At 61.6% G+C, this 57,671-nt stretch carries 50 protein-coding genes, 1 tRNA gene and 1 pseudogene; 16 read left to right on the forward strand and 36 right to left on the reverse strand.

The genetic code is table 11. The features are described from left to right. From VIZ63_RS00280 to VIZ63_RS00295, 4 genes and pseudogenes are all read right to left on the reverse strand, one after another. Positions 1 to 140, reverse strand: a pseudogene (locus VIZ63_RS00280) (transposase); the annotation flags it as partial. 105 nt (positions 141 to 245) lie between these two features. Continuing rightward, a complete protein-coding gene (locus VIZ63_RS00285) occupies positions 246 to 533 on the reverse strand; it encodes a hypothetical protein (RefSeq protein WP_331607472.1) in 288 nt (95 codons plus the stop codon). A gap of 29 nt (positions 534 to 562) precedes the next feature. Then, entirely contained in the window at positions 563 to 2,176 is a 1,614-nt protein-coding gene (locus VIZ63_RS00290) for an amidase family protein (protein ID WP_331607473.1), read from the reverse strand. A 526-nt stretch (positions 2,177 to 2,702) separates the two neighbouring features. Beyond that, the gene (locus VIZ63_RS00295; RefSeq protein WP_331607474.1) at positions 2,703 to 3,941 is read right to left on the reverse strand and encodes a CaiB/BaiF CoA-transferase family protein; all 1,239 of its coding nucleotides are present in this window, start codon (positions 3,939 to 3,941) and stop codon (positions 2,703 to 2,705) included. Positions 3,942 to 4,167: 226 nt separating this feature from the next. Between VIZ63_RS00295 and VIZ63_RS00300 the strand changes: the two genes are divergently transcribed. Continuing rightward, a complete protein-coding gene (locus VIZ63_RS00300) occupies positions 4,168 to 4,812 on the forward strand; it encodes a TetR/AcrR family transcriptional regulator (protein WP_331607475.1) in 645 nt (214 codons plus the stop codon). Positions 4,813 to 4,858: 46 nt separating this feature from the next. Here the strand turns inward: VIZ63_RS00300 and VIZ63_RS00305 are convergent, their stop codons facing one another. Further along, positions 4,859 to 7,198, reverse strand: coding sequence for a TonB-dependent receptor (locus VIZ63_RS00305; protein WP_331607476.1), 2,340 nt, complete (start codon positions 7,196 to 7,198; stop codon positions 4,859 to 4,861). A 577-nt stretch (positions 7,199 to 7,775) separates the two neighbouring features. On the opposite strand from VIZ63_RS00305, the gene VIZ63_RS00310 reads away from it, so the two are divergent. Beyond that, a complete protein-coding gene (locus VIZ63_RS00310; protein WP_331607477.1) occupies positions 7,776 to 9,254 on the forward strand; it encodes a hypothetical protein in 1,479 nt (492 codons plus the stop codon). Positions 9,255 to 9,493: 239 nt separating this feature from the next. On the opposite strand, the gene VIZ63_RS00315 is transcribed toward VIZ63_RS00310, so the two are convergent. The 3 genes from VIZ63_RS00315 to VIZ63_RS00325 all read right to left on the reverse strand — a co-directional run bounded on the left by VIZ63_RS00315 (position 9,494) and on the right by VIZ63_RS00325 (position 14,350). Further along, on the reverse strand, positions 9,494 to 12,118 hold the full coding sequence (locus VIZ63_RS00315; RefSeq protein ID WP_331607478.1) for a TonB-dependent receptor: 2,625 nt from the start codon (positions 12,116 to 12,118) through the stop codon (positions 9,494 to 9,496). Between the two features lie 118 nt (positions 12,119 to 12,236). After that, positions 12,237 to 13,097 (reverse strand): OmpA family protein, encoded by an 861-nt coding sequence (locus VIZ63_RS00320; protein WP_331607479.1) that lies wholly within the window; start codon positions 13,095 to 13,097, stop codon positions 12,237 to 12,239. An 11-nt stretch (positions 13,098 to 13,108) separates the two neighbouring features. Further along, on the reverse strand, positions 13,109 to 14,350 hold the full coding sequence (locus tag VIZ63_RS00325; protein WP_331607480.1) for a hypothetical protein: 1,242 nt from the start codon (positions 14,348 to 14,350) through the stop codon (positions 13,109 to 13,111). Positions 14,351 to 15,050: 700 nt separating this feature from the next. On the opposite strand from VIZ63_RS00325, the gene VIZ63_RS00330 reads away from it, so the two are divergent. The 3 genes from VIZ63_RS00330 (at position 15,051) to VIZ63_RS00340 (ending at position 18,369) form a co-directional block, all read left to right on the forward strand. Further along, positions 15,051 to 15,992: a LysR family transcriptional regulator gene (locus tag VIZ63_RS00330; protein ID WP_331607481.1), complete on the forward strand. Its 942-nt coding sequence runs from the start codon at positions 15,051 to 15,053 to the stop codon at positions 15,990 to 15,992. A gap of 386 nt (positions 15,993 to 16,378) precedes the next feature. Beyond that, positions 16,379 to 17,047, forward strand: coding sequence for a response regulator transcription factor (locus VIZ63_RS00335; RefSeq protein ID WP_331607482.1), 669 nt, complete (start codon positions 16,379 to 16,381; stop codon positions 17,045 to 17,047). A 14-nt stretch (positions 17,048 to 17,061) separates the two neighbouring features. Beyond that, on the forward strand, positions 17,062 to 18,369 hold the full coding sequence (locus VIZ63_RS00340; RefSeq protein WP_331607483.1) for an ATP-binding protein: 1,308 nt from the start codon (positions 17,062 to 17,064) through the stop codon (positions 18,367 to 18,369). A gap of 59 nt (positions 18,370 to 18,428) precedes the next feature. Here VIZ63_RS00340 and VIZ63_RS00345 read toward each other — a convergent pair whose 3' ends face one another. Then, the gene (locus VIZ63_RS00345; RefSeq protein WP_331607484.1) at positions 18,429 to 19,433 is read right to left on the reverse strand and encodes a DUF4097 family beta strand repeat-containing protein; all 1,005 of its coding nucleotides are present in this window, start codon (positions 19,431 to 19,433) and stop codon (positions 18,429 to 18,431) included. Positions 19,434 to 19,603: 170 nt separating this feature from the next. Between VIZ63_RS00345 and VIZ63_RS00350 the strand changes: the two genes are divergently transcribed. From VIZ63_RS00350 to VIZ63_RS00360, 3 genes are all read left to right on the forward strand, one after another. Beyond that, entirely contained in the window at positions 19,604 to 19,759 is a 156-nt protein-coding gene (locus tag VIZ63_RS00350; protein WP_331607485.1) for a hypothetical protein, read from the forward strand. A 208-nt stretch (positions 19,760 to 19,967) separates the two neighbouring features. Then, positions 19,968 to 21,431 carry a glucose-6-phosphate dehydrogenase gene (gene zwf / locus VIZ63_RS00355; protein ID WP_331607486.1) on the forward strand — a complete coding sequence of 488 codons (1,464 nt, stop codon included), beginning with the start codon at positions 19,968 to 19,970 and terminating at the stop codon, positions 21,429 to 21,431. 54 nt (positions 21,432 to 21,485) lie between these two features. After that, a complete protein-coding gene (locus VIZ63_RS00360) occupies positions 21,486 to 21,893 on the forward strand; it encodes a hypothetical protein (protein WP_331607487.1) in 408 nt (135 codons plus the stop codon). A gap of 104 nt (positions 21,894 to 21,997) precedes the next feature. Here VIZ63_RS00360 and tadA read toward each other — a convergent pair whose 3' ends face one another. Beyond that, on the reverse strand, positions 21,998 to 22,480 hold the full coding sequence (gene tadA, locus VIZ63_RS00365; RefSeq protein ID WP_331607488.1) for a tRNA adenosine(34) deaminase TadA: 483 nt from the start codon (positions 22,478 to 22,480) through the stop codon (positions 21,998 to 22,000). Between the two features lie 401 nt (positions 22,481 to 22,881). On the opposite strand from tadA, the gene VIZ63_RS00370 reads away from it, so the two are divergent. Beyond that, the gene (locus tag VIZ63_RS00370; RefSeq protein WP_331607529.1) at positions 22,882 to 24,027 is read left to right on the forward strand and encodes a hydantoinase/carbamoylase family amidase; all 1,146 of its coding nucleotides are present in this window, start codon (positions 22,882 to 22,884) and stop codon (positions 24,025 to 24,027) included. A 51-nt stretch (positions 24,028 to 24,078) separates the two neighbouring features. Then, on the forward strand, positions 24,079 to 24,294 hold the full coding sequence (locus VIZ63_RS00375) for a M20/M25/M40 family metallo-hydrolase (RefSeq protein ID WP_349261087.1): 216 nt from the start codon (positions 24,079 to 24,081) through the stop codon (positions 24,292 to 24,294). A gap of 95 nt (positions 24,295 to 24,389) precedes the next feature. On the opposite strand, the gene guaA is transcribed toward VIZ63_RS00375, so the two are convergent. Both guaA and guaB read right to left on the reverse strand, forming a co-directional pair. After that, entirely contained in the window at positions 24,390 to 26,000 is a 1,611-nt protein-coding gene (guaA, locus tag VIZ63_RS00380) for a glutamine-hydrolyzing GMP synthase (protein ID WP_349261088.1), read from the reverse strand. An 87-nt stretch (positions 26,001 to 26,087) separates the two neighbouring features. Further along, entirely contained in the window at positions 26,088 to 27,554 is a 1,467-nt protein-coding gene (gene guaB, locus VIZ63_RS00385) for an IMP dehydrogenase (RefSeq protein ID WP_331607489.1), read from the reverse strand. Between the two features lie 195 nt (positions 27,555 to 27,749). Here guaB and xseA point away from each other — a divergent pair, with 195 nt between their 5' ends. Both xseA and VIZ63_RS00395 read left to right on the forward strand, forming a co-directional pair. Beyond that, positions 27,750 to 29,120 carry an exodeoxyribonuclease VII large subunit gene (gene xseA / locus VIZ63_RS00390; protein ID WP_331607490.1) on the forward strand — a complete coding sequence of 457 codons (1,371 nt, stop codon included), beginning with the start codon at positions 27,750 to 27,752 and terminating at the stop codon, positions 29,118 to 29,120. Positions 29,121 to 29,123: 3 nt separating this feature from the next. Further along, positions 29,124 to 29,945, forward strand: a complete 822-nt coding sequence (locus VIZ63_RS00395) for a peptidoglycan DD-metalloendopeptidase family protein (protein ID WP_331607491.1) — start codon at positions 29,124 to 29,126, stop codon at positions 29,943 to 29,945. An 8-nt stretch (positions 29,946 to 29,953) separates the two neighbouring features. Here VIZ63_RS00395 and metX read toward each other — a convergent pair whose 3' ends face one another. The 13 genes from metX to VIZ63_RS00460 all read right to left on the reverse strand — a co-directional run bounded on the left by metX (position 29,954) and on the right by VIZ63_RS00460 (position 42,224). Beyond that, complete coding sequence (gene metX / locus VIZ63_RS00400; RefSeq protein ID WP_331607492.1) at positions 29,954 to 31,051, reverse strand: homoserine O-acetyltransferase MetX; 1,098 nt, start codon at positions 31,049 to 31,051, stop codon at positions 29,954 to 29,956. 197 nt (positions 31,052 to 31,248) lie between these two features. Continuing rightward, positions 31,249 to 32,637, reverse strand: a complete 1,389-nt coding sequence (gene der / locus VIZ63_RS00405; protein ID WP_331607493.1) for a ribosome biogenesis GTPase Der — start codon at positions 32,635 to 32,637, stop codon at positions 31,249 to 31,251. A 7-nt stretch (positions 32,638 to 32,644) separates the two neighbouring features. Next, on the reverse strand, positions 32,645 to 33,850 hold the full coding sequence (gene bamB, locus VIZ63_RS00410) for an outer membrane protein assembly factor BamB (protein WP_331607494.1): 1,206 nt from the start codon (positions 33,848 to 33,850) through the stop codon (positions 32,645 to 32,647). Beyond that, entirely contained in the window at positions 33,847 to 34,512 is a 666-nt protein-coding gene (locus VIZ63_RS00415; RefSeq protein ID WP_331607495.1) for a YfgM family protein, read from the reverse strand. The genes bamB and VIZ63_RS00415 overlap by 4 nt, the downstream gene beginning before the upstream one ends. An 87-nt stretch (positions 34,513 to 34,599) precedes the next feature. Continuing rightward, entirely contained in the window at positions 34,600 to 35,913 is a 1,314-nt protein-coding gene (hisS, locus tag VIZ63_RS00420; protein WP_331607496.1) for a histidine--tRNA ligase, read from the reverse strand. A gap of 33 nt (positions 35,914 to 35,946) precedes the next feature. Continuing rightward, positions 35,947 to 36,831: a helix-turn-helix domain-containing protein gene (locus tag VIZ63_RS00425; RefSeq protein WP_331607497.1), complete on the reverse strand. Its 885-nt coding sequence runs from the start codon at positions 36,829 to 36,831 to the stop codon at positions 35,947 to 35,949. Next, the gene (pilW, locus tag VIZ63_RS00430; RefSeq protein ID WP_331607498.1) at positions 36,828 to 37,589 is read right to left on the reverse strand and encodes a type IV pilus biogenesis/stability protein PilW; all 762 of its coding nucleotides are present in this window, start codon (positions 37,587 to 37,589) and stop codon (positions 36,828 to 36,830) included. Before pilW ends, VIZ63_RS00425 begins: the two co-directional genes overlap by 4 nt. Then, positions 37,586 to 38,734, reverse strand: coding sequence for a 23S rRNA (adenine(2503)-C(2))-methyltransferase RlmN (rlmN, locus tag VIZ63_RS00435; protein ID WP_331607499.1), 1,149 nt, complete (start codon positions 38,732 to 38,734; stop codon positions 37,586 to 37,588). Before rlmN ends, pilW begins: the two co-directional genes overlap by 4 nt. A gap of 56 nt (positions 38,735 to 38,790) precedes the next feature. Then, on the reverse strand, positions 38,791 to 39,222 hold the full coding sequence (gene ndk / locus VIZ63_RS00440) for a nucleoside-diphosphate kinase (RefSeq protein ID WP_331607500.1): 432 nt from the start codon (positions 39,220 to 39,222) through the stop codon (positions 38,791 to 38,793). Between the two features lie 276 nt (positions 39,223 to 39,498). After that, positions 39,499 to 39,822, reverse strand: a complete 324-nt coding sequence (gene iscA, locus VIZ63_RS00445; protein ID WP_331607501.1) for an iron-sulfur cluster assembly protein IscA — start codon at positions 39,820 to 39,822, stop codon at positions 39,499 to 39,501. A gap of 103 nt (positions 39,823 to 39,925) precedes the next feature. Then, positions 39,926 to 40,315, reverse strand: coding sequence for an iron-sulfur cluster assembly scaffold protein (locus VIZ63_RS00450; protein WP_331607502.1), 390 nt, complete (start codon positions 40,313 to 40,315; stop codon positions 39,926 to 39,928). Beyond that, on the reverse strand, positions 40,315 to 41,478 hold the full coding sequence (locus tag VIZ63_RS00455) for an aminotransferase class V-fold PLP-dependent enzyme (protein WP_331607503.1): 1,164 nt from the start codon (positions 41,476 to 41,478) through the stop codon (positions 40,315 to 40,317). Before VIZ63_RS00455 ends, VIZ63_RS00450 begins: the two co-directional genes overlap by 1 nt. Continuing rightward, positions 41,475 to 42,224, reverse strand: coding sequence for an RNA methyltransferase (locus tag VIZ63_RS00460; protein ID WP_331607504.1), 750 nt, complete (start codon positions 42,222 to 42,224; stop codon positions 41,475 to 41,477). The genes VIZ63_RS00455 and VIZ63_RS00460 overlap by 4 nt, the downstream gene beginning before the upstream one ends. Positions 42,225 to 42,391: 167 nt before the next feature. Between VIZ63_RS00460 and VIZ63_RS00465 the strand changes: the two genes are divergently transcribed. Together VIZ63_RS00465 and VIZ63_RS00470 are read left to right on the forward strand one after the other, a co-directional pair. Then, positions 42,392 to 43,201, forward strand: a complete 810-nt coding sequence (locus VIZ63_RS00465) for an inositol monophosphatase family protein (RefSeq protein WP_331607505.1) — start codon at positions 42,392 to 42,394, stop codon at positions 43,199 to 43,201. A 170-nt stretch (positions 43,202 to 43,371) separates the two neighbouring features. Next, positions 43,372 to 44,847 carry an amino acid permease gene (locus VIZ63_RS00470; protein ID WP_331607506.1) on the forward strand — a complete coding sequence of 492 codons (1,476 nt, stop codon included), beginning with the start codon at positions 43,372 to 43,374 and terminating at the stop codon, positions 44,845 to 44,847. Between the two features lie 120 nt (positions 44,848 to 44,967). On the opposite strand, the gene VIZ63_RS00475 is transcribed toward VIZ63_RS00470, so the two are convergent. The 5 genes from VIZ63_RS00475 to yajC form a co-directional block, all read right to left on the reverse strand. After that, on the reverse strand, positions 44,968 to 45,738 hold the full coding sequence (locus VIZ63_RS00475) for a TerC family protein (protein WP_331607507.1): 771 nt from the start codon (positions 45,736 to 45,738) through the stop codon (positions 44,968 to 44,970). Between the two features lie 149 nt (positions 45,739 to 45,887). Then, positions 45,888 to 46,856: a TerC family protein gene (locus tag VIZ63_RS00480; protein ID WP_331607508.1), complete on the reverse strand. Its 969-nt coding sequence runs from the start codon at positions 46,854 to 46,856 to the stop codon at positions 45,888 to 45,890. 97 nt (positions 46,857 to 46,953) lie between these two features. Continuing rightward, positions 46,954 to 47,889 carry a protein translocase subunit SecF gene (gene secF, locus VIZ63_RS00485; protein WP_331607509.1) on the reverse strand — a complete coding sequence of 312 codons (936 nt, stop codon included), beginning with the start codon at positions 47,887 to 47,889 and terminating at the stop codon, positions 46,954 to 46,956. Between the two features lie 27 nt (positions 47,890 to 47,916). Continuing rightward, complete coding sequence (secD, locus tag VIZ63_RS00490) at positions 47,917 to 49,773, reverse strand: protein translocase subunit SecD (RefSeq protein WP_331607510.1); 1,857 nt, start codon at positions 49,771 to 49,773, stop codon at positions 47,917 to 47,919. A gap of 21 nt (positions 49,774 to 49,794) precedes the next feature. Next, on the reverse strand, positions 49,795 to 50,127 hold the full coding sequence (yajC, locus tag VIZ63_RS00495) for a preprotein translocase subunit YajC (RefSeq protein WP_331607511.1): 333 nt from the start codon (positions 50,125 to 50,127) through the stop codon (positions 49,795 to 49,797). A gap of 187 nt (positions 50,128 to 50,314) precedes the next feature. Here yajC and VIZ63_RS00500 point away from each other — a divergent pair, with 187 nt between their 5' ends. Continuing rightward, positions 50,315 to 51,595: a hemolysin family protein gene (locus tag VIZ63_RS00500; protein ID WP_331607512.1), complete on the forward strand. Its 1,281-nt coding sequence runs from the start codon at positions 50,315 to 50,317 to the stop codon at positions 51,593 to 51,595. A gap of 64 nt (positions 51,596 to 51,659) precedes the next feature. Here the strand turns inward: VIZ63_RS00500 and VIZ63_RS00505 are convergent, their stop codons facing one another. Genes VIZ63_RS00505 through VIZ63_RS00530 form a run of 6 tightly spaced genes read right to left on the reverse strand, consistent with a single transcriptional unit; the run spans position 51,660 to position 57,247 of the window. After that, positions 51,660 to 52,727 carry an AI-2E family transporter gene (locus VIZ63_RS00505; protein WP_331607513.1) on the reverse strand — a complete coding sequence of 356 codons (1,068 nt, stop codon included), beginning with the start codon at positions 52,725 to 52,727 and terminating at the stop codon, positions 51,660 to 51,662. Then, positions 52,717 to 53,880: a tRNA guanosine(34) transglycosylase Tgt gene (gene tgt / locus VIZ63_RS00510; RefSeq protein ID WP_331607514.1), complete on the reverse strand. Its 1,164-nt coding sequence runs from the start codon at positions 53,878 to 53,880 to the stop codon at positions 52,717 to 52,719. Before tgt ends, VIZ63_RS00505 begins: the two co-directional genes overlap by 11 nt. Continuing rightward, entirely contained in the window at positions 53,877 to 54,896 is a 1,020-nt protein-coding gene (queA, locus tag VIZ63_RS00515; protein WP_331607515.1) for a tRNA preQ1(34) S-adenosylmethionine ribosyltransferase-isomerase QueA, read from the reverse strand. Before queA ends, tgt begins: the two co-directional genes overlap by 4 nt. 46 nt (positions 54,897 to 54,942) lie before the next feature. Further along, positions 54,943 to 56,004, reverse strand: coding sequence for a PDZ domain-containing protein (locus VIZ63_RS00520; protein ID WP_331607516.1), 1,062 nt, complete (start codon positions 56,002 to 56,004; stop codon positions 54,943 to 54,945). A 23-nt stretch (positions 56,005 to 56,027) separates the two neighbouring features. After that, a complete protein-coding gene (locus VIZ63_RS00525; protein ID WP_331607517.1) occupies positions 56,028 to 56,657 on the reverse strand; it encodes a hypothetical protein in 630 nt (209 codons plus the stop codon). Next, positions 56,630 to 57,247: an RNA polymerase sigma factor gene (locus VIZ63_RS00530; protein WP_331607518.1), complete on the reverse strand. Its 618-nt coding sequence runs from the start codon at positions 57,245 to 57,247 to the stop codon at positions 56,630 to 56,632. The genes VIZ63_RS00525 and VIZ63_RS00530 overlap by 28 nt, the downstream gene beginning before the upstream one ends. 179 nt (positions 57,248 to 57,426) lie before the next feature. On the opposite strand from VIZ63_RS00530, the gene VIZ63_RS00535 reads away from it, so the two are divergent. After that, positions 57,427 to 57,513, forward strand: a tRNA-Leu gene (locus VIZ63_RS00535). Positions 57,514 to 57,671: the final 158 nt, after the last annotated feature.

The following is a 57,671-nucleotide window of genomic DNA, read 5'->3' on the forward strand; positions in this document are numbered from 1 at the left end:
TTCATCCCCTGGCTTTTCAGATGCGCGTTGACCTCGGCAAAGATTGCCTTGCCCAGCCGATGCTTCTCCAGCAGATGCCGAAACTTGCACACGGTGGTTTCATCCGGCGCCGCTTCCCGGCCGAAATCAACTCCGACGAACGCACCAGACCGAAGGGCACAGATTCCAGGTAGTAACCCACCGGGCTTGAGCCGGCATACATGGCCCCGCCAGCCGTAACACCGCGAATATTTATACGCGCTCGGTCACCCGCCACTGGACACACCGGGCGTTTGCGCGAGTGCGTCGGCCACATTGCGAGTACTGGAGCTTTCCAGGGCCGCGCCCGACATCACTGCCAGCGAAATAGGCACCTCCTGTGCTCGCTCCGCTCGCTTCTGCGCAGTAACCAACACTTCTTCTAGATTTTTCGCGGCGGCGGAGCCGCCGTCATCGGCAGCGAAGCCGTGTTGTGCAACCAAGAATAGCGCTGCACCGCTCAAGGTGGAGGCGCACGCGCGACGAATGGCGCGCTGTACTTTGGAACAACTCATACTAGCCCCTCGAAATGATTTCTCGGTCGCTACTGGACAAGTGATTCAGCTGCCGCTGCTTGTTTATACGCGGCTGGGGGTACACGCTTTCTAGTGGCCTGCTCGTAGGCATACCCAAAGGACAACAATGTCTTCTCCGACCACTTCGGCCCAATGAAAGAAAGCCCAACCGGCAATTCGTTCACGAAGCCCATGGGCACCGTTAGATGTGGATAACCAGCAATGGCTGCATAGGAGGTGGCGCTGGGAGCGGGTGGCTGGCCGGCAGCCGCAGCGGCGCGGCGGGCGCCTCCACTGCCATCCGGTTGAATGAGGCCAGCGGGACCACCGGTGAGCGTCACCAGCGCAACCACGTTGTATTGTTTTAGCAGCCGGTCGATGCCCTGCTGACCAGCCGCGGTCTCGGCTTTGTTACGAATTTCCTCATAGTCAGCGCTCTTGCGTCCCTGGGTCGCCTCGGCCATGTCCCAACGCACATGGTCATGCAACTTCTCGTGCGGCTCGGTATCGCTGAACGCAATCAGCTGGGCGAGATTACGGACCTTGACGGCAGAGGGCGTGCCGGCCAGATAGGCATTGATATCGTCTTTGAACTCGCGCGTGAGTTTGACATCCATCATTTGCGAGCTGAGATCGATGAAGCCCGTATCGGCAATCTCCACAAGCTCGGCACCCTGTGCAGCAAGATCCTGCACCGCCTGGTTGTACACGGGGTTGGTGCTTTCATTCTGCCCAGACAGGCCCCGCATGACCCCGATTCGCTGCCCCTTCAAAGCGTCGGTGCGCAGTGCCGCCACGTAGTCGGTGCGATACTGGTCAGCCTCCTTCGACCAGGGATCGCCCGCATCGCTGCCGGCCAGCACATTCAGCAGCATCGCCGCATCACGCACCGTGCGTGTCATCGGACCTGCCGTGTCTTGATTCAAGGAGATGGGCACGATGCCGCGACGTGAAACCAACGCAATGGTGGGCTTGAGACCTACCACACCGTTGACGTTTGCAGGACCGGTGATCGAGCCGCTGGTTTCAGTGCCGATAGTGGCTGCGCCAAAACTCACTGCTGCCGCGATCCCCGAGCCGCTGCTCGAACCTGCGGGGGTTCGTGACAGGTCATAAGGGTTGTGGGTGCTGCCGCCCACCGTGCTGCCATTGAAACCGCCAGTGGTGCGATAGTTGGCGAACTGTGAGAGGTTGGCCTTACCTAGAAAAACCACGCCAGCGGCGCGCAGACGCTGTGCTACTTCAGAGTCTTTGGCCGCCTTGTTGTCTACCAGTGCATAGGACCCCGCCGTCGTTGGCACTCCAACGACATCGATGTTGTCCTTGAGCAGCACCGGCACACCATCGAGCGGCCCCAGGCTTTTGCGAGCCTTGCGGCGCTTGTCGGCCGCAGCCGCCTGCTTCAGCGCATTGGGATCGATCCCAATGACCGCATGCAGCGGCCCGTCATACTTTTGAATGCGATCGATGTAGGCCTGTGTCACCTCGACGGAAGTCGTCTTGCCAGCCGCCAGGTCCCCGGCAATCTGTGACAGCGGGACATCCTCCACCTCATAGGAGCCTGCGGCAGTCGCCAGTCGCATGCATGCCGCCATTGCCGCCGCACTCAAAAGGACCAAACGAACGTCTACCCGCACTTTCATGTCGCATCATCCTAAGTGTGATTGTTATATAGGGAGCTGGCTCAAGCCATCAGCGCGGCGAGATAAAGATCATCGAGTATCCAACGCCACAAATCCCCTGGTTCTACGCTGCTATCAGCATAAAGCGACGGTAGACTCGATAAAGAAACGACACCGCCCGCATCGAGCTGGTGAGTGGCAGCGTCTAGATACGAAACATCACTGAGCCTACTAAACGTCAGTGATATTTTTTAATCGTTATTTTTTAGAAGTGCGGGTTGTTTATTCCCCCCTCGGATCGGAGTGCTGAGGCCGTGGCGACAGCGACTCAGATCGGGAGCGCCGAGATTGAAGCGGTCGCGAACATGGCATGAGCAGCGACGCTCTAAAAAGTGGCGCTCGAAACGGCGGACAACGATGAGCGCGCTATGGGATATGGGTGACGTCGGTCGCCCACACCTGGTTTGGCCGCTCGATCTGCAGTCGCCGCCCCGGATGGATTCCCGCCCACGCGGGAGTGACTGACCTGGAATTGATCAGACCTTTCCTAGATCACACGTTGCTGACGCAGCTCCTCCAGACGCTTCGGGGAATAACCCAGGAGATCCCGATACACATGCTCGTTGTGCTGGCCGATGCTGACGGCCAGCGTGCTTGCGACCTTACACGGAGCACCGGAGAACAGAATCGGAACGCCAGCGGTACTGAACTCCAGACCGCTCGGGTAGGCTGGATGTTGAACGGTGTCGACCTCGCCCCGCGCAAGCACGCGGGAATCCGACAATGCGTCGATCGGGGATCTGACCGGCGCGACCGGCACATTGTTCGCCGTGAGCCGCTTCACTACGTCGTGCGTACTGCGGAATTCGCACCAGGCGCCAATGGTCCGCTCGAGTTCCCCGGCATTTGTGACTCGCGCATCTCTCGTGGAGAAGCGCTTATCGTCTGCCAGCGGAAGATCCATCGCCTGGCACAATCCGCCGAAGAATCCATCGTGCACGGCAACGATCGAAACATACCCGTCAGCGCAGCGGAACACCCCAAAGGGCGAAAGCCGCGGCACCGTCAACCCGGTGCGACTCGGAATTCCCGCCAACTCCATCGCGTGCCAGTTTTCGATTGCCACAAAAGACGTAAGCGCACCCAGCATCGACACATCGACGTGCTGCCCAGTCTTCGTGCGCTCGCGCTGCTGCAGTGCCGAGAGTATTCCTATCACGGCAAAGACAGGAGCCAGCATATCGGCGACGGGAATGCCGAACCGTACCGGCTCGGCACCGGCGTTCCCACTCGTGAACATCGCGCCGCTCAGCGCCTGGATGATCACGTCCATGGCCTTGCTGCCTTCCGCGACTCCGGCACCGAATCCGCTCAGCGAGCAATAAACGATCCGGGGATTCACCGCCTTCGCCGCCTCGTACCCGATACCCAATCGATCGGCCGTACCGCTCGTGAAATTCTCCACGACGACATCGCTGACCGAAACCAGATCGCGGAACACATCCACCGCGTGGGGAGATTTCAGATTCAGCGATACGCCGTACTTCCCCCGCCCCCGAGTCAGGTGGGAAATGGAAATGTCGTCCTCGTGCACCTTCCTTGGCCCGATCCCGTCTCGCCCCACGTACGGACTGTTGTCGCGCGCCAGATCGCCGCTGACTGGATCCTCGATCTTGATGACCTCCGCCCCAAGTCCCGCCAGCAATAACGTGGCATAGGGACCTGCCAAAGCGCGGGTCAGGTCGATGACCCGAATACCGTCGAGCGGTTTTGCAGTTGTTTCCATGGGCGTGTGAGCGTTGCTGGCAGTGGAGGTCGAGCGCATGAGTCCCGTCGACGGAGGGAGATTCGCTCAGAGTCGACGGGCTGTCGCCGTCGCAATCACTCATTCTGGATATGCAATCGATTTAAACAATTGTTTTATTCGTGAGCAAGAGCACTCTCGGGAGCTGGAGAAAGCTCTGGCGGTGAATTACTCTTTCGGCACACTGTCCAGGACGACGCCAGCCCCCATGCGATCCAAACCGAAACTCATTTCGACGACCAGCACGAGAGACCGGATTCTCGCTCAGGCAGCGAAGCATTTTGCCCAGCGCGGTTTCAATGCCACTTCACTGCGCGAGATCACGCGTGATGCCGATGCGAACCCGGCCTCGGTGCATTACTACTTCAGCTCGAAGGCCGAGCTCTATCTCGAGGTGATCGCAGGCTTTCGCGAACTTCTGAGCAAGCAGCGCAATGACGCGCTTCTCGCCATCAACCCGAAGCTACGCGGGACGCGACGCATCCGCGCAGTTATCCATGCTTATATTGCACCGCATGTTCGCCTTTGCGCGGACCCCGCAGCAGCGAACTATGTACGCATCGTCGCTCGCGCCACGTCCGAGACGAGCTATCCAGTGGAGATCCAGATCCCGAGCACGATCAACACGCTGCGCGACGAGTTCATGCGTGCGCTGAAGGAGGCGTTACCATCTGCTTCGGAAGAGCGAATCCGCAAGGCATTTACTTTCACGGTCGATCTGATGCTGCTTGCTCCGGTCGATACCGTCTATGAATCGCTCGCCGGCAAAACCGCCTGGCCCGACGATCCGGAAACCCTGATCGAATATCTGGTCGAGTTCTGCACCGCCGGCATCGTCGCAACCTGCAGCTGATCTTTGCGGACTCCCCGCCCTGAGCGCAGGGAGTCCACAACCAGCCTCAGAACTCCAGGCGAATGCCCGCCGCCCACTGCCGCGGCGGCTTGTAGGTCAGCATCTGACTGTTGTTGGGCACGGAGTGAACACCGTTTGCCACAATGGCTTCGTTCGTCAGGTTCGATCCGCTGAGGAATATCTCCCACCCGCCGTCGCTCGGCTTGAGCGCAATACGTGCGTCGACCGAGTCGTAGGTATCCTGCGCCACTGCTTCCGTATTGTCGGCATCGATGTAGTACTTGTCGCTGTACTTGTAGTCGACACGCATATCGAGATTCCAGGCGCTGCCAAGGGAAACCGTATAGGCAGCCGAAAGGTTCGCTGTGAGCTTCGGCGCGAACGGCAGCACACAGTTCATGCCACACGCAAGTTGCACGCCCGTGCGAAGCTCCGTGAATTCGAATTCCTGGTAACCCAATGCCGCCGAGAGGCGCAAATCTGCCACGGGCAGATACATGATCTCGAGTTCCCCGCCCCGGGATTCGCCGCTGCCCGCATTCTCTTCGAGCCGCACCCCACCCAATTCAGCGGACAGACGCGTGATCTGGATGTCGGTGTACTCGCTGTAGAAGATCGCCGCGTTGGCACGCAACGTGCGACCGAACCATTCGCTCTTGATGCCCGCTTCGATCGTTTCGAGTTCTTCCTCGTCAAACGACTGCAGTGCCGTCGCCGATGAGGGCCGCCCGTTGTAGCCGCCAGCCTTGAATCCCGTCGAGCCTTGCACGTAGAGCATGACGTCATCAGTCGGCTTGTACTCCAGGCCCAGCTTCGGCGTGAAGATGTCCCACTCGTCGACCGGTACGGGTGTGAGGTTATAGGTATCGAAGCTGACAATGCCCCGCAGCGGGCGCACCTCGTAATAGTCGAACTCCTTCTCCTCTCTGCTGAAGCGCGCACCCGCCGTGAGGCTCCAACGATCCGTGAATGCAAACACGCCGTGCAGGAACACCGCATAGCTCGTGTTCTGCATGAGTCGGCTGCCGGTGCGCGTATTGTCGAGACGTGCATTGTTCGGATTGCCAGCACCCCCCAACCGGCAAGGCGCCGCACATCCTGCAATCGGCACGGTCGGCGTCAACGAATTCAGCGGCGCAGCTTCCAGCGCTTCGAACAACCCCGCCTGCTGACGCGAGCGCTGCACATCCCGCGCTGTTTCATCGAAGTACCACAGCCCCGCAACCCAATCGAGTCGATCACCGAACGCGCTGCCGAGGAACTGGATCTCCTGACTGAACTGATGCTGCTTGATATCGACACCGCCAGTCGCAACGATGTCCGCCGGCGTGCCGTCGCCATCACCGCGCGTCGCGACCTCGAGCTCGCGATAACCAGTGATCGATTTCACCTGGACGCCGTCGAGACTCCAGGTGAGCCCGAGCGATGTGCCCCAGATATCGGAGCTGTTGTAGCCCGGCCAGTTTGCATACGTCGTCCACGGCTTCGTCGTAATCCACTGCGTGCCGTAGGTCGGCAGGCCGTTCGGGGTGGCGTAGAACTGATTGTAGGCGGCGTTGTTGGCGCTGATCGCGCCAGGCATGCCGACCATCTGATACTCGACCGAATCCTGCCGCTCCCGCGTGACGTCCGCGGATAGCGCAGCCTCGAAGACCTCACTGGGCGTCCACAACAGCGTCGCGCGACCGCTCTGCCGATTGACGTCATTACCGCTGGTCGCGTTGTCGCCGAACTGCACCGGATCCACGTCTTTGTACAGACGCCGGTAGTAGCCATCCTGCTCGCGCGACATCGCAGACACGCGTAACGCAAGCGAGCCTGGCACCAGCGGCAGATTCAAGGAGCCGCTGATGTCCTGGCGGTTGTAGCTGCCGAGTGTTACTTGCGCGACGCCGCCCAACTCATCGTCAGGACGCTGTGTCGTCACGACGACGGCGCCACCAATCGTATTCTTGCCGAATAGCGCACCTTGCGGACCACGCAGCACCTCGATGCGCTCGACGTCGAGCAACTCGAGCACCGATCCTGGCGCCCGCGCCAGATACACGCCATCGACGTAGATGCCGACGCCCGGATCCTTCGTGATGATGAAATCAGGTTGACCGACACCGCGGATGAAGACCTGGGCGAAGTTGCCGCCGCCGCTGCCATTGCCGGCGTACGAGAACTCCATGTTCGGCGTGACATTGGTGACGCTGCGCAGATCGATCGCACCGATCTCCTTCAGCAGGTCCGCACTCAGCGTTGTCACGGAAACAGGCGTTACCTGGAGATTCTCCGACGCACGCCGGGCGGTCGTGATCACTTCCTCCAGCGCTATCGGCTCCAGCGTCTGCGCCGACACTGACACCGATAGCGCAGCGGTCAAGCCGATGGTCGCTTGCATAGATCGAATTCGCATATACCCCCCAATCTTGATTCCAGTGCGATGACGGGGCACGAAAGCTCCACCTTCGCGTGAGTGCGATGCGCGCGTGTGATCACGAAGCGCGTCGCTCGACATGAGACAACGATTCACCGGCTGATCCAGGCCTCGGTTGCCCTGGTCGTACTTGCCTTGCCATGAATGTCGGACTGTTCGCCTGGACGTGCCTCGGAAGTTCGCTCGTACCTGGCGCTGGCAGTGAACGACTGCAGCACCGCAGCGCGGCGATCCGTACGGCGACAAATGCACCTCCCTCCTATTTGATTTCTTCTCCTGTCCCCCGGGACGCTGCACCGGCTTCTGGCAGACTCAGGTTTGATACACCTACTTAGAGCACTTGTTTAAACTCAGATTAGAGGCCGTCTGTGGCTACGTCAACCATGCGGCTGCAATCGCTCACTGCCACACACCGCCCACCACCGTTGACACGTCCCGGCTACGCTCTTACGCTCGGATAATCACTTGACTTAATCAAGTGATTACTCCGCCTGATGCAAACCAGCGCATACCTGCGCATCAACGATATCGAGGGGGATTCATGATTCTTCTTCACTCATGCACCCGATCGCGCGACCAACGCGCTCATCGCGCACCTTCACATCCCGTCCTGCCGCGCTTGCGGAAACTCGCGGCGGCGACGCTCATCGCCCTGGGAGCTCCGGCTGCTGCGCTTGCGGCCATCACGACGACCGGGACTCTCGCGGATGGCACTGCCTTCAGGATCGACTATCCGGATCAATTCAATGGCACGCTCCTGGTCGGACTCGACTATGCGTCGAGCAATCCGAACTCGGCAGCAACGCAAGCTTTGCTCGCTCGCGGCTACGCGATGGCGGGCACGACACGCTTCGTTACGGGCGGCTGGAATACCGCCGGTGGGGTGAATAACCAGGTCGAAGTGGTCAACAAGTTCAAGAGCGTCCACGGTCGTCCGATCCGCGCCGTCGCGTTCGGATCATCAGCAGGCGGACACACCGGTGCAGCGACGATCCAGGCGCGTCCTGACGTCTTCAACGGCGCGGTACTGATGTGTGGCGGCCTGTCCGGCACGGTTGGTCAGTGGCATGCCAAGCTCGATGCCGTCTACGTGGCGAAGATGCTGTTCGCGCCGAACAATCCGAATCTTCCAGCCATCAACATTCCGGATGACTTCGCCACCAATGCCCGCCCCGCCTGGCTGGCGATGCTCGCCAACGCACAGCAGACGCCGGAGGGCCGTGCACGAATCGCGCTCGCAGCAGTGCTCGGGCAATTGCCGACGTGGTCGAATCCAGCGAAGCCGAAGCCCGAACGATGGGATCTGGCGGCGCTGCAGGCAGGCCTGTACGACAGTCTCGCCGGCGGCCCCCTGCCCACCATCGGGCAGGCCATGAGCAGTCGGAACGAGATCGAGCGACGCAGCGGCGGCAACATTTCTTCGAACGTCGGGGTCGACTATGCCGAGCTGCTGTCGCGAGTGGAGAATTCCGAGGTGGTTCGTCAGCTTTATCGCGATGCGAATCTGGATCTGAACGACGACCTGAAGACACTGGCGCGCTCGCCACGCTACAAGGCGGACCCAAAGGCGATCGCGTGGGCCGAGCCCGGTATTTTCGACGGTGAGCTCGAAGTACCTGTGCTGACGGTGAACAATATCGGAGACAACATTTCGACCGCTGCCAGCCAGTCGGCATACGAGAACGAGGTAGAACGGGCGGGTGCGAAGCACATGCTCCGCCAGGTGTACGTGGAGAGCGCGGGTCACTGCGGCTTCAGCGCTGCCGAGACAGTGGCCGCCGTGGAAACACTCCAGGCGCGTTTGCTCACAAAAAAATGGAGCGATTCGGACAATCCTCACAAACTCAATGCGCTCGCTCGCTCACTGAATCTCGGCGCTGCGCGCTTCATTGCCTACCAGCCCGATGAGTTCGCGCGTCCGTTCACGGAATGCGACCTCAAGCAGGCCAAGCGCAAGATACATCTCCCGGAAAAGACCAAGGTGCGCTTTCAGAAGTGGCATCGCCACTACTCCTGCTGAGAGCTGCCTGCCCGAGTAGATCGTTTGGATCTACTCGGGTCCTGTTGCGGCGGGGTACCAGGTCTCGCCTTCCCTGCCGCGGCGCTTCCCATTCGTCGCCACCAGCTTCGCACTCGGCTCCGGCCCTCAGGCAGCCCGCCGCGACTTGCATGACCAGCCCATCGTCCTGCAATGCCGATACATGTTGCATGCAGACTGGCGTCGGGCGCTCCCTTGACGCGCCCGACGCCGAAGTCCTGCTACCAGGACTTGGTCAGCCCAACGGAGATCAAGCGTCCGTACGGAGACGCCTTGCTACCGTCGTAGCCATCGCTCTGGTTGACGAACGGAGGGTCCTCGTCCAGCACGTTGGCGACGTTGAGCGACAGAGTCAGGCCCGCAAGCATCGACTCACTGCTGAATTCATAGCTGCCATTCAAGTCCAGCGTGACGTATGAATCGATCCCGCGATTCGGCGTGAAGTTCGTGTCCCAGTAATGACTCGAATAATTCACCGACAGACCGACTCCGACATCATTGATCGCCCAGCTGAGGTCGCTCTTCGCGCGGAAGCGCAATGGATACGCAATGGTATTCACTCGCTCGAGCACCGGAGCATTCGCGGTGAGCTGCGTATCGAACTTTGTAAAGTAGGTTCCCGTCGTACGCCACGAGATCGAGCCTGCCCGATCGGTCATCCAGCGATATCCAGCTTGCAGGTCGAAGCCGCGGGCATCGGTGATACCGCGGTTCATCGGTCGAGCGTCGATGATGAATTCGATGACCGGTGGCAGGACTCCACTCAGGGGAAGCCCATTATTGAGAACCGCCTGGATCTGTTCTGGTGTGGGATTGCGTGTGATCACGTCCGCGTAGATCGCTTCCTGCTGGAGGGGCGACGATCCGAACGGCGCGGCGATCTGATTGTCGTAGTCGATACTGAAATAGGTCACGTCCAGGCTGAGGTCAGGCAACGCCATCGGGGACCATTTCGCTCCGATCGTATAGGTCGTCGCCTCCTCCGGTCCAAGGTCCGGATTGCCCGCGCGGATAGTGATACCCCGGCTCTGTCCTGTCGGCGACCTGGGATCGGTGGCCGTGGTCGACACGTTCGCCTGACCTGGTGGACGCAGATCCGACAGACCAGGCGCCCGGAAAGACGTGCCGTAGCTACCTCGCAGCTCCAGATTCGACGCTGGCTCCCAGGTGATGCCGACTTTCGGATTGGACGTGCCGCCGAAATCGCTGTAGTCATCGTAACGGGCCGCCAACGACAGGTTCAGATTCTGAATACCCGGGAGCGCATTGGGTGTACCGACGATCGGCACAAAAACCTCCGCGTAACCAGATACTACTTCACGCACGTTGTAGCCGATGTCTGCAACCGGCGCGGTAACGGTGCCGCGCGTCGTTCGCGTAGACAGGCTGTTGCGTCGATATTCGGATCCCACAGCCAGCCGAACTGAGCCACCAGGAAGATCGAACAGTCCACCATCGGCGCGCACCTCGCCCGCGGCCATCGTGTTGCGCCCTTCTGGCGTGAACTGGCCAACGAAGATCCCATCGATGACAGAAGGATTCGTTCCCGGACCAAACGGATTGAGCGCAGTCGCCGGGTTACTGCTGGCGAGCGCGGCAGTGAGCGCAGGCGTGGAGATCGTGCGACTGAACGTGTGGTCATAGTTCTGGCCCCACGAACCTGCGACCTGCATGCGCCAGTCGCTGGTGAGGTCGATTTCCAGATCCATCGTGCCCGAGTAGGTCTCTGAAATGCCATCCGCCGATCGCAGGCCGGCCTCGTCGACAAAACTGCGTTCCACCGTAACTCGCGTCGCACTTACCCCCTGCGGCAGGACATAGAACGCATTGGTGTTCGGCACGGTCAGTGTCGCCAACGAAGTGACCGATCCTTGCGCGGCGAACTCCGGTTCGAATGTCTTTCGGGAGTAATAGCCGCCTGCACTGATACGAGCTCGATCACTCAGATCCTGCCGCACACTGAAGATGGCGCTGTGACGCTGTTGCTCCGGGATGATGTCCGTAATGGCGTTATCGCAGAGATTACGTGTGTTCGGAATCAGGCTGGCAGGATCGATCGATCCGCCCGCTGCGGACTGCGGCAATGCGTACGAGATACCGTTCACCAGGATGTTCCCTGGATGACAGGTCGACTGCCGAAAATCACTGCCGCCTTTGCTGCGCTGATCCTGAGTGTAGAAGTTCCTTCGTTCGCGACTGTTGAGGCTGTCGTTGTCCGTGTACTCATAGGCGAACATTGCACTGCCACTGCCCCACCGGTGCCCAAGCAACTGACTGACCTGATTTCGCTGGTAACCGTCAGCGCTGTTCAATCGCAGCGCGGTTTCTGCGCCCGTGAAATCGCGACGCAAGATGAGATTGACGACGCCTGCAACGGCGTCGGACCCATAAATTGCCGAGGCCCCATCCGCAATGACTTCGACGCGCTGGATGGCGATCGTCGGGATCACCGAGGTATCCACGAAGGCCCCTGCGGTGCCGCTCTGCGTCACTCGATGGCCATCGAGCAAGACGAGCGTCGCGACTGGACTCAACCCTCGCAGATTGATTGCCGTTGCACGAGAAACGTTGGAAGCAGAAACACCCGTCGTGCTGAATGTCGTCTCGTCAATGCCCGTTCCTACCACTTGCGGCACTTCCTTCAGAAAGTCCGCCACGGTGCTGGCCGTGCTCGTCGTCAACTCGGCGCGACCCAGCGCAACCGTGGGCGCACCCACCGGGGCAATGCCGCGGATACGGCTGCCAGTGACGACGACCGACTCGGAAATCGCTTCGGCCGCGGGCGCGGCATCGCCGGAACGCTCCTGCGCGTGACCTGCCGTTGAGAAGGTCGCGGCCAGAATCATCACTCCACTCACACCAGCGCGATGTGATGCCTGTCGGATCGCAAGCTTCAGTAAATTGCAGCCGCACGACGCCGGCGCAACACGTGTTGCAGTATCAGAGCCCATGAGAACCCCCTTATCAGTCTTTGTGTGCAGGGATGACGGCGATATTCACCCTGCGTTTTTCGTAGTCACGAACGCCATTCGAATGTTCAGGCTTCTCGTTCCAACTGACCGCAATCACTGCCTTGGGAACACCGAAGTCCTCGAGGATGGCAGCGACCGTCCTGGCGCGACGCTCTGCGAGCCCCTCCTTCTCGGTAATCACTGACCCGTCCGACAGCACGACACTGCCGCGGTAACCCACGACTTCGACACGCTGTGCCTGTGCAAGCGCCGCATAGTCAGCAGCCCGGTCCACAGTCGCCTGCTCCGTCGGAAACGGCAGATAGTTGGAGTCGAAGTAGTAGGGAATCGTGAACTCGGCGGTTTGACGTTCGGCCGCCATTTTCTTCTGGTTGGCCGCAATCGCCGCAGCGGACCGCTCGGGATTGATCGGACGCCGCACCGCCGTCGATTTACCGCCCGGGGGATCTCCGTCAGGAGTAATCGGTCGTGGACCGGTAACGTGATAGGCGTCGCCCGGCAGGATTTTGTCGCACTCGGGGCTGACCTCGGCCTCAATGACCGACAACTTCACGTCAGTCAGAACGATCCCACCGCACATGCGTGGTTGATCGGTCACGATACCTTCGACCAGCACCTTGTGCATGAGGGAAGGCGAGAACACGACGTCATTGGAGCGACCGGTCTGCACGGTCAGGAAGTAGCGCTCCCCTTCGTACTCGGCGACCCAGCACGGCACATCCTTGGTATCGAGAACGATAGGGCAAGTGACGAAGTTCTTCTGCTTTTGCTTCAAAGTGGCCGGCCGAGCGACATCCGCCACGCTCGTAGAAGACGCCAACACACTGAGAATGATCAGATTGGTTGTTCGCATGGTCTTCTCCCTCACAGGACGCTCATGAAATTGGTCAGATCCTGCTTCTCTTGCTCGGTCATCTCCATCTTGAATCGAGTGTCGTAGTAATCGACGACAGCGCGGATAGTCTTCGCGGAGCCGTTGGAGAAGTACGGAGCACGAGCGGACATACCTCGCATCTGCTGCATGACGAGCGAACCGACGTCCATGCATTTGCCGGTGATCAATGCACGACCCGGGTCATGCGTGACGAAGTCGCGTCCGAGATATGGATGCGGCAATGCATCCTTATTGCATGTCACTCTGAACACCGGAAGATCCGGCATCAGCGGCGCCATTGGCGGGTTATTCACGCCGAGATCCATCAGTCCCGGAGAGATATTGTTCCCCGCCAGGTGCACGCTGTGGCAGATCGCGCACGTACGCTTGTATGGGTTCCCCATGCCGATCGAAGTGAACCACGCAACATCCCGAATCCACATCGGACGAACGAAGAACACGTCGTACCCTCTCGCCACTGACGAACGAAAGTCCTTCTGTTCCTGCGTCTCGCCCGCAGGTTCACGCCATGAGTCGAAGGACATGAAGACCGGGGTGGTCCAATTGTTTCCAGGCAGAATGGATTTACCTGTCGCCAAAGCCATTGGGCCGAGCGCCGGAGGCGCGTTCAGTCCGGTGAGAGAGCCGCCGACCCGATGCGTTTGCTGCGCGACGTACACCTGACCTTCGAAATCCACGATCTGCCGGATCTGTTCGTCGGTTACTGCACCATTGCCACGCAAGTGCGTCAGTACCGCGTCCCGTGCCTGAGCTTCGAGCGTCGGATGGCGCGCATCCGAGAGGATCGGCAGACCCACGCGCTTTCCCGTCTGCGGATCGATGGCGAGCGGCTCACCCGTCTTGCCGTTGAAGCGACCTGACAGCGAGAACGATGTCGTGACGTAGCGCAAGTTGCCCGCCATACGCGGACGCCTGTAGACGGAGACCGTCGGCGTCGCCGACTTCATCCCGTATGTCGGGCTCGTATTGCAGCCCGCGGGGTCTTTCACGATCTCCAGGGTGAATTCGGTTTTGATCGGCTCACCGGCTGCATTCCTGGGTGGCCATGACAAGGGAATACGAATCAGCCCATGATCCAGCAGCAACGAATGCGAACCACGTACGCCGCGTGGCTGATCCGGGCAGTTTGCGCCATCCCCGGTGTCGAACAGCGGGTCAGCGCCAGCGGTGGCCTCCCATCGCTCACGAATCGAGCTCAACGACAGACTCATGGCATCCGCAGGCTGATGGCACGTGATGCACGCCCTGCCATTCGACCCTAACGGCTCGAAGAACGGATGCTTCGAAGTGTCCATAGCGCCATCGGTATTGATGATGCCCAGGGACCCCTCACTGTTCGGATAGCTCGCGGCCGCCGGCATCGACTGCCCGCGCTCAAACCATCTTTCAGAAGCAGCATAGGTTTGCGGAGCTGCGGGTTTCTCCGGAGCGGCAGATACCGATAGTACGATGACGGATGTCCCGCACACGCCGAGCACAGCACACAGCACGCTGCTCAAACGCTTTTCTACCTTAGACTTCATTTTTAACCCCCAGTTACATGGACTTCGATTCAGTCACTACCGCTGCCGAACAGCGGCGGATCGAATCCGTCATCATCGATGAAACGCGAAGAAGGCAAGTCACGTCGACGGCGCATGGGGAAACTGGCGAAGTCGAACGATTGAGTGGGGCAAGCGCCCAGACAGCACCGATCGACGCTGATCACACATTCCCACCATTGCGTGTTCGTCGGCACCACCAGCGCTCCGGCGAATCTTTCTTGTTCTGATATTCAGTCCGAATCTACACGATAGGCCAGGGAATGAAACCGCGACGTCCTTAATATCAATTATTTGTTTATCGAATACCCCATTGCCCACGAAACAGGGCGATGTCAGTATCCTGTGACTACAGTGCGACGATGCTCATGTGAATATCCGACACGTCGACCTCAATTTGCTGGTGATTTTCGATGCGTTGCTGCGAGCCGAGAGTGTCACGCGCGCTGCACAGCAGCTGGGAATGAGTCAACCTGCCACGAGCCTTGCCCTCAACAAGCTGCGGAAGTTGTTTGACGATCCGCTTTTCGTGCGGACTTCGGCGGGTATCTCACCCACGCCGCACGCAGAACGATTGGCGGCACCGGTTGCCGCAGCTCTGGACCACATTCAATCGCAAGTCCTGCAACAGCCGAGCATCAACGCCGAGCGGTCGCAGCGTTCGGTAACACTCATCACGCACGACATCGGAGAGCTGGTATTCCTGCCGCCGATCACGCGTCACATCACCAGCGCCAAGCCTGCCGTTGCCGTCGAAATCCGAACGATCGATCTGGCCGCCTCACAGATCGAACCGGCATTGCGCTCCGGCGAGGCCGACCTCGCGCTAGGGCACTACCCGGGACTTCATAGCGCTGCGCTGTATCAGCAACGCCTGTTCACGCACTCCTTTGTGTGCCTGGTGAGGCGTGCCCATGCAGGAATCGGCACGAACATCACGCGCAGGCAATTCATGGAGGGAAATCACGCTATCGTCAACAGCGATGGAAGTTGTAACGACGTCATCGAATCAGAGCTTCGGGCGCTTGGCCTGCAACGTCATGTCGTGATGAGAGTTCAGCACTACCTGGGTCTGCCCATGATTCTCAGCGAGTCCGACCTCATCGCAACCGTGCCGCTTGCCATCGGGAAAAATCTCACCCGGATGGCCGATATCAAGCTGATGCGGCTGCCATTCAAGCTCGCACCGCGTATCGTGACTCAACACTGGCATTCGCGGTTTCATCGCGACCCCTCCAATCGCTGGATACGCGGGATCGTTTCCGATCTTTTCGTCCATCGATCCCGAAGCACGCCTACAGCGGAGCGATAGCGAGGACTCGGCTGCAAGGACACTGCACCTGGAAGCGCGCACGGAAACTCCATTGCTAAGTCTTTGCTAAGTATTGAAGCAACGAGTCGAAGCCGCGAGTCCTAGTGACCTAGTCGGCAATTCGTTTCATGCGGGACCGATGGGTCCACTTGTGTCGTCGAGATGCCTGCGTTGTAGAATTTGGCGGATGTCGGCATCCGATGCCTGCCCGCGCGCATAACTATAAATACACCTAGGGGGACACGGTGCTTAACGTCCTGGATCTTCGCTTCGACAATCCGCTTTCGTTTTATACCCTCCAGCAGTCGAGTCACGCTTCCAGAAAGCTCGCTAACCCCGTGAACCGTTCGAAATTCCGCGCCCACCCCAAGTCTTTCGCGTGACGCATGCGCCTGCTCCTGGTCGAAGATGACGAAATGATTGGCCGCAGCCTCGTGCGGGCACTACGCGATGATGGCTACGAAGTGGACTGGACACAGGATGGCGCGGCGGCAACGAGCGCTATCGACGTACCTGACTGTGGTTACGCGCTGGTACTACTCGATTGGGCGCTGCCCAAGCGCTCAGGCATCGAAATTCTCAACGAAATGCGCACCCGTCGAATCGACATACCGGTACTCATGCTGACTGCCCGCGATTCCATTCAGGATCGTGTCGAGGGACTCGATGCCGGCGCCGACGACTACCTGGTGAAGCCGTTCAGTCTCGATGAAGTCCGCGCACGAATCCGCAGCCTTCTGCGCCGAAGTATTGCCCGACCAAGCGCGGCCCTCGCTCACGGCTCGCTGGTCCTCGATTCGGTAGCTCGTCGCGCCGAACTTTCAGGGCGGGCCGTGGAACTCACCGTTCGCGAGTTCGCACTCCTGCGTGCACTACTCGAACGACCTCACGCGGTACTGTCCCGCAGCCAGCTGGAAGAGCGTATTTATGGCTGGGAGACTGAAGTTTCGAGCAACAGCGTTGAATTCCTGATTCATGGAATACGCCGCAAACTCACTGCGGACATCATCGAGAATATTCGAGGTATCGGTTGGCGCATCGGAAACATAACCTGAGCCTGCGCCGTCACTTGACCCTGGGGGTTGCGCTGTCGCTCGCGCTTGGCGCGGTCCTCGCTGCCGTCGTTTCGGAAATCGCGATGCGCAGGCAGGTGCACGAGCTTCTGGATCACAACCTGATTCAGATCGCCCAGATCGCCGCGCATATCGACGGGCAGGGCCGGGAAAGCGCGCTGGCTGCCTTACGCCAACCCGCCGATAGCGCAATCATCGTGCAACGCTGGTACGGCGACACCATGTTCGGCCTCGTGCCCACCAAGACGAAGGTACCGGAACCTACGCAAGAAGGCTTTCTCAATGTCGAGTTGCGAGGTTTTCTCTGGAGGTCCTACGCGCTTGCGACTACCGATGGCTGGGTCGTCGTGGCACAACGCCTCGAATCGCGCGGCGGACTGATAAGCGCGGCGGTCTCCGTGGCAGCGTTACCCATGTTGATTTGCTTGCCGCTCGTGACATTGCTGGTAGTCGCCATTGCGCACAACGCACTAAAACCGTTGCATGGTTTGGCGCGGGAGCTCGAGCAACGACAACCACTGAGCAACGCTCCATTGGATGTCGCAAGCGGCCCGGCGGAGGTGGCACCACTCATCGAAGCGTTCAACGGTTTGCTCCTGCGGGTTACCCACAGTATCAAACGGGAGCGCGGGTTCGTCATCGATGCCGCGCATGCCTTGCGAACACCCATTACAGCGCTTCAGCTTCAGGCAGATTCCATAGGCGAATCGAAATCGAAGTCCGACTTTGATGAGCGCCTGCACGACCTGCGGGGCGGCATCGCCCGTGCTCGCCGAACTGTCGAGCAATTGCTGGAGCTCGCACGTAGCGAGCATGCGAGTTCCGGGATCACCGATGTGCGACAAGCACTGAGCACGTTGCCCGAATCGTTTTCGGCACTGACCAAGGACAGGGAGATCACGCTCGTGTTGCAGGGGAACGTCCACGCCCACGTGCCGCTTCGACCCGCCGCGCTGTCCGTCGCCTTGCATAACCTGGTTGACAACGCACTTCGCTACAGCCCGACCGGGAGCACCATCGTCATCTCCGCGGAAGTCGTCGGCGGCTACTGCGAAATACGCGTCATTGACCAGGGCTGCGGCCTGGCTATCGAAGAACACGAGCGTGTTTTCGATCGTTTCTACAGAGCGACTGACGACATGACCGCGGGCACTGGCATTGGCCTGTCGATCGTCCGCGCAATTGCCCAATCCGCCGGTGGCAGTGCGAGGCTCGAGACTCGAGAGCACCTGTCAGGCCTTACGGCCGTCCTGCTTTTGCCGCTGATGCCGAGCCGCGAGCAAACTCGCCTGGGGCTTTCATAGGGATATCACGAAACCGAGCGCCAGACTGTTCCGCCCGAAGCACCTGTAGATCGGGGGCGTCAGTCGCGGGCGAGGAGCCGGATACTTCCACCGGACGTTCGCGCACGGATCTCCGGACCACCACCGTTGATCGTGCCGGACAGCCGTCGCTCGCGCGCTTCGGTGGTGGTGACCGGCAGTTCACTGCTGACTGAACCGCCACTCGTTGCAGCATCGAGTCTGCCGGCGATGACCCGCGAGACCCGCATCTCGATACCGCCACCCGTCGTGGAGACATTGATGCCGCGGTTGGCGCCGATCAGTTCGACACGAATGTCGCCGCCTGAACTGCTCACGCGAATGCCGCCATCGATGCCTTCGGCCTTCACACCACCGCCGGATGAGCGCAGATCCACACCGCCGCGGATATTCAAAGCCGTCACCCCGCCTCCCGAAGTTTCGGCCGTCGTTGTGCCTTCGATCGTCTCGAGCTGAATACTGCCACCGGACGTGCGCGCCAACAGACTCCCTCGCAGGCCGCGTACCGAGATGCCGCCGCCTGATGTATGTATGTCTGTATCGCCCGTCACGTCGCTGACGTCGATACTGCCGCCCGACGTCGTCATGCGCACCGGTCCCTCCACCTGAGCCACGCTAACGTTGCCTCCCGATGTCTTGCCCAGTGCCTCGCCCTGGAGCTGCGCGAGCCTGATACCGCCACCCGATGTCTCCAGCGTGACGTCATAGCGTTTCGGCACGATCACTTTCACCGCCATCTGACGGCTGCCGCTCCAACTGAACCAACCCGATGCACGACGTTTGGCGCGCACCGAGACGCCGTCTGTACCCTGCTCCGCTGCCAGCTCGAGGTCGTCGAGAGAACTTTCCGATCCAGTCGCGACGATCCGGACAACCACCTGGTTCGCGTCGGCCCCCGTCACTTCGATGGTGCTGCCATCGGCGTCGACGGTCAGTCGGCCCCCGGGGGTCACGGAGAATGTCTGGTCCAGGCGCTTTTCCGCTGCCTGCACGCTGAATGTCAGAACGGCGAGGCAGATTGCCGTACCCATCACGAATCGATTCATTGGCTATCCCCAGTGGCATCCGTCTGCGTGTGACGCGCCGCGAGGCAGAAAGGTTGCAGCTGGCGGTCCCGGCGCTGATCACGACCGGACCGCAACCTTCGGCGGGGCTGCTGCATCCAAAACATCACAGGCGGCAATCGGGCAGCCCGGGAAGCTCCAAGGAGATAGTCATGTTTGCTCTCACATCGTTCGGTCGTAATGCACAGCGCAACCTCTGCCTGCTTCTGTCGACCATCATCGTCGCGGTCTGCCTGTCGCTCGCCGACTATGCAACTCAACGCGCGGCGGATGATTCGTACTCGGTGACGGTGACGCAGATTCAATGACCCCGGTTATCTCTGTCGGCGCCTTCTCATTGGCGCCGACAGCCACGGCGATCTGCGCGGAAAAGAATCGTTCCGACCGGGGTCCGTCCTGCTTTGGTGCACTTGCACCCTCTCGTATCGCCGCAGTAGCCAATCCACGAATTCCCCGCTTATCCTCACTGCAGCGCGCGACGATCGTCGCTTCGCACAACTGCAGGAGCATGCATCGGTGGCCAAAGTCCCTTCTGGTGTCGGTCCGAAATACCCGCAGGTTGTCGTGCTGTTCGGCGCCACCGGCGATCTGTCGCGACGCAAGTTGCTGCCTGGACTGTTCCACCTGGCCAGCGCAGGCTTCATTCCCGACTGCCGCATCATCGGCGTCTCGCTCGACGACATCTCTGCCGACGACTTCCGCAAATTCGCCCGCACGGCCATGGACGAGTTCGGGGCGCGCAAATTCGCCGATGCCGATTGGGAAACGTTTGCCAGGAACATCGACTATCTACCGCTATCAGCGGGAGCCGCAGCGTTGCGAGCGGCCGTGGAGAAGGCCGAGCAATCCCTCAAGACCGAGAGCCGGCGTCTGCACTATCTCAGCGTGCCGCCGAATGCCGCGCTCTCTGCGGTCCGCATGCTCGGTGAAGCCCAGGTCGACAGGAACTCGCGCATCATCATGGAGAAACCGTTCGGCACGGATCTCGCAAGCGCCGTGTCTCTGAACTCCAAGCTGCACGAAGTCTTCAGCGAGGAGCAGATTTTTCGCATCGATCATTTCCTGGGCAAGGAGCCGGCGCAGAACATCCTGGCGTTCCGCTTCGCCAATGGGTTGTTTGAACCCATCTGGAATCGCAACTTCATCGATCACATCCAGATCGACGTCCCCGAAACGCTCGGACTCGGCACGCGTGCCGGCTTCTACGAAGCAACGGGCGCCTTCCGCGACATGGTCGTGACCCACTTGTTCCAGATTCTCGCGTTCGTCGCGATGGAGCCGCCGACCGCACTCGAGCCCGCGCCGATCAGCGAGGAAAAGAACAAGGTCTTTCGCAGCATGCTGCCGATTCAGCCGCACGATGTCGTGCGTGGTCAGTACACCGGCTATCGCAGCGACGAAGGCGTCAACCCGGAATCGGAAACGGAAACGTTCATCGCCCTGCGCTGCTCCATCGACAACTGGCGCTGGGCGGGCGTGCCCTTCTTCCTGCGCACCGGCAAACGACTCGCCGAAGGCCAGCGCATCATTTCCATCGCGTTCCGCGAACCGCCGAAAAGCATGTTCCCCGCTGACTCCGGCGTGGGCGCACAAGGTCCGGATCATCTGACGTTCGATCTGGCCGATGCATCGAAGATGTCGCTGTCCTTCTACGGCAAACGGCCCGGTCCGGGCATGCGACTGGACAAGCTCAGTCTGCAGTTCGCGATGCGCGACACCGGATTGATCGGCGATGTGCTCGAAGCGTACGAACGACTGATTCTCGATGCGATGCGCGGGGATCACACGCTGTTCACGGCCGCTCAAGGCATCGAACGACTATGGGAAGTTTCCACGCCGCTGCTGGAGGCACCGCCACCCGTCAGGCTCTATGCACCTGGATCATGGGGCCCGAATGCGATTCACCAGCTCATCGCACCGCGTGCGTGGCGCCTGCCGTTCGAGCGCACGTGGCGCGCGCCAAATCAGCTGGGAGGCTGACAGACCCGCGCGATGCGCGGTGGTACTGTAGCCGCCCGAATCAGCGAGGTTCTCATGCAAAGCGTACTGGTGGTCTACGTGCTCTCGATCCAGAGCAGTTATGCGGAAGACTCCGAAGCACCGGCCGACGACGACACGTTCGACACGGTGCAGTTCTTCATCGGCCCCGAGTCTGCATGGCGCATTCGCACCTTCAGCGTGGACGAAGACGTTCACGTCTACTCGCTGGGCCCGACTCAGCCGGAGACGCTCGACAAAGTCTGCGATAGCACCGAGAAGACCTACGGCGACGTCGTCGCGGCGAAGCACGTCTTCAGCTCGGACGAGGGCATCGATGGCTTGAAGAAGGAGCTCGCAACGTCCGTGCTTGGCGCGAGCGTCAAGGAATCAAAGCAGCACGGCTTCTGCTTCTGGGTCCCGGAAGGATCTGACTACCAGACGCGGTCGACGCCGGAATCCTGAAACCGGAGGTACACAAAGGACACAACGTGAGAAAAGGGGCTCCGGGCCATCGACTTCCCTTGTCTTCTGTCTTCTTTGTGCTCCTTTGTGTACCTCAATTCTGTTCACCGCCGAGAAGCGAAGAACGATCGCAGCAGCGTGCTGCACTCGTCGGCGAGCACGCCGGAGGTCATTTCCAGGCGGTGATTCAACGCCTGATGCTGCACGATGTTGAAGACGGACCCCGCCGCTCCTGCACGCGGGTCCGTCGCGGCGTAGACGAGCCGCTTCACGCGTGCATGCACCATGGCGCTCGCGCACATGGCACACGGCTCCAGCGTCACGTACAGCGTCGTGTCGAGCAGCCGATAGTTGCCCAGCGTCTGCGCGGCCGCGCGTAGCGCAATCATCTCGGCATGGGCCGTGGGATCGCTGGTGCTGATTGGACGGTTCCAGCCTTCGGCGAGCGCAACATCGTCCTTGACGATGACGGCACCGACCGGAACCTCACCGGCGTCCTGCGCAGCTTGCGCAAGCTCCATGGCACGCCGCATCCAGCGAACATCCGTATCGAGTAGCGTCTCGGGAACAGGATCTGGTTGATTCATGGGCCACAGGATAGCCCAGCGGCCGCAGCCGCTCGACCCACGATGCCGCGATCGATGCACCGATGGGCGAATCCAGAACGCGAGCGCAGCCAGCCGGCGGAAATTCGGACAATGAGAATCGCTCTCAACACTGGCGATCGATCTCTCTCGCGACAACCCATTCGTCACGACATGTAAGCGTGTATTGCCGAGTCAGGTCCAAACGCCACGACGAGACTGCTGGGTTGTCCGAACTGACCGTTTCCTGCAGCTTCCTTGCTCAGCCACATCCGTCGCGCCTCGACCGGAGACATGCAACGCGACGGTCAGCTTCCACGGGAATTTTGTGCACGCGGTCGTTCGACAATAACCTGCACCGTCGCAATCGATCGCCATTGGCAATCGCTGAACGCATGGTTGCAATGACTGCCAATGGCGGCCTGAATGCGCAGCGAATAACAATCACACCAACGCGTGTCGCAGCAGGACAAGCAGGTGGGAAAATCGATGAAGACAACCAACCGCCGGACATTTCTGCGGCTTCTCGTCGGTATGGCCGTGATCCTTCCGGTCCGATCGTGGGCGAAGCTGGCAGACACTCCAACGCTGCGGATCAATGCGGCGCGACTGCAGAATTCGCTCGAGCAGCTCAGCGTATTCGGACGCCCGGCGGGAGGCACCTTCGCCGATGGCGTCAGTCGCCTGGCTTATTCCGACGCCGATATCGCTGCACGGGCTTACGCCATGCAACTGATGCGAGATGCCGGATTGCCCCCGTCAGCGACGCGGCAGGAAATATCAGCGGGTTGCGTGCCGGCACGGATCCATCGCGGCGGCCGATTACATTGGGTTCACATATCGACTCGGTTCCCGACGGCGGCAACTTCGATGGTCAGCTTGGCTCGATGGCCACCATCGAGGTCCTCCACACGCTCAATGAAAAGCACATTGCGACACGTCATCCGATCGAGGTCGTGATCTGGTCGAACGAGGAAGGCGATCCAATGGGCAGTGCTGCTGCTATCGGATCAGTCCCGCCCATGCTCGCGGACCCCGCGAGCATGGAGGGCGTCGCTGCCCGCGAAGGTCTGCGGCGGATTGGCGGTGATCCCGAACGCATCGCGTCGGCGCGCCGCGCGCCGGGGTCGATCCACTGCTATCTCGAATTGCACATCGAACAGGGCGGAATTCTCGCTCGCGAGGGCATTCCGATCGGGGTCGTCGATGGCATCGTCGGCATCGCCCAGTATCAGGTCACCATCGAGGGTGTTGCCAACCACGCCGGAACAACGCCGATGCCCATGCGACAGGATGCGCTTCTCGCAGCGGCGAAGATGGTGGAGGCCGTCAACGAAATCGCGAAAGCGGAGCCGGGCAGCCAGGTCGCTACGGTTGGCAAACTGGAAGTGACGCCCAACGCAGCCAATGTCATTCCCGGTCGCGTCCGTCACACCGTCGAAATCCGCGACCTGTCATCCGGGAAGGTGGCGCGTCTGGGCGCAGCGATCGCGAAGCGCGCAGAAGCGATCGCCACGGCAACCCGAACCCGGATCACGATGACGAAATAGCTCGACCTCGACCCTGCCCTGGCTGATCCGCGGTTTCAGTCGAAGATCGAGTTGGCGGCCACCAGCCTTGGTTTGAAGACGATGCATCTGCCGACCGGCGCAGGACATGATGCCCAGGAACTGGCCAAAATCGCGCCAATGGCCATGATCTTCGTACCGAGCGTCAACGGCGTCAGCCACTCACCCAGGGAACTCACTCGCTGGACCGACTGCGCGAACGGAGCAAATGTGCTTCTGGGGACGCTGCTCGAGATTGATCGCGCCTAACGTGGGACGGCGCGCGTAATCAACGGCTCCTCAACGGTGAAGCAACTTCAGGACGGCAAGAGTCGCCGCCGAATCCATTGTCACCGTTGATAACGCTACTCCCACTCGATCGTCGCCGGCGGCTTACCCGAGATGTCGTAGACCACACGGGAGATGCCCTGCGTTTCGTTGATGATCCGGCGCGCGACCACATCGAGGAACTCATAAGGCAACCGCGACCAGCGTGCGGTCATGAAGTCGATGGTTTCGACACAGCGCAGAGCGATCACGTAGTCATAGCGGCGACCGTCGCCCATCACCGCAACGGACTTCACCGGCAGGAAGACGGCGAATGCCTGGCTGGTCCGATCGTATAAATCGTGACGACGCAGCTCTTCGATGAAGATTGCGTCGGCTTTGCGCAGGAGTTCCGCATAGGGCCTGGTCACTTCGCCCAGGATGCGGACTGCGAGGCCAGGGCCCGGGAACGGATGGCGATACACCATCTCGCGCGGCAGACCGAGTTCGACGCCGAGCCGGCGGACTTCGTCCTTGAACAGCTCGCGCAGCGGCTCGAGCAGCTTGAGATTCATTTTTTCAGGCAGGCCACCGACGTTGTGATGGCTCTTGATCACGTGCGCCTTGCCGGTCTTGGAGCCGGCCGATTCGATCACGTCCGGATAGATCGTGCCCTGCGCCAGCCAGCGGATGCCTTCGAGCTTGGCGGCCTGCTCTTCGAATACTTCGACGAACAGACGACCGATGATCTTGCGCTTGCGCTCCGGATCGTTCTCGCCCTTGAGCTCGCTGAGGAAGCGTTCTTCGGCATCGACGCGAATCACGCGCACGCCCATGTGCTTGGCGAACGTCTCCATGACCTGATCGCCTTCGTGGAGGCGCAGCAGTCCGTGATCCACGAATACGCAGGTGAGCTGCTTGCCGATCGCCTTGTGCAGCAGCGCACCGACCACCGACGAATCCACACCGCCGGACAGACCCAGCAGCACGTGATCGTTGCCCACCTGCTCACGAATACGTGCAAGCGAATCAGCGATGATGTTGCCGGAACTCCAGCGCGCCTCGCAGCCGCAGATCTCGCGCACGAAGCGTTCGAGCAGCTGCGTGCCCTGCAAGGTGTGAGTGACTTCGGGATGGAACTGCACGCCGTAGTACCGGCGCGATTCATCGGCCATCGCCGCCAGTGGCACGCTGTTGGTGAAGGCCGTGGCGACGAAGCCATCGGGCAATTCCTCGACGCGATCGCCGTGACTCATCCAGACATCGAGCAGTGCCCTGCCCTGATCGTCACTGTGATCCCGCAGGCCATCGAGTAATCGGCACGGTGCGGACGAGGTCACCTGCGCGTAGCCGAACTCACGATGATTGGACGCGGTGACCCGACCGCCCAGCTGCTTGGCCATGGTCTGCATGCCGTAGCAGATACCAAGGACCGGGACACCCAGTTCAAAGACGGCTTGCGGCGCAACCGGCGGCTGCGCATCGGTCACCGATTCCGGCCCACCGGACAGAATGATTCCTTTTGCGCCGAAGGCGCGGACATCCGCATCCGATACGTCCCACGGATGGATCTCGCAATACACGCCGCCTTCGCGCACGCGTCGGGCAATCAACTGGGTGTACTGGGCGCCGAAATCGAGAATCAGAATTCGGTCGGCGTGGATATCGGCGGAATTAGCGGGGATCGCGGCGGTCGCAGAAGCGTTCACGCAGGAGGCCTCAAAGTGGGAAACAGGCTACGGACGACGGACCACGGCCAGGACGATGCGTGCTGGCCGTGGTCAGTCGCCGCTGCGTCATCGGACGCGATAGTTCGGCGCTTCCTTCGTGATCGACACATCGTGGACATGGCTTTCGCGCATGCCCGCGTTGGTGATGCGAACGAAGGAAGGCCGGGTGCGCAGCTCTTCGACGGAGCGGCAGCCGGTGTAACCCATCGCCGCACGCAGGCCACCAGCCAGCTGCAGCAGGATCGTCACCATCGAACCTTTGTAAGGAACGCGACCTTCGACGCCTTCCGGCACGAGTTTCTCGAGTTCGGCGGTTGCGTCCTGGAAGTAGCGATCTTTGGAACCGTGCGACTGCGCCATGGCGCCAAGCGATCCCATGCCGCGATACGACTTGTACGATGCGCCCTGGTACAGCTCGACTTCGCCTGGCGATTCCTCGGTACCTGCAAACAGACCGCCGATCATCACGGAATGCGCGCCTGCAACGAGGGCCTTGGCGATATCACCAGAGAATCGAATGCCGCCATCGGCAATGAGCGGTACGCCCGTTCCCTTGAGCGCGGCTGCGACGTTGGCGATGGCGGAAATCTGGGGCACGCCGACACCAGCGACGATGCGCGTCGTGCAGATCGAACCGGGGCCGATGCCGACTTTCACACCATCTGCGCCGGCTTCCACCAACGCCTTCGCGGCATCCGCCGTAACGATGTTGCCGCCGATCACCTGCTGATCCGGCCAGGCTTCCTTGATCTTGCGAATCATCTGCAACACGCCGGCCGAATGACCGTGCGCGGTATCGACGACGATGACATCGACGCCGGCGGCTATGAGCGCCTCGGCGCGCTGCAAGGTATCCGCACCGGTACCGACCGCAGCACCGACACGCAGAGCGCCGCGTTCGTCTTTCGCCGCGCGCGGGAATTCCGTGGCCTTCTGGAAATCCTTGACCGTGATCATGCCCTTCAGGTTGAAGCTGCTGTCGACCACCAGCACCTTCTCGATACGGTGCTTGTGCAACAACGCGAGGACTTCGATCTTCGGTGCGTTTTCGCGCACCGTGATCAGCCGGTCCTGCGGAGTCATGACCGTCGATACGGGCGCATCGAGCTGGGTCTCGAATCGCAGGTCGCGATGAGTGACGATGCCTACGGCTTTCGAGCCAACGACGACTGGTACGCCGGATATGTTCTTGGCGCGGGTAAGTTCGAGAACTTCGCGAATCGTCTTGTCGGGGCTGATCGTGATCGGATCATGGATCACTCCACTCTCGTACTTCTTCACCCGGTCGACTTCGCGCGCCTGGGCGTCGATGCTCATGTTCTTGTGGATAATCCCCATGCCGCCTTCCTGGGCCATGGTGATTGCAAGACGAGCTTCCGTGACCGTATCCATGGCAGCGGATACGACGGGTAGATTGAGACGGATGGAGCGAGTGACCTGGGTACTAAGGTCGGCATCGCGCGGTAGGAACGCGGAATATGCCGGTACCAGAAGTACGTCGTCGAAGGTGAGCGCTTCCTCGAGAATACGCATGGTGTGCCCACGGCCTGTCGATGAAAGCGCGCCATTGTACGCCGCGATGCTGCGCTGGTAAACCTAAGGATGCGGGATCGATCGTCGAAGTAGCGCAGACCGGCCGGAAATCTCACTTGAGTTCTGGTCAGGTTTTGACTGATGCCGGCGATCGGCCGTTTGTAGCCCGCAGCCCGGACCCTGTAGCCTTCCCGCATGCCTGATCTGCTCACTCCATTGCTGCCCGAACGCGACGTCTACACGCCCAGCCGACTCAACCGCGAAGCCCGTACGATGCTCGAACGCGGGTTCTCGGCACTGTGGATCGAAGGCGAGATATCCAATCTGTCCCGCCCTTCGTCCGGACACTGGTATTTCTCGATCAAGGACGATGCGGCGCAGTTGCGCTGCGCCATGTTCCGGCAGCGTAATCTGCTGGCCCGCTTCAGCCCGCGGGACGGGCAGCGCGTATTACTGCGCGGTCGGGTGAGTCTGTACGAACCGCGTGGCGACTATCAGTTCCTGGCCGACCACATCGAAGAGGCGGGCGAAGGCGCCCTGCGCCGGCAGTTCGAGGCGCTCAAAGCAAAGCTCGCCGCCGAAGGGCTGTTTGCGACCGAGCGCAAGAAGCCGCTGCCACGACTGCCCCGACGAATTGGCGTGATCTCCTCCCCCACCGGTGCTGCCATTCGCGATGTGCTGCATATCCTGCGGCGACGCTTCTGCTCGATCCCCGTGCTGCTCTATCCCGTCGCTGTCCAGGGTGCGGCAGCGGCGCCGCAAATCGTTGCTGCGCTCCAGCGTGCTTCGGCACGCGCCGAGTGCGACGTGTTGATCCTGGCGCGCGGTGGCGGTTCGCTCGAAGACCTGTGGGCCTTCAACGAAGAAAGCGTGGCACGCGCCATCGCTGCCTGTGCGATTCCCGTGATCAGCGGCGTCGGCCATGAAGTCGATTTCACGATCGCGGACTTCGTCGCGGACAAGCGGGCGCCGACCCCTTCCGGCGCTGCCGAACTCGCTGCGCCCGATTGCAACGACTGGCTGCGGCAACTGGCACTGCATTCCCGACGTCTGGCGGCGGCTTTCAGCCGATCGATGGTGGACCGGCGTACCCAGCTCGACTGGCTGCAGCGCCGCATGGCGCAGCGCCATCCTGGCATCGAGCTACGCCAGCATTCGCAGCGACTGGATGAACTCGAATTGCGACTTGCCCGCCTCATGCAGCAGCAACTTCGGCATCGACGGGCTGTCGTGGCTGAACAGGCAGCGCATCTGCGACAAGCCTCACCGGCCGTGCGACTCGCCGCTGTGAAGGGCCGATTGCAGATGGCGCGCTCATCGCTGGAATCAGCGTTGCAGCGTCGATTACAGCACCTGCGGACGCAACTGCGCGTGGCTGTGGGAACGCTGGATGCGATCAGCCCGCTGGCCACGTTGCAGCGCGGCTATGCGATCGTGAGCGATGCGCAGGGCCACGTCGTCACCGATGCACGCACCCTGACGAGCGGTCAGGAGATCCTTGCGCGGCTGGCTACCGGCCGGGTCCGTGCCCGCGTCGAACAGACCCTCGAAGGTTCGGAGGATTAGAGCTTGAACGGTTTTCGACTTCTGCTTGCTTCATTGGCACTGGCTGCGTCAGCGGCGTTCGCAACCGATTTACCGCGTGAGTCGCGCGTTCCGGGCGGCATCGCATTCATCGATGTTACCGGCGGCACGAGCCCACCACGCGTTGTCTATGGCGAGCACCAGACGGCTGTCATTCGTCGCGACGATCGCTGGATCGCAGTAGTCGGAATTCCGCTGGCGACGAAACCGGGAGCACAGACGCTGCAGGTCTACACCGGCACGGGAAAACACGACGTGCCGTTCAATGTCACGGACAAGCAGTATCGAACCCAGAAGCTCACGATCAAGAACCAGCGGCAGGTCGATCCGAATCCCGACGATCTCAAGCGCATCGCCAGCGAGCAGGAGCGCTCGAGCGCCGCGCTGTCGAAATTCACGACGACTGGAATGCCTTCACTGACCTTATTGTCGCCAGTGCCAGGCGTGCGGTCGGATTCCTATGGATCACGCCGCATTTTCAACGGGCAGCCGCGCAATCCGCATACAGGGATGGATATCGCAGCCCCCACGGGCACGCCGATCAAATCCCCGGCGGCCGGCAGCGTCGTCGAAGCCGGCGATTTTTTCTTCAACGGCAATACGCTCTACATCGATCACGGCTACGGCCTGGTCACCATGTACTGCCATCTCGACAGCCTGGCAGTCAAAGCGGGCGATGCGGTGCAGGCAGGCCAGGTGATCGGCAAGGTCGGCGCCACCGGTCGAGTGACAGGGCCGCACCTGCATTGGGGCGTCGCGCTGAACCGCGCGATGGTGGATCCGGGATTGTTTCTGGGCGGCGAGTGATCAACCGATCACAGGCCCTTCAGGAATTCGTCGATCGGCGGTCTGAACCGGTCCATGTCCGCCAGGAACGCGTCGTGCCCCTGCAGTGACGGCAGACGCGCGAACTGCACTTCCCGACCGTCGCTCCGAAGGCCATCTGCCAGTTCCTGCTGCTGCTCGATGGGAAACAGCAGGTCGGTTTCGACACCCATGATCAGCGCGCGCTCGACCCTGAAGCGCTTCAACGCATCGGCCACCGTGCCACCGTGATCGGCGAGATCGAACAGATCCATCGCCCGCGAAACGTAGAGATAGCAGTTCGGATCGTACTGACCGGTGAACTTGATCGCGTGATTCTCGAGGTACGACTCCACTTCGAAATCGATACCGAAAGGATCGCCGGCTTTGCGCTCGGAACTTGCGCGCTCGCGCCCGAATCGCAACTGCCATTCCTTGGCCGAACGGTAGGTGATCATTCCCAGCTTGCGCGCAAGACGCATCCCGGTGACAGGAATGGCGTCGCTGCTGTAGTTGCCCTCGTCCCAGGCCGGATCGCGTCGAATGATCTCCCGCTGCAGCGAGCGCAGCGCGATGGAAAACGGCAGCGAGCGCGCGGCTCCTGAAATCGAAACGACACTGCGGGCTTCGTTCGGGAAGAGCGCGCAATACGCGAGCACCGTCATGCCACCGAGTGACGGACCCACGACGGACGCAAGCTTCCTGATCCCCAGATGCATCACGACTTCATGGCCCGCCCGGGCAATGTCCTCCACGGTCAGCACGGGAAACGTGAGTCGATACGTCTCGCCGGTCGCCGGGTTGACCGACGCTGGCGACGTCGAGCCGTAAGGGCTGCCCAGGGAATTGACGCAGATGACGAAGAAGCGACGTGTATCGATGGGCCGGCCCGGCCCGATCATGTCTTCCCACCAACCGGGCGCAGGATCGTCGCTGGAAGACGCCGCGTGCGCAGAAGGCGACAAGCCCGTGAAGATGAGGATGGCGTTATCGGCGCGGGGCGACAGATCACCCCACGTCTCATAGGCGATCTGCACGTTTCGCAAGGCGCCGCCGCGGCGCATGGCGAACGGCTGATCGAGCTTCAGTATTTTTCGGGCTGAGACCATGCTGGAAATCCGGAAGAGAGACCGCGAAAGACCGTGACCGAACGGGAATCCCACGAGACTTAACGGAGCGATCCGTTTCGATCAGATCATCAGGAGTCTACGAGGAAAGCCGGTGACCCTGCCATCCTCGAAGCGCATCTATACATCCTTTCCTTTTTGCCCCGCGCGATTCGCTTTCGATCACTGCTCGCCTCTTGCTATCTCTTCTTGACCCGCTGCATCAGTCGTTTGCGGCTCTTCACCTGCCGCGGCGTGAGCGTGTTGCGCTTGTCCTTGTAGGGATTTTCGTCGGAACGGAATTCGACCCGCACCGGCGTGCCTTCCAGATGGAAGTGCTTGCGGAACGTGTTGGACAGATAGCGCCGGTACGCATCCGGTACGTGCTGCACCTGGTTGCCGTGGATGACGATGATCGGCGGATTGCGGCCGCCCTGGTGCGCGTAACGCAACTTGATGCGCCGGCCGCGGACCAATGGCGGTTGATGTTGCTGCATCGCGGCTTCCAGCACGCGCGTCAGATCCGGCGTCGCCAGGTCGCGCGTGGCGGCCGAGTAGGCCTTGCCGACATCCCGCATGAGTTCGCCGACGCCCGTACCATGCAGCGCTGAAATGAAATGCACCGGCGCGAAATCCAGAAACGGCAGGCGCAGATCGAGGCCGGTGCGGATTTCATTGCGCTTGTCCGTCGGGATGCCATCCCACTTGTTGACGGCAATGAGCAGTGCCCTGCCCCGCTCGGCCACGAGACCGAAGAGACTCGCATCCTGCTCGGCTACCGTGTCATGCGCATCGATCACGCCGATGACGACGTGAGCATCATCGACGGCCTGCAGAGTCTTCACGATGCTGAACTTCTCGACGGCCTCTTCGACGCGCGCACGACGGCGCACACCCGCTGTATCGATCAGCGTGTAGAGCTGGCCGTCGCGCTGGAAGGGAACGAAGACGGCATCGCGCGTGGTGCCCGGCTGATCGAATGCAATCAACCGGTCTTCGCCGATGAGGCGATTGATCAGTGTCGACTTGCCAACGTTGGGACGGCCGATGACAGCGACGCGAATTCCCTGGTCTTCGAACGCACCTGTGCCCGGCGCGACAGTGAAGCCCGCCAGGGCGCGCTCCAGCAACGCCTTCATACCAGCGCCATGCGCGGCAGAGATCGCCAACGGTTCGCCCAGGCCCAACTGATGGAAGTCGGCTGCCGCCGTGGCGCTGTCGACGCCCTCGGCCTTGTTGGCCACCAGAATCACATCCTTGCCAAGCTTGCGCAGCGTCTGCGCAACGAAGTGATCGGCAGAGGCGCAGCCTTCGCGGGCATCGAGCATGAACAGCACGCGGTCGGCTTCCTGGATGGCGCGCAGCGTCTGCTTCGCCATGAGTTGCTCGATACCTTCCGCATTGACCACCAGACCGCCGGTATCGACGACCAGGTATGGGATCGGCCCGAGCTTGCCGTAACCGTAGTTGCGATCGCGCGTAAGCCCGGGCAGGTCCGCGACGAGCGCGTCCCGGCTGCGGGTCAGGACATTGAACAGGGTCGACTTACCGACATTCGGTCGGCCGACGAGCGCGATGACTGGAAGCATGTTGGCATTAGTCCGTGGCAGCCGTACGCGCGATTTTCGGCGTGGACTTGAAAGCGATCAGTTTTCCGGAATCGGTCTGGACGAACGTTCTGCCATCGTCGGCCGTCGCCGCGTTGGTGATGCGATCGCCGTCCGTCTTCGTGCGCGCGACGATTTCACCTGACGCCTTGTCGAGCCAGTGCAGGTAACCCTCGAAGTCGCCGACCAGCAATGCGTCGCCGTCGAGAGTCGGCGCGGTCAGGCCGCGACGCCGCAGCAGGCTTTGCTCCCACACGACAGAGCCATCGGTGCGCTTCATGGCCACGACGACGCTGTCGGAATTCGTGAGATAAATGATGTCATCGTCCATGGTGAAGCCGCGATAGCTCGAGGCATCGCGCGCCCACCAGATCTGTCCCGAGTCCAGCGCGAGCATGGCCACGCGCCCCTGGAAACCCACCACGAAAATATCGTCGCCCGAGACGTGCGCCGGCGAGTCGATGTCCGACAAGCGCTCCAGTTCCGTACGCCCTTTCGGCGCGTTGACGATCGTGTCCCACAGGACGTCGCCGTTGCGCACATCGACCGCCAGGACGCGACCATTGTCGAATCCTGCGATCACGCGCTCGCCTGCGACGACGGGGGCGGCCGTACCCCGCAGCGTCAGTCGCGGCACCTGTTCATCGACTGCCCAGCGCGTTGCGCCATCGGTCAGCGACAATCCTTCGAGATGACCGTCGACGGTACGGACGATCACCAGATCGTTGACGACCACCGGGCGCGCCAGCACTTCGCTGTTGATGGCTTTGCGCCAGCGCTGTTCGCCCGTCGCGGCATCGAGCGCAATGACATCGCCATCGCTGGAACCGAGGATCACGAGTCCGGCGCCTACTTCAGGACCGGCCGCGAGAGCCAATTTGGTCTTGACCGACCAGCTGCGGCGCCCGTTGGCAGCACTCAATGCGACGACTTCGCCGTCGTGCGATGCCGCATATACGACGCCTTCCGCCACGACCGGACGCAAGGCCAGTCGCAGATTCTTGGAATCGCCGCCCAGTCCGACACTCCACAGCTGATCGACGTTGCGCGCGGCAACGATGTCCGTCAGCTCGGCCGGCGGATCGACATCCTTATCCTTGTCGCACGCGGCCACACCCAGCAACGCGACCAGCACGACCAGCGGACGCGCCCAGCGAACTGCCGGCCATTGCCGATCCCGAAGAGCGTGTGTCATAGCGACCTCTGAACAGCAGACGCCGCCGGCACCACACCGCCGACATCCTGGAGTTTCAACTCGACCAATTGGCGATCGATCGGCGCATCGGCATTCGCCAACGCCGCCGCGTATTCGGCGCGCGCGCCTTCCTTGTCACCTTTCGCAAACAACGCATCGCCGCGGATCTCGCGCGCCAGCGCGCCGAAACCGCCGGCCGTCAGTGGCTCGAGCAGTTTGATGGCATCGTCGTTCTTGCCTTGCTGGACCAGCAGGCGGGCGAGCCGCAGCTGCGCCACGTCGGCCAGCTCGTCGTCTTTCGCGCCATCAGCCACCTTGCGCAACAACGCTTCGGCTTCGGCGTACTTGCCCGCCTCGAACTGCAGCTTGGCCACCGCCAGTCGGCCCTGCGCAGCGTAAGACGAGGAATCGAACTTGCCGGTCAGTGCAGCAAGCGCTTCTTCCGCCCTGGCAACGTCGCGGCTCATCAGTGCCGTCTCGACATCGCGGTACAGCAGCGCGGCGGATTCCGCCTGGCCCTGACGATGCTTGCCCCAGTGGTTCCAGCCGAACAGCAGGGCCACGCCCAGGACGATGCCGCCCAGGATCCAGGCCCAGTTGTCACGCCACCATTCGCGCAGGGCTTCTTCGCGTTCGTTGTCGGATAAGAGTTCGTCGACCATAGGAGTGATTTTTTTCGATGCCGTGATTGATGATGCCCAGAGCGATCAGTGAGCAGGATCAGGTGATAGCGATCACCTGACCGGTCTTCACCGAGTCACTCTCCCCTTCAATTCCTCAGCCAGTGCGTCCCAGGCAACCTCGACCTGTGGTTGCTCGACACGCAGGGACTTCAGACCGACGACGCGGCGTTCGGTTTCCGAGTCCCCAAGAATTAACGCATAGGCGGCGCCGCTCTTGTCGGCCCGCTTCATTTGCGACTTGAAACTGCCACCGCCGCAGTGCGTCTCGATGCGCAGGCCTGCCACGCTGTCGCGCAGGCGTTCCGCCAAGGCCAGCCCCTCGGCTTCCGCGCGCTGGCCGGCGATGACGAAGTAGATATCCGGTGCGTTGGTCGCAGCGCCCACTCCCTGCACACGCAGCAGTTCCACGATGCGTTCCTGGCCGAGCGCCCAGCCCATGGCCGGTGTCGGCTCACCGCCCAGCTGCGTTACCAGACCGTCGTAGCGGCCTCCCGAACACACGGCGCCCTGGGAGCCAAGTTCGGTGGTCACCCACTCGAACACCGTGTGGCTGTAATAGTCCAGACCGCGCACCAGCAACGGGTTCAACACGTACTTGATACCCACGGCGTCCAGATGCCGACGCAGTCCGTCGAAATGCTGCTTCGATTCCTCGTCGAGGTATTCGGTCAGCAGCGGCGCGCCGGCGATGATGTCCTTGAGGTCGGGATTCTTGCTGTCGAGGATACGCAGCGGATTGCCTTCCAGACGGCGCAGGCTGTCCGGGTCCAGCTTCGACTTGTGTGCCGAGAAATACGCGACGAGCTTCTCGCGATGCGCCCGACGCGAGGCCGTCGTGCCCAGCGAGTTCAGGTTGAGCTCGACCCGCTCCACACCCACCGCCTTCAGAAGACGACCGCTGAGCATGATGAGCTCGGCATCGATATCCGGGCCGGGGTAGCCGAAGGCTTCGACGTCGAGCTGGTGAAACTGGCGGAAGCGCCCCCGCTGCGGCTTCTCGTGACGGAACATCGGACCGGCGCACCAGACGCGCTGCTTCTGGTTGTGCAGCAGACCGTTGGAAATCATGGCGCGCACGATGCCGGCGGTGGCTTCGGGACGCAGCGTGAGGGAATCGCCGCTCGGATCGTCGAAGGTGAACATTTCCTTCTGCACGATGTCCGTGAACTCGCCGATCGAGCGCTTGAACAGCCCCGTGTGCTCCACGATGGGAACGCGGATTTCCTGATAGGCGTATGCAGCGAACAGGTCGCGCGCGATCGACTCGAGTCGCTGCCACGCAGCAGCATCACCGGGCAGCACATCGTTCATGCCGCGCACGGGCTGAATGGCCTGGGGCTGCGACACGCTGCCGACGGGTTGGGTTTGATTGGACGTCATCGCAAGAACTTTCGACTCGATCTGATGAATGCGCTACCGAACCGAGCCGTCGGCGGCAACCGTGAAGTGGGCTGCGTCCTTGCCGGCAAGGCGTGGCACGGGAACGGCGCGGTTATTCACATCCAGCGACACCGCTGCGGCCAGTCCCAGCGTCACGCGCAGCGGCGGCTTGCCGGTCAGCGTGCGGGCATCGCCCGCCTGGCCAATGCCGTACATGAGCCGCCGATTCGTCGCGTCGTAGACTTCGACCCACGAGGGTTCCGTAAAGCGCAGCTGCATTGTTACATCATTCCCCGCGTTCGCCAGCGGAGAATCGGCGGCCGCTGGCGGGACGGATGGGACTGGCTCGGGCGGTGTGGCCTGGTTGGTCCCAAGCGCCCCGGGCAGCTGTACGACGGAGCCTGGCTCGGCGTCGGCTTCAGGCATTACGTCAATGGTCTGGGACCCGGATACCGGGCCCGAGTTGGAATCGAGCCGTTTGACCAGCCAGCCTGCGACCGCCAGCAACGCGATGGCAACCACGATGCCAGCGATCATCCGCATCGACGCTCGGGGCGACGGCCTCGCTGGAGACGGCACGGTCACACTCGCGGGGATCGGCGCCGGTGCGATCGGGATGTCCGCCAGCAGCTCGTAGTGAGCAATGATCACTTCGGGCGACAGGCCAACCAGGGTCGCGTACTTGCGCAGATGACCACGCGAATATACCGGCGGACCCAGCAACGCGAAGTTGTTCGACTCGATGGCCTCGACCACCCGCACGTCGAGGTGCAGGTCGTCGGCAATCTGCTGAATCGATACGTGGCGACCGATGCGCGCCGCTTTCAGCAGCTCGCCGGGCGTCGCCGGCGTGCCCTGGGAGGAAGTCGCCGTTTCGGGAATCAGATCGTGGGCCGCACCGCCCGCTTCCATGCTCATCCCGGTTGCCGCCCAGTCTCGAGCAGCTGCTTGGTCTCACCCGAGTTGGGATATTCCAGCCTCAGGCGCTGCGCATAGTTGCTCGCTGACGTCTCGTTGCCCAGCGCATTCTCGACGCGTACCCCGAGCCACAGGACCGATGGCGTGCTCTTGCCGGCCGCCAGAAAGCGCTCGACGAATCCCCGTGCGGACAGGTAACTCTTGTTGCGGAATTCGAGATCCGCCATCTGGTACAGCGCTTCCTGGAAACGCGGCCGCAGAGCCAGTGCCTTGCGGTAGTGAACTTCTGCTGCGGCCAGATCGTTCGCCGCGCTCGCGCAGTTGCCGGCGTTGAGATAGGCCACTTCGGGCGTCTTGTAGAGAGGATTCTCCGCAGCCCGTACGAAGAATTTCTCGCCCTTCGTGTGATTGCCGCGCTTGCAGAGGAGGACAGCGTAGTTATTGAGGATGTCCGGGTTCTGCGAATCGAGCGACACGGCCTTCTCCATGTGCGTCTCGCTCTTCTTCGGCTCGTTGAGCCGGTCGTACAGCAATCCCGCCGCGGCCTGCACCTTCGCATTGCGCGGGTTCTGTTCGACGGCGCGATCGATCTTTTCCTTGGCCATCGCCAGATTGCCTTTGCGGAAATAGTCGATGCCCAGTTCCAGGTTGATTTCGGCCGCTCGTTCCGGCTGCGGCGTGGACCGCGGCTTCTCCGTGGTCGAGCACCCAGCCACGACGGTCAGTAGCAAACCCAGTATCAGGACCCGTCGAATCACGTTTCTACCGCCACGGAAATGAGTTTGGAGCCAAGGCGCACCGTCGTTCTGTCCCGCACGCGTCCGACCAGCTGGCCGCACGCGGCATCGATGTCATCGCCGCGCGTGCGACGCGTTGTCGCAATCACGCCATGCGAATTGCAGATGTCCCGAAAGCGCTCGATCGCGGCAGGCGACGAGCGACGATACTGGGTTCCCGGGAAGGGATTGAACGGAATCAGGTTGACCTTGGCGGGGTGCCCCTGGAGCAGGCGCACCAGCTCAAAGGCGTGTTCTGGCTTGTCATTGACGCCGTCGAGCATCACGTATTCAAACGTGATGCTGCGCGCGTTCTGCTTGTCCACGTACTGCCAGCAGGCATCGAGCAGCTCGGCAATCTTGTGTTTGCGGTTGATCGGCACGAGTTCATCGCGCAGTTCGTCGTTCGGTGCATGCAGCGACACGGCCAGCGCGCAGTTGGTTTCTTCTGCGAGCTTGAGCATCTGCGGCACCAGCCCCGACGTGCTGACGGTGACGCGGCGGCGCGAGATGTCGAAGCCGAGATCATCCATGAGGATTTCGGTGGCCGGCACGACATTGCGATAGTTCGCGAGCGGCTCGCCCATCCCCATGAACACGATGTTGGTAACGACTCGATTGCCGCCCGGCTCGAAGCCGAGCTCGCGAATGGCGAGCCACACCTGGCCGACGATTTCTGCGACGCTCAGGTTGCGATTGAAACCCTGCTGCGCGGTCGAACAGAACGTGCAGTCCATCGCGCAGCCGAGCTGGCTGGAGATGCACAACGTGCCGCGACCCGGTTCGGGAATGAAGACCATCTCGATCGCCTGACTGGTGTCGATCGGCTCATCGGCCCCCGCCTTGCCGCGCAGGGACGCCATCGACAGCAGCCACTTGCGCGTGCCATCGCTCGATACCTGGGTCAGGCGGATTTCCGGTGTGCGGACTTCTGCCACTTCCTTGAGACGCTCGCGAAAAGACTTCGCGAGGTCGGTCATCTTGTCGAAATCGCTTTCCGCGCGCTTGTACAGCCACTTCAACAGCTGGCGCGCGCGGAAAGGCTTCTCGCCCATCTGTTCGATGAACGCCTCGAGATCGCTCCGGGTCAGGCCGAGCAGGTTGGTCTTGGGCGAAGCTGGGTTCATGTGGATTCGGGAAGTCGGCCGGAAGCTAGTAAGACTGCCATCCGGCCGTTCAGTTCTCAGCGCGTCCGCGGGCAGAGATCGGCAGCGGCGAAGAAGTACGAGATCTCGATCGCGGCGTTTTCGGCGCTGTCAGAACCGTGCACGACGTTTTCTTCGATGCTGGTCGCCAGATCGGCGCGGATCGTGCCCTTATCGGCCTTCTTCGGATCGGTGGCGCCCATCAGTTCGCGGTTCTTCAACACCGCGTTCTCGCCTTCCAGCACCTGGACGATGACCGGGCCCGAGCTCATGTACGTGGTCAGATCCTTGAAGAAGGGCCGCTCGCGGTGCACGGCATAGAAGCCCTCGGCCTGAGCCAGGCTGAGCTGCATCATGCGGGCGCCAACGATCCTGAGGCCGGCCTGTTCGAAGCGGCGGTACACCTCACCGATCACGTTCTTCTGAACACCATCGGGCTTAACAATCGACAGAGTGCGTTCGAGCGCCATGGAATCGTCATCCTTTTGACTGGAAATCAGCCACTGAAACAATGAATTAGGGCAGCCCCACCCAAGCGGTGCGCATAAGGGTGCGGAGGGGCCGGATTTGCGCGCGGCGAAGTCTACCCGCCGGGGTCGGCAGCGGCAAGAAAATGAATGGCGACGAGGGGTTAGCGGGAGAGGGCTGACTGGCCTACTGGCTAACCGGCCCACTGGCCAGAGAGGATGGAGGAGGTCGCCACTTCTTCATCCAGCCAGTTGGCCAGTACGCCGGTCAGCCCCTCCTCAGACAGTAAAACTCTCTCCGCACCCGCACTCCCCCTTCACATTGGGATTACGGAAACGGAAGGCTTCATTCAGGCCCTGCTTCACGAAGTCGACTTCGGTGCCGTCGATGAAGCCCAGGCTGTCGCGGTCGACGATGACTTTGACGCCCTGGTTTTCGAAGACGATATCGTCGGCGCCGAGATCATCGGCGTAGTTGACGACATAGGCGAACCCCGAGCAGCCGGTTTTCTTGACGCCGAGGCGCAGGCCAAGGCCATGGCCACGGCGGGTCAGGAAGGTTCGGACGCGATCAGCAGCAGCGGGGGTCAGCGAAATGGACATGGCAGTTAAGGAGTTCAAAAACTATGTCCTGAAGAGTTGAGGGGGATGGCGTTCAAGTCAAGTGCGAATGCCATGCCAATCCGGCATGTCCTCAAACCGGATGCTAGCGGCGGGACCGCCACGCTTCTGCCAACCGGCGCACAGCATCCTCGAGAATCAGCAGGCGGCCGCGCTTTTCGGCCGGAACATCCAGCGCGTCAGCGGCCTCGCGCCAGCTCCAGCTTGCCAGATCGTCGAGCGTGGCGTTACTCAACCGCTCCGAGAGCCATGAAGCCGCAGCCACGCAATGCGGACATCCATAGACCTGAAAGCGCACCTCGGCCAACGCACCTGCAGCAATACGCGCACTGAACTGGAACAACGCGCCCTGCCCGGTACTGCCCGCCCGTGCCTCGATCACATCCGCGGCCGGATCGAAGCACCCCGTATTGCGCGGGTGTTCAAAGTGATCGACGACCAACGGCGAATAACGCGACACAACCGGAACACCCATCACGACACAGGCGCAAGCCGTCGCAGACGCGGCACTTCGCGCTGAATCTCGCGGATCGCCACCTCGACATCGGCATCCGTCGTGAACCGACCGAGACTGAAGCGCAGCGAACTCTGCGCCTGCTGATCGCTGCGACCCAGTGAACGCAACACATACGACGCTTCCTCAGAAGCGGATGAACAGGCTGCCCCCGCGGAGACTGCAAGCCGGCGCAGCGCGAACTGCAGGCTCTCGCCCTCCACACCGAGGAACGTCACGTTGAGGATGCTGGCGACGCGCTGCTCGATGTCGCCGTTGATCTCGGCGCGAGTGGCCGCGCTGATGCCCTGCCACAACCGATCGCGCAGCGCACGCAGACGCGCCATGTCTGCTTCCATCTCAGCCACCGCCAGTTCGAAGGCGAGCCCCATGCCCACGATCTGGTGCGTCGCCAGGGTGCCGGAACGCAGTCCGCCCTCCTGCCCTCCACCCACCAGCAACGGCCGCAGACCGAGTGGCGGCGAGCGGCGGACGTAGAGCGCTCCGACTCCTTTCGGTCCGTGCACCTTGTGCGCATTGAGCGAGAGCAGATCGATATTCATGGCCATCACGTCGACCGCGACTTTGCCCACGCTTTGCGCAGCGTCGCAATGAAAAAGCACGCCGCGCTCGCGACAAAGCCCGCCCATCGCGCCGATGTCGTTGATGACACCGGTTTCATTGTTCACGTGCATGATCGACACGAGCACGGTGTCGGAGCGCAACGCCGCCGCTACCTGCCCGGCGTGCACGATGCCACCCGGGCCGGGCTTGAGAAACGTGACAGTGAATCCTTCGCGCTCGAGCTGCTTCAATGCATCGAGCACTGCCTTGTGTTCTGTCTTTGCAGAAACGATGTGACGACCGCGATCGGCGTGAAACCGTGCGGCGCCCATGATCGCCAAGTTGTCGGATTCGGTGGCGCCAGACGTAAAGACGATGCATTCAGGTCGTGCGCCGACGGCCTGCGCAATCTGCCCCCGCGCCTTCTCGACCAGCGCACGCGCACGACGCCCGAAGTCGTGGCCAGCCGATGATGGATTGCCGTGCACGTTACGCAGGCAATCGATCATGCACTCGACGACTCGCGGATCGACCGGGGTGGTCGCGGCGTTGTCGAGATAGACCGGCAGTTCCTCGGTCACGAATCCTGCTCCTTCACTTCCTGCTTTGGACCCGCCGGACGGCGGCGCGCCTGCACTGCCGTGAGCACTCCGCGCAGGATATTCACTTCGTTCTGGTCCAGTTGCGCACGATTGAACAGACGCCGCACGCGCGCCATCAGCTGGCCACCACCGGTGCGGTCCTTGAAATCAATTTCCTTGAGTACCTGTTCGAAGTGCACGTAGAACCGTGCGACGTCTTCCGCCGGCGCGAGGGGCACATCGCGCTCCGGTGGAGGCGGTACTCCCGGGCGACTGGCGAGCCATATCTCGTAGGTAACGACCTGCACCGCCATGGCCAGATTCAACGAGCTGTAGTCGGGCGCCGTCGGAATCGTCATCAGCAGATTGCAGCGTTCGAGTTCGGCATTGGTGAGTCCGGTCCGTTCCGCACCGAAGACGATTGCCGCAGTTTCCGTTCGCGATGCCTGCACGATCTGGGCACTGCATTCGCGCGGCTCGACCAATTCCCACGGCAGGTGCCGCTGTCGCGCACTCGTGCCCACGATAAGGCCACAGTCAGCAATTGCCTGAGCGAAGCTCTCATGCACTTTCGCTGACTCCAGCACGTCATCAGCACCCGACGCACGGGCGATCGCCTCCGAATGGGGAAACGCCAGCGGCTTCACCAGATGCAGATCCACCAATCCCATGTTTTTCATGGCGCGCGCCACAGCGCCGATATTGCCGGGATGCTGGGGCTCGACGAGGACGATACGTATAGGCATGGCTTACATACGGAAGAAAGTGGGGTGACGAAAGTCACGAGGGTTCTGCCCTGCATGACCCTCGTCACCTTTGTGACTTTCGTCACTTGGCGTCAATGCTATTCTACCCGCCCCCCGAGGTCTCCGCGGCCTCCCGCTCTTTCCCATTCCCGCTCGTTGAGGTTCCCATGCAGCCCCTGCTCAATATTGCTATTCGTGCCGCCCGTCGTGCCGGTGAAATCATCGTACGCGGCATGAATCGCCTGCATCGCCTCGACGTTCAGCGCAAGGGTCAGAACGATTTCGTCTCCGAGATCGACCTGGCTGCCGAGCGGGACATCATCGAGACAATCCGCAAGCACTATCCGGATCATGCGGTCTTCGCCGAAGAGAGCGGCCACAGCGATGGTCGTAACAAGGACAGCGAGTTCACGTGGATCATCGATCCGCTCGATGGCACCACCAATTACCTGCATGGCTTTCCGCAGTTCGCCGTTTCCATCGCCGTGGAGCGCCGCGGACGCGTCGAGCACGGCGTCGTCTACGATCCGCTGCGACAGGAACTGTTCACCACCTCACGCGGCGAGGGTGCGCAGCTCGACGGTCGCCGGATTCGCGTCAGCACGCATGTCGGTCTCGAAGGCTCGCTGATCGGAACCGGCTTTCCCTATCGCTCCAACGTGAGCTGGCTCGACAGCTACATGGCAATGATGAAATCCGTCATGCAACAGACCGCCGGTATACGACGTCCTGGCTCGGCAGCGCTGGATCTCGCTTATGTCGCCGCCGGCCGTCTCGACGCGTTCTGGGAAATTGGCCTCGCACCGTGGGATACAGCGGCGGGAACGCTGTTGATTACCGAAGCCGGCGGAATGGTCGGGACGTTGACCGGCGATGAATACAAGCTGCAGCCGCAGATCGTCGCCGGCACACCCAAGGTGTACATGCCGCTGCTCACCCTCCTCGCCCCGCACGTTCCGGCGTCGCTGCGCGCCTGAGCGCCCCACTGTGTTGTCGCTTTTGTGAAACTGCTCCGTTAGAGTCTGGCGCCTAGCAACGCCCTGACTACCTCTGCCGTCGTTAAGCTGGCAGCGCAGCCAGCGGTTTGCGGCCCGCGCCAATCCGCGCGCGGATGGAGCATTTTCGCCGGAGGGGTCAACGAGTGGATTTGTTCAGAACAAAAGGTGCGGGCAACGATCCGCATGTCGACGCCGGCGAACCCGCCGATAGTGCACAGCCCGGTGCCCAGACACTCAAACGTGCACTGACCGCCCGGCAGCTCGTGCTGCTGGGCATCGGTGCCGTCATCGGTGCGGGTATCTTCGTCATGACGGGCCAGGCGGCCGCGAATCATGCCGGCCCTGCGATCACGCTGAGTTTCGTCATCGCCGGCCTTGCCTGCGCACTTGCCGGCCTTTGCTATGCCGAGTTCTCATCAATGCTGCCGGTCTCCGGCAGCGCCTATTCCTACGCATATGCGACCCTCGGTGAACTGGTCGCCTGGTTCATCGGCTGGATGCTGGTCCTCGAGTATCTGGTTGCGGTAGCAACGGTGGCGGTCGGCTGGGGCGGCTACTTCAATGGACTGCTGGAATCGATAGGCGGGTTCCTGGGCACGTCGCTCGCGCTGCCGGAAGCTCTCGCGACCGCCCCGCTGAGATTCTCGGACCACTCGCTGGTGCCCACCGGCGGACTGATCAACGTCCCGGCGATCATCATCGTCGTCGCCATTGCGGCGCTGTGTTATCGGGGCATTTCTCAATCAGCCGCTGTCAACTCGGTCATCGTAGCCATCAAGCTGACCGTGATCTTCCTGTTCGTGGTGTTTGCGATCCGCCACGTGAATCCCGAGAACTGGCAGCCGTTCATTCCGCCGGCGGAAGGCCCGGGCAAGTACGGCATGGACGGCGTGATTCGCGGCGCCACCGTCGTGTTCTTTGCGTACATCGGCTTCGACGCCGTATCGACAGCGGCTTCGGAGGCCAAGAATCCGCAGCGCGACATGCCGATCGGCATTCTCGGCTCCCTGGTGCTCTGTACGCTCGTCTACATCATCGTGTCCGGGGTTCTGACCGGCATCATGCCCTACCACCTGCTGGGCACCGCAAAGCCGGTCGCAACGGCCCTGGAAGCCTATCCCGACCTGACATGGCTCAAACTGTTCGTCGAGATCGGCGCGATTGCGGGCCTGAGCTCGGTGATCCTGGTGATGATGATCGGCCAGACGCGCGTGTTCTACGCGATGTCGCGTGACGGCCTGATCGGCAAGTTCTTCGGTCGGGTTCACCCGCGCTTCCAGACGCCGTACCTGGGCACGATCTTCGTCGGCGCCGTAGCCGCGCTGCTCGCGGGATTGCTTCCGCTCGACGTGCTCGGCGATCTGGTGTCGATGGGTACGCTGCTGGCTTTCGCGACCGTCTGTATCGGCGTACTGGTCCTGCGTTACACCAAGCCGGATCTGCCGCGTCCGTTCCGTGTGCCGTTCGCCTGGCTCACCTGCCCGGCCGGCGCACTTGCCTGCCTGTACCTGTTCTTCCGCGCCTTCCTCGACAACTGGCTCTGGATGAGCGTGTGGATCATCGTCGGCTTCATCATCTACTTCGTTTACAGCCGCCATCACAGCGTGCTGGAACCGAAGAAGTAGTCACACCGAAAGCGACGCAGGCCCGGCGTGATAGCTGGGCCTGCAAACACAAAGGCCCGTTGCACTCGTCGTGCAGCGGGCCTTTTTTTGCTTCCTGTAGTACGACTGACCGGGCGTGTGCTACTGCACCCCATCGTCATCGAGGCGCTTGCGCAGCTTCACCGGATCAGGGTCCACTGGCTGCTTCTTGCGTATCCGGATATTGAGCATCTCCACGGCGACCGAGAAGGCCATCGCGAAGTAGACGTAACCTTTCGGGATGTGGAATTCGAATCCTTCACCGATCAGCGCCACGCCAACCAGGATCAGGAACGACAGCGCCAGCATCTTGATCGTCGGATGACGATCCACGAAGTCGCTGATGGGCCCGGCCAGGAACATCATCATCAGCACGGCAACCATCACCGCGGCGATCATGACCTCCACGTGATCGGCCATACCCACCGCCGTGATCACCGAATCCAGCGAGAACACGATATCGATGATGGCGATCTGCACTATCACGCTGGTGAAGGTCGCCCGTACCGCACCACCCTCCTTGTGCTGCGATTCCTCGACGCCTTCGAGCCCGTGATGGATTTCCAGGGTGCTCTTGGCCAGCAGGAACAAGCCGCCGCCTATCAGGATCACGTCGCGCCCCGATATTCCCATGCCAAGCACGGTGAACAGATCTGCCGACAGGCCCATTACCCACGCAATGGAAAGCAGCAGCATGATGCGCGTGACCATCGCCAGGGCCAGACCGATCGTCCGCCCACGGGGACGCTGCTCCGGTGGCAGTCGCCCGACAAGGATGGAGATGAAGATGATGTTGTCGATACCCAGAACGATCTCGAGTGCGGTCAGCGTGACGAACGCCAGCCACACCTGCGGATCAGCCAACATCTCCATTCAATTCTCCAAACTTGGGAAAAAAAATCCGGGACACAGGGAAAAATCCGTAACCAGAGGAACACGCAGGGAGACAAGGAGCACAAGAATGGATCTGTTTTTCTTGTGCGCTCTTGCGTTCCCGCCTGTGCTCCTTTGTGTACCGGACTTTATTCTTTGGCCTCACGGCCTTCGCGCCGCGAAACCCAGACCGACCCGAGGATACCCAGGAACAGGAACCCCACGATGATGCCCAGTGACAGCAAGTGAGCGATCTCGACGTGATGATGCAGCATCATTTTCACGCCGACGAAGGCGAGGATGGCGATCAGGCTGTACTTGATGAAGCGGAACATCACCATCAGGCCGGCGATCGCGAAATACAGGGCGCGCAGGCCGAGAATCGCAAAGGCATTCGACGTGAAGACGATGAAAGGATCCTGGGTCACGGCGAAAATCGCCGGGATCGAATCGACGGCGAAGACGACGTCTGCAAAGTCGACCAGCAAAAGGGTCACGAATAGTGGCGTTGCTGCGCGCGCGCCGTTGACCACCGTGAAGAATCGATCGCCATCGAGCCTCTCCGTCAGCGGATAGACGCGCCGCGCGATACGCACCAGCACGCTGGTCGACGGATCGAACTCGTCGTCGTCCTTCAGCATGCGCGCTGCCGACAGCAGCAGGATCGCGCCGAACACGTAGAACATCCAGTCGAAGGCGTGAATCAGCGCGGCACCGGCCGCGATCATTACGCCGCGCAGGACGATCGCGCCGACGATGCCCCAGAACAATACCCGGTACTGAAACTGGGCCGGAATCTTCATGTAGGTGAAGATCACGGCGATGACGAAGATATTGTCGACCGACAGCGACCACTCGAGCAGGTATCCGGTCACGTACTGCAGCCACGCTTCCGCGCCGCTGGGCGCGCCCGGATCGAGTCGCCAACCGAACCAGTGGTGCTCGTAAAGGCCGTAGATCAGCGCGCCGAAGGACATCGCGACGCAGATCCAGATGACCGTCCAGACCAGCGCCTGCCGCACGCTCATGGTGCGCGATTCGCGGTGCAGGACGCTGAGGTCCAGCACCAGCACACTGAGGAAGATCGCGAAGAAGCCCGACCAGACGATCCAGTTCATAGAGCCAGAACCCGGCAATACGGCGGGGAAGTTGCAGACAGCATGGGGTGGAACGAACGAGACGACGCAGAAGTTGCCGGCGCGCGCCGCACTTCGTTCACGGCATCGCGTCCACTTCCTGGTCTTTTTCCTGCGGAGGCAGCAGGTCGACGGCCTTGAGCTTCATGTCGAGCGCCAGCGCTGCGGCGATGAAGATCGAGGAGAACGTACCCACCACGATACCGACGATGATGGCGATCGAGAATCCCTTGAGCGATTCGCCACCGACTACGTATAGCGAGGTGACCACGAACAAGGTCGAGAAGCTGGTCATGAGGGTGCGTGACAGCGTCTGGTTAACCGAGGAATTGATGACTTCCAGTGGCGTCGCCTTGCGGCTCGTCTGGAACACTTCGCGCACCCGGTCGAACACGACCACTGTGTCGTTGATCGAATAACCCATGACGGCGAGCACGGCTGCGAGCACGGCCAGATCGAAGGTCATCTGCGTCAGCGCGAAGAAGCCCAGGATCACGAAGGGATCGTGCAATGCCGCGAGCACCGTGCCGGTGGCCATTTTCTTTTCGAAACGGAAACCGACATAGATCAGGATGCCGATCATGGAAAACAGCAGCGCCAGCCCGCCCTTCTCTGCCAGCTCACTGCCTACCTGGGAATCGATGACATCCGTCTTGCGCAACTGCGCCGTCGCATCAACGGACTTGAGCGCAGTGACGATGCGATCGGCCAGATGATTGATGTCCTCGCCTTTGGCGGGCATCACCTTGACCATGATTTCGCGTGAACTGCCTACGGTCTGTACGATCGGATCGCGAAAGCCGGCCGCCTCGACGGCATCACGAGCCGAGTCGAGATCGACACTGTTGGCGTAGCCGATTTCCACGACGACGCCGCCCGTGAACTCGATGCCGAAGTTCAGTCCCCGCACCGCCAGCAGGATGATCGAGCTGAGGATGAGCACCGCAGAAATGCCGTAGCACCACACGCGGTTCTGCATGAATGCGATGTTGGGCGTTTTGCGAAAAAATTCCATGTTGGCTGATCCGGGTTGAGGCTGACGTCAGACCGGCAACGCAGCGAGTTTACGCTGGCGTCCCCAGATCAGCTGAATGAGCGCACGGCTGCCGACGACCGCCGTGAACAGGGAGGTGGCGATACCGAGAACCAGCGTCACGGCAAATCCCTTGATCGGTCCGGTGCCAAAAGCAAACAGCACGAAGCCGACGATCAGCGTGGTGACGTTTGAATCGGCGATCGCCGAGAATGCCTTGTCGAAACCCGCCGATATCGACGCCTGCGGCGAATTCCCCAGCCGCAACTCCTCGCGCACGCGTTCGTAAATCAGAATGTTGGCGTCGGCGGCCATACCCACTGTCAGCACGATGCCGGCAATGCCGGGCAGCGACAGCGATGCTTGCAACATCGACATCAGCGCGATCAGCAGGACGACGTTTGCCGTGAGCACCACACACGCGATGGCACCGAAGCCGCGGTAATAGAGAATGAGGAAGACGAACGTCATGGCGGTGCCGATAAGCATTGCGCGCAAACCGTTCGCAATGTTGTCCTGACCCATGCTCGGGCCGATCACGCGCTGCTCGACCAGGTAGTTGGCGGTCGCCAGCGAGCCCGAGCGCAGCAACAACGCCAGTTCCTGCGCTTCGCCGCCCTGCAGGCCCGTGATCTGGAAATTGGTCGAGAACACGCCCTGGATCGTGGCGGCGTTGATCACCTCTTCTTCCGTGCACTGCTCGCCGCTGCGGATGCCCTTGCAGGCCTCACCCGGCGCCAGCTTCTTTTTCTCGATGTACACCACGGCCATGCGCTTGCCGACATTCGCCTGCGTGGTCTTCAGCATCTCCTTGCCGCCTCGTTCGTCGAGCCGCACGCTTACTGCCGGCAAGCCATCGACGAATGCGGACGTGGCGTCCGTGAGCTGATCGCCCGAGACGATGACGTCGCGCTTGAGCAGGATCGGACCGCCCTCACGGCGCTGATAGAGCTTGGCGCCCAACGGAACACGCTTGGTGCGCTCGATTTCGTACGGATCGTGACCCTCCTCGACCATGCGGAATTCCAGGGTGGCGGTTGCACCCAGCACCCGGATCGCCTGGTTCGGATCCTGCAGACCCGGCAGCTGCACGACGATGCGATCACCGCCCTGCCGCGCAACGATCGGTTCGGACACGCCCAGTTCGTTGACGCGGTTACGCAGCGTCGTGATGTTCTGCTGAATGGCAAAGTCCTGACGCTGCTTGATCTGATCGGGCAGCAATGTCACCAGCAGCGTCGGTCCATCCGCACCGTTCTCGGTCGTGACAGTGACGGTGGGGTCGTTCTTGCGGACGCTGCTGGCAAAGGAGTCCAGATTCGCCGCGTCGCGCAGCGTCACCTTCACCCCGGTGGGATTGGTAACGACAGTGGCGAACGGGATGCGCTGGTCGCGCAATTGCATGCGCAGGTCGCGCTCCAGGCGCTCGATCGCCTGCGTCACCGCGCCTTTCACATCCACTTCGTACATGAAGTGAATGCCGCCTCGCAGGTCGAGACCGAGGCTCATGGGCTTGAGACCCAGCCAGCGCAGCCATTCCGGCGTCCGCGGCTCGCTGGTCAGCGCGACTTGAAATTCGGTGCCCAGCTCATCGGCGACGATATCGCGCGCCTTTATCTGCGCATCAACAGTCGGAAACCGCAATACCAGGCGTCCTTCCTCGAAATGCGAAGCGATCGCCGGTGCCCGCTTCGCCTCCAGAATGCCCTTGACGCGCTGTTCACCGGACGTATCGATGGCCGCGCGATCGTCTCGCGCCAGTTCCAGCGCGGGATCTTCGCCAAAGAAATTAGGCAGCGCGAAGAGCGTGCCGACAAGCATGACTATGGCGACAAGCCAATATCGCCAGACGGGGAACTGGTACATAGATCTGCCGGCGCCGAGCGGTCAGGCGCTTTTGAGGGTGCCTTTCGGAAGAATCTGCGAGACGGTGTGGCGCTGAACCTTGACGTTCACGCCATCGGCGATCTCGATCGTCAGGAACTGCTCGCTGATGGCAGTGACTTTGCCGAGAATTCCGCCGTTGGTGACGACTTCGGCGCCCACTTCGAGGGCGGCCACCATCTCGCGATGCTCCTTGGCGCGCTTGGTCTGCGGGCGGATCAACAGGAAGTAGAAGACGACGAAAATCAGAATCAAAGGCAGGAACTGCATCAGGGCACTGCCCTGTCCGGTAGTTCCTTGAGCCTGCGCCTGAGCGGTCGAAATCAGCCAATCCATCTACGATTCCCCTGTGAAGCCTGAAGTTCGAATGGGACGGCCATAGCTGCCCGGCCCAAAGAGCGGCGCATTATACACGTGGCTTCCCGGGTCTCTAATGATCCCGAGCCCGGGGATTGCCTCCCGGTCGTGTCACTTCAGTACACTGCTGCGGCCCAAGGTTGCCCCCTCGCAGGTTCTGCCCACAATGCCGTCCGGTGAAATTCTCGTCATCCTGCTGCTGATTCTCCTGAACGGCTTCTTCGCGCTGTCGGAAATGGCGCTGGTTTCCGCCAAACGCACCCGACTGCAGGCCGCCGCCGAACAGGGCCGCGCCGGCGCCAGGTCTGCACTGACCCTGCTGGAAGATCCGACGGGCTTCCTGTCGTCCATCCAGATCGGAATCACCCTGATCGGCATCCTCACCGGTGTGTACAGCGGCGCCGCGCTGACCACCTGGCTCGCCGAGATCCTCACCGGATTCGGATTGCAGGGCCGTTACATCGACGAAATCTCGTTCAGCATCGTCGTCGTGCTGGTGACCTTCGTGTCCCTGATCATCGGCGAGCTCGTGCCGAAGCGCGTCGCATTGACGCACGCTGAATCCCTGGCGATGTTCGTCGCACCGGTCATGAAGGTGTTCGCGCAGATCATGGCACCTGCAGTCTGGTTGCTGCGGGCGGCCGTAAACCTGGTGTTGCGCATCCTTCCGCTGTCGTCGGCTCCGCAGGCAGCCGTGACAGAAGACGACGTTCGCGCCCTGGTCGCCGAAGGTACGCATGCCGGCGTCTTCCTCGCCTCCGAACGACGACTTCTGGAAGGAGTGATGGCGCTCGCCGACCGCAAGGTCGGATCAATCATGATTCCGCGCCAGGATGTGATCTGGCTGGACCTGGACGAACCGCTCGACGCCCTCTGGAAGCAGGCCAAGGACAGCGGCCACGCACGCTTCCTGGTGGCGCGCGGCAAGCTCGACAATCTCCTCGGCATGTTGTCGCTCGCAGACCTGAGCGAAGTCGTGCATCGCAGGCATCTCGATCCGGAACGCGATCTGCAGCCGCCGCTGCATATCCCTGACTCGCTGTCCGTGCTGCAACTGCTCGATCAATTCCAGAAATCGAGCACGCATCTGGCGATCGTCACCGACGAGTACGGCGACATCGAAGGCATCACGACTCCCATCGATATTCTCAAGGCGATTGCCGGCGAGCTGCCTGAGCTGGGCAGCCGCGAACGACCGGAGATGTTGCAACGCGCCGATGGTTCATGGCTGGTCGACGGCCATCTGTCGATCGAAGAACTACAGCAGAGACTTGGGCGCCGCGACATGGGCGGCCGCGACTATCACACGGTCGCCGGCTTCGTCCTGGCACGGCTGGGACGCATCCCGAAAGCCGGCGATACGCTGACATGGCGCGACATCAAGATCGAGATCATCGACATGGATGGCGTGCGGATCGATAAAGTCCTGCTGAAAGTCGATAGTTGATCGTTGAAAGTGGATAGCGGCCGAGCGCAGGGTTCGGTTTGCCTTCGCTATCACCTATCAACTTTCAACCATCAACTGGTTGCTGATGCTGCTCGAGCCATTCTCGCCACAGGGCCAGCGAGACGGCCAGCAGCACCGGGCCGATGAACAGACCGACGAGTCCAAACGCGAGCACACCGCCAAGCACGCCGAAGACCACCAGCAGGAACGGCATGCGGGTCGCATTGGAAATCACCAGTGGACGAACGATGTTGTCGACCCAGCTCACGAGCAGCAGTCCCCAGAGCATCAGCCCTACACCCGGCCAGACATGGCCGCTGACGATCAGCCAGATGGACATCGTGCCCCACACGACCGGTGCGCCGAACGGGATCAGCGCGATCAACACCGTCACCGCACCCATCAGCACCGGCGCTTTGATGCCGAAAATGAAGTAGCCGATGCCGGCGACGGCGCCTTGCGCCAGCGCACCGAGAATCAGGGCATACACCACGGCCTGCGTCGTCGAGCCGACGGCCTCGAGGTAGTCACGCACGGTGGGCCCGAGGATACCCTCGAGAATGGAGCGTGCCTCGTTGAGCAGACGCGGACCATCACGCAACAGGAAGAACATCGACAGGACGGCGAAGAACAGCTTGGCAACATTGCGGCCGACGCCGCCGATGAGGCGGGTGATCTCGACCTGCGATTGCTCCATCGCCAGCATGAACTGCTGACCGATGACTTTCGGATCTGAGGAGAGCTGCTGCAGAGCGTCGTGCAGCACCTGCCCGACCCACGGCAGCTCGAGCACCGCGGGCGGCAACGTCGGCTTCGATGCAAGGAAGGCCTGCACGGTCGCGTACGCGGAAATGGCCTCGATGCGCAACATCAGGATCAGCCACACCAGCGGCACCACGAGCGCGGTTGTTACCAGCAGCGTCGTGGCGAGCGAGGCCACGCCGACGCGGCCACCCATCCAGCGGATCATGCGTTGCTGCAGCGGCCAACTGACGTAGGCAAGGATGGCGCCCCAGATCAATGGCACGATGAACGGCTGCAGCACGGAGAACGTGAGCAGCACGATGCCCGCCACCAGGCCTGCAACCAGCACGCGACGGAACCAGGGAGCAGTGGGCAGATCAGCCAGCATCGTCAATCCTCGCCGGGGCAGCATCAGCGATGGATTCCGCTGCACTGGCATTGCGCCGCGCATAGAACCCGCGACTGAATTCGTCGAAGCGCGATTCGTCGATGGCCTCGCGAATCGACTTCATGAGTGACTGGTAATAGTAGAGATTGTGAATCGTCCCGAGTCGCGCGGAGAGAATCTCGCCGCAACGATCGAGATGACGCAGGTACGAGCGCGTGTAGTTCGCACACGTGTAGCAACCGCAGTTCTCATCGAGCGGTCGCGTGTCCAATTCGTACTGGGCATTGCGGATCTTGACGACACCCGCCGAGGTGAACAGATGCCCGTTGCGCGCATGACGCGTCGGCATCACGCAATCGAACATGTCGACGCCGCGGCGCACGCACTCGACCAGATCTTCCGGCGTGCCGACACCCATCAGGTAGCGCGGCCGGTCAGCAGGCAACTTCGCCTCGATAGCTTCCAGCACCCGCTCGCGCTCGGCCTTCGGCTCACCCACGGCAAGCCCGCCGATTGCGTAACCATCGAACCCGATCTGCGTCAGTCCCTCGATGGACTCGGCACGCAAGGCCTCGTACATCCCTCCCTGCACGATGCCGAACAATGAATGCGGATTCTCCAGACGATTGAATTCGGCGCGGCTGCGCGCTGCCCAGCGCAACGACAGCTCCATCGACCGTCGCGCCTCGCTTTCGGTAGCGGGATACGGCGTGCATTCATCGAAGATCATCACGACGTCGGAATCCAGATCGCGCTGCACCTGCATGGAGCGTTCCGGCGTCAGCAGAATGGGATCACCGTTGACCGGGGAGCGGAAATGCACGCCCTCCTCCGTGATCTTGCGCAGCGTCGCCAGACTGAACACCTGGAAACCGCCGGAGTCGGTGAGGAGCGGACCCTGCCAGTGCATGAAGCGATGCAGGCCGCCGTGCGCACGCATCACTTCCATGCCCGGACGCAGCATGAGATGAAACGTGTTGCCCAGAATGATCTGCGCACCGATGCCGGTGAGTTCCTCCGGCGTCATCGCTTTCACGGTGCCGTAGGTTCCGACCGGCATGAACGTGGGCGTATCGACGACGCCGCGCGGGAACGTCACACGTCCGCGACGTGCCAGTCCATCGCGTTTCAACAGATCGAACGTGAGACTCAAGCGGCGCGCTCCAGGAACATCGCATCGCCGTAGCTGAAGAAGCGGTAGCGCTGGGCAACCGCATGTCGGTAGGCATTCATGACGGCATCGTACCCGCCGAAGGCACACACGAGCATCAACAATGTGGATTCGGGCAGGTGGAAGTTGGTCAGCAAGGCATCGACCGTGTTGAATCGATAGCCAGGGCGGATGAAGAGCTGGGTCTCCCCTGAAAACGGCAGCAACGAGCCGGCCGCACTGGCGGACTCCAGGCTGCGCACGACCGTGGTCCCGACCGCGATGATCCGTCCACCGTCGGCCCGCGCTCTCGCCACGGCCTCACACACTTCGGCACTGACGTGTACACGCTCGCGATGCATCCGGTGTTGATCCAGATCGTCGACCCGGATCGACTGGAACGTACCGGCACCGACATGCAAGGTCACATAGGCAGTGCGCACACCGAGTTCGGCGCAACGCGCCATCACTGCATCGTCGAAGTGCAGTCCGGCCGTCGGCGCGGCAACCGCACCGGGCTCGCGGGCATAGATCGTCTGGTAGCGCGTCGCGTCGTCAGCCTCCGCCGAACGCTCTATATAAGGAGGCAACGGCATCGACCCATGACGTTCGAAGAACTCGAGCGGATCGACATTGAACTCCAGCTCGAACAGATCGTCGTGTCGGGTGACGAAACGCGCTTCGGCGCCGTCCGGCAGCAGCACCGGGACGTCCGCACGCAACGCCTTGCTCGCATGTACGTGCGCAATGATGCGCCGACCGTCCAGGATGCGCTCCAGCAGGATTTCCACCTGGCCGCCCGTCGGCTTTGCCCCGACCACGCGCGCGGGGATAACACGGGTGTCATTGAAGATCAGCAGGTCCGCGGGCCGCAGCAACCCGGGCAGGTCGATGAATTGCAGGTCGTCACAGCGCGAATCGCGCGTGACATGCAGCAGGCGGCTACCGGAGCGCTGCGGCGATGGCCGCTGCGCAATCAGTTCGGGGGGCAGATCGTAGGCAAAGTCGGCGCGCCGCATGGGGCGCGCACGGTAGCAGCCCGGCCGGAGACACGAAAGAGATGTGTCAAACCGTCTCGTCGCCGGTATTCGGGCCGCGGATGTCCCGACGCAGGCCGGGCCCGCCTTCGGGAGGCAGCGGCGGCATGGGCGCCATTCGGGGGAACGGCATGGTTGCGCCCCTCGGTGGCGCAGAACGCGAACCATCCTCCTCCCCGTCATCGGGAATCGTCACCTCGAACGCGATGCGCTTCTTCATGCGCAGCACATTGAGTTTCAGTTTCTCGCCCCCTTCGTACGACGTCAGGATCTGTAACGCATGCGACGGGCTCGACGGCACACGGCCATCGATGTCCAGAATCACATCGCCCTCCTCCAGCTTCAGCCGCGTGTCGCTGGGCGCACGGACCACCAACAAGCCTTTGTCGGTGCCGAAGTACTGACCGAGCTTCGGTGTCAGCGACACCAGTTCGGCCTGGCCGAACAATCCGTCGACGCGCCTGAACGCGACGTGCGGCCAGGGTGGTGCCATGCGCCCTGCCCCCACCGACGGCGCCAGATGGAAGTTGAACATCCGATCGGACGGTGCTTTCGCGACGACCGTCGCGGTGGCCGACTTGCCGTCGCGCAAATATTTCACGGTGACTTTGTCATCCGGACTGATCTCACGCATCGCAGCGCGTACCTTGTCTCCCGGACCCTGCCCGCCACTGCGCTTCAGCGGCTTGCCATTGATTTCCATCAGTACGTCGCCCGTTCGCAGTCCTGCTTCGGCAGCGCCGCCCCCCGGACTGACGCTCAGTATTTCGGCACCGTCGTCGCGCGTATCGCGTCGACCCGCTGGAACGGTCAACCCAAGAACCGCCGTCGGCCCCATGCCGAAAGCCATCGCATGCCCCATCGTCTCATCGGACATCGACATACTGAGGTTGGCGACCTCGCGCGCCGCCTCGTCGAGACGCTTCTGTGCCGCTTCGAGCTTCTGCCGGGTTTCAGCACGTGACTGGCCAGCCGAACTGGAATCAGGCGCACTGTCGTCCGTCGCGGCAGAGGCCGCCGACACGCACAACGCAACCAGCGCGGCTGCGCCCATCCATCTGCCGGCTGACTGTGACCTCGTTCTCTGCATGATCGGCTCCCGACAACTTGTCTTCAGAACGACAGCGGCGCGCCTTCGGCGTACCGCACCTTGACCAGCGAATCCATCAGATCGACACGCTCGCGCCACAGCTGCGTCGCCTGCGCATCGTTGAGCCCCGTGTCATGCGCATAGGAGAGCTGCTGATCCAGCCACTGCACACGCTCTTCGATGGTATCGATGGTCACTGCCAACGCTACGCGCTCCACCGCCGGGCGCTCCGGCAGGTACTGCAGCATCTGGTCGAGTTCCTGCGATTGCGCCACGAGTTGATCGAGCGGCGAGAGACTCAAGACCTCCTCCGCGCTATCACGCTCGATCTGTGCCGAGGGAAGTTCGTCGATCGGCGCGTCGAGCTGTCGGAACAGCAGGCCGCTGACGACGACCACCACAGCGGCAGCGGCAAACGCCCGTGGAACGCGCGTCTTCCGCGAACTCGTGGCGACCTGCAGACGCTCAGCGACTTGCTGCCATGCCCGGTCAGGTGGCTCGAGCGGCGCCAGCGATTGCATCCCCTGCTGCACGCGTCCAAGTCGCGCAAGCTCGGCGGTACAGACGGCACAGCGCTCGACATGGCGAGCCGCCTCCGCATCGACGGGCTCACCGTCGCGCAGGCTCAGTAATTGGTGGACAGTGGCGTGCATTGCAGACTCTCACCCTGCGACGTCGGCAGGTTGGGATCGAGCAGACCACGCAGGCGCACATGCGCACGCGCGAGCTGCGACTTGGAAAACCCGGTGCTGCGTCCGAGCAGCGATGCAATCTCGTGATGCTTGTATCCCTCGACGTCGTGCAACAGCACGACTGTCCGTGTCAGCGGCGGTAACGCAGCGAGTGCTCGCTCCAGATCCACGGCAGCGACCTGAGCATCCGGACGCGACGCCGGATCGACAACGACAAAGGCTGCATCGTCCCCATCGGCATGTGCATCGATCCAGAACAAGCTGCGATGCCATGGCGAACGCAGATACATGAGGCACTTGTTCACCGCGATGGTCCTGACCCATCCCGCGAAAGCACCTTCGCCGCTGTAACTCCCGATGCTGCGCAGAACTTCGACGAACACATCCTGGAAGATGTCGTCGGCGGTCGCCGCATTGGGAATGAGACGGCGAATCAGCGAGTACACCGGCCGGCTGCAGCATCGATAGATCAGCTCATGGGCACCCGCATCGCCCGCCGCCGCGGCGCGAATCGTTTCCGACGAAACCGGGATCCCCTGGAACTGCGTCATCGTGCCGGTATAGATGCCACCACCCTGGAAAAGGTCGCAGGACCCGCAAAGAAAATTGGCGAGCAGCCCACTGCCTCCTTATACTGCCGCCCCGTCGTTGCTCACTCGGCCTGCCAAGGCCCTGATTTCCACAAGGAAACATCCCCGGCAACGACCTTCGACGACAGGTTTTCTGGTGTGCCGGTGTGGCGGAACTGGTAGACGCGACGGACTCAAAATCCGTTTCTGGCAACAGAGTGTGGGTTCGATTCCCTCCACCGGCACCAGCCGCCTGTCCAAGGCCTTCCACAGGCTTCCACGGACGGTCAGCAAACCCATGTCTATCATGGGTTTGCGTCCATATTCGTTCGAAACTGTTCATCGACAGCCAGCCCTCCGTGGGGGTATTTGGCAGGGCATCGGCGCACGCGCCGTTGCTGCGTAC

It is taken from the genome of Povalibacter sp. (assembly GCF_036520495.1).
Taxonomy (GTDB): Bacteria; Pseudomonadota; Gammaproteobacteria; order Steroidobacterales; family Steroidobacteraceae; genus Steroidobacter.

Bases quoted from the DNA above. Each gene is read 5' to 3' on its own strand.
- VIZ63_RS00505 (WP_331607513.1), bottom strand. From the start codon at position 52,727: ATGCTGGCTGATCTGCCCACTGCTCCCTGGTTCCGTCGCGTGCTGGTT.
- VIZ63_RS00285 (WP_331607472.1), bottom strand. From the start codon at position 533: ATGAGTTGTTCCAAAGTACAGCGCGCCATTCGTCGCGCGTGCGCCTCC.
- der (WP_331607493.1), bottom strand. From the start codon at position 32,637: ATGCTTCCAGTCATCGCGCTCGTCGGCCGACCGAATGTCGGTAAGTCG.
- VIZ63_RS00480 (WP_331607508.1), bottom strand. From the start codon at position 46,856: ATGAACTGGATCGTCTGGTCGGGCTTCTTCGCGATCTTCCTCAGTGTG.
- guaB (WP_331607489.1), bottom strand. From the start codon at position 27,554: ATGCGTATTCTCGAGGAAGCGCTCACCTTCGACGACGTACTTCTGGTA.
- VIZ63_RS00350 (WP_331607485.1), top strand. From the start codon at position 19,604: ATGTTTGCTCTCACATCGTTCGGTCGTAATGCACAGCGCAACCTCTGC.
- queA (WP_331607515.1), bottom strand. From the start codon at position 54,896: ATGCGGCGCGCCGACTTTGCCTACGATCTGCCCCCCGAACTGATTGCG.
- VIZ63_RS00295 (WP_331607474.1), bottom strand. From the start codon at position 3,941: ATGGAAACAACTGCAAAACCGCTCGACGGTATTCGGGTCATCGACCTG.
- tadA (WP_331607488.1), bottom strand. From the start codon at position 22,480: ATGAATCAACCAGATCCTGTTCCCGAGACGCTACTCGATACGGATGTT.
- metX (WP_331607492.1), bottom strand. From the start codon at position 31,051: ATGGTCTCAGCCCGAAAAATACTGAAGCTCGATCAGCCGTTCGCCATG.
- VIZ63_RS00290 (WP_331607473.1), bottom strand. From the start codon at position 2,176: ATGAAAGTGCGGGTAGACGTTCGTTTGGTCCTTTTGAGTGCGGCGGCA.
- VIZ63_RS00500 (WP_331607512.1), top strand. From the start codon at position 50,315: ATGCCGTCCGGTGAAATTCTCGTCATCCTGCTGCTGATTCTCCTGAAC.
- VIZ63_RS00360 (WP_331607487.1), top strand. From the start codon at position 21,486: ATGCAAAGCGTACTGGTGGTCTACGTGCTCTCGATCCAGAGCAGTTAT.
- bamB (WP_331607494.1), bottom strand. From the start codon at position 33,850: ATGACACACGCTCTTCGGGATCGGCAATGGCCGGCAGTTCGCTGGGCG.
- VIZ63_RS00415 (WP_331607495.1), bottom strand. From the start codon at position 34,512: ATGGTCGACGAACTCTTATCCGACAACGAACGCGAAGAAGCCCTGCGC.
- VIZ63_RS00460 (WP_331607504.1), bottom strand. From the start codon at position 42,224: ATGCCTATACGTATCGTCCTCGTCGAGCCCCAGCATCCCGGCAATATC.
- VIZ63_RS00300 (WP_331607475.1), top strand. From the start codon at position 4,168: ATGCGATCCAAACCGAAACTCATTTCGACGACCAGCACGAGAGACCGG.
- VIZ63_RS00345 (WP_331607484.1), bottom strand. From the start codon at position 19,433: ATGAATCGATTCGTGATGGGTACGGCAATCTGCCTCGCCGTTCTGACA.
- VIZ63_RS00310 (WP_331607477.1), top strand. From the start codon at position 7,776: ATGATTCTTCTTCACTCATGCACCCGATCGCGCGACCAACGCGCTCAT.
- yajC (WP_331607511.1), bottom strand. From the start codon at position 50,127: ATGGATTGGCTGATTTCGACCGCTCAGGCGCAGGCTCAAGGAACTACC.
- rlmN (WP_331607499.1), bottom strand. From the start codon at position 38,734: ATGAACCCAGCTTCGCCCAAGACCAACCTGCTCGGCCTGACCCGGAGC.
- iscA (WP_331607501.1), bottom strand. From the start codon at position 39,822: ATGTCCATTTCGCTGACCCCCGCTGCTGCTGATCGCGTCCGAACCTTC.
- VIZ63_RS00305 (WP_331607476.1), bottom strand. From the start codon at position 7,198: ATGCAAGCGACCATCGGCTTGACCGCTGCGCTATCGGTGTCAGTGTCG.
- VIZ63_RS00530 (WP_331607518.1), bottom strand. From the start codon at position 57,247: ATGACGCAGTTCCAGGGGATCCCGGTTTCGTCGGAAACGATTCGCGCC.
- ndk (WP_331607500.1), bottom strand. From the start codon at position 39,222: ATGGCGCTCGAACGCACTCTGTCGATTGTTAAGCCCGATGGTGTTCAG.
- VIZ63_RS00475 (WP_331607507.1), bottom strand. From the start codon at position 45,738: ATGGAGATGTTGGCTGATCCGCAGGTGTGGCTGGCGTTCGTCACGCTG.
- VIZ63_RS00450 (WP_331607502.1), bottom strand. From the start codon at position 40,315: ATGGGTGTTCCGGTTGTGTCGCGTTATTCGCCGTTGGTCGTCGATCAC.
- VIZ63_RS00335 (WP_331607482.1), top strand. From the start codon at position 16,379: ATGCGCCTGCTCCTGGTCGAAGATGACGAAATGATTGGCCGCAGCCTC.
- VIZ63_RS00320 (WP_331607479.1), bottom strand. From the start codon at position 13,097: ATGCGAACAACCAATCTGATCATTCTCAGTGTGTTGGCGTCTTCTACG.
- hisS (WP_331607496.1), bottom strand. From the start codon at position 35,913: ATGACGTCCAATCAAACCCAACCCGTCGGCAGCGTGTCGCAGCCCCAG.
- VIZ63_RS00525 (WP_331607517.1), bottom strand. From the start codon at position 56,657: ATGCACGCCACTGTCCACCAATTACTGAGCCTGCGCGACGGTGAGCCC.
- VIZ63_RS00315 (WP_331607478.1), bottom strand. From the start codon at position 12,118: ATGATTCTGGCCGCGACCTTCTCAACGGCAGGTCACGCGCAGGAGCGT.
- VIZ63_RS00425 (WP_331607497.1), bottom strand. From the start codon at position 36,831: ATGAGCATGGAAGCGGGCGGTGCGGCCCACGATCTGATTCCCGAAACG.
- VIZ63_RS00325 (WP_331607480.1), bottom strand. From the start codon at position 14,350: ATGAGTCTGTCGTTGAGCTCGATTCGTGAGCGATGGGAGGCCACCGCT.
- VIZ63_RS00465 (WP_331607505.1), top strand. From the start codon at position 42,392: ATGCAGCCCCTGCTCAATATTGCTATTCGTGCCGCCCGTCGTGCCGGT.
- secD (WP_331607510.1), bottom strand. From the start codon at position 49,773: ATGTACCAGTTCCCCGTCTGGCGATATTGGCTTGTCGCCATAGTCATG.
- VIZ63_RS00520 (WP_331607516.1), bottom strand. From the start codon at position 56,004: ATGCAGAGAACGAGGTCACAGTCAGCCGGCAGATGGATGGGCGCAGCC.
- xseA (WP_331607490.1), top strand. From the start codon at position 27,750: ATGCCTGATCTGCTCACTCCATTGCTGCCCGAACGCGACGTCTACACG.
- secF (WP_331607509.1), bottom strand. From the start codon at position 47,889: ATGGAATTTTTTCGCAAAACGCCCAACATCGCATTCATGCAGAACCGC.
- VIZ63_RS00370 (WP_331607529.1), top strand. From the start codon at position 22,882: ATGACTGCCAATGGCGGCCTGAATGCGCAGCGAATAACAATCACACCA.